At 68.1% G+C, this 55,291-nt stretch carries 58 protein-coding genes (2 of these 58 cut by a window edge); 37 read left to right on the top strand and 21 right to left on the bottom strand.

Going from position 1 to position 55,291, the window contains the following annotated elements:
* On the bottom strand, positions 1-96 hold the beginning of the coding sequence (locus tag DS837_RS10520) for a mercuric transporter MerT family protein (RefSeq protein WP_149164686.1). 306 nt of this gene lie to the left of the window's left edge; the window shows 96 of its 402 coding nt (coding positions 1-96); it begins with the start codon at positions 94-96; its stop codon lies beyond the left edge, outside the window.
* A 70-nt stretch (positions 97-166) separates the two neighbouring features.
* Between DS837_RS10520 and DS837_RS10525 the strand changes: the two genes are divergently transcribed.
* A complete protein-coding gene (locus DS837_RS10525; protein ID WP_247889857.1) occupies positions 167-607 on the top strand; it encodes a MerR family transcriptional regulator in 441 nt (146 codons plus the stop codon).
* Between the two features lie 72 nt (positions 608-679).
* Here the strand turns inward: DS837_RS10525 and DS837_RS10530 are convergent, their stop codons facing one another.
* The 3 genes from DS837_RS10530 to DS837_RS33305 all read right to left on the bottom strand — a co-directional run bounded on the left by DS837_RS10530 (position 680) and on the right by DS837_RS33305 (position 3,345).
* Complete coding sequence (locus tag DS837_RS10530) at positions 680-2,329, bottom strand: copper resistance CopC/CopD family protein (RefSeq protein WP_149164687.1); 1,650 nt, start codon at positions 2,327-2,329, stop codon at positions 680-682.
* Between the two features lie 60 nt (positions 2,330-2,389).
* Positions 2,390-2,911, bottom strand: coding sequence for a YcnI family copper-binding membrane protein (locus DS837_RS10535; RefSeq protein ID WP_211102176.1), 522 nt, complete (start codon positions 2,909-2,911; stop codon positions 2,390-2,392).
* A gap of 95 nt (positions 2,912-3,006) precedes the next feature.
* Entirely contained in the window at positions 3,007-3,345 is a 339-nt protein-coding gene (locus DS837_RS33305; protein WP_149164688.1) for a DUF2946 family protein, read from the bottom strand.
* A 262-nt stretch (positions 3,346-3,607) separates the two neighbouring features.
* On the opposite strand from DS837_RS33305, the gene DS837_RS10545 reads away from it, so the two are divergent.
* From DS837_RS10545 to DS837_RS10565, 5 genes are all read left to right on the top strand, one after another.
* Positions 3,608-4,057, top strand: coding sequence for a hypothetical protein (locus tag DS837_RS10545; protein WP_149164689.1), 450 nt, complete (start codon positions 3,608-3,610; stop codon positions 4,055-4,057).
* A gap of 172 nt (positions 4,058-4,229) precedes the next feature.
* A complete protein-coding gene (locus DS837_RS10550; RefSeq protein WP_149164690.1) occupies positions 4,230-4,712 on the top strand; it encodes a DUF411 domain-containing protein in 483 nt (160 codons plus the stop codon).
* A gap of 95 nt (positions 4,713-4,807) precedes the next feature.
* Positions 4,808-6,961: a protein-disulfide reductase DsbD family protein gene (locus DS837_RS10555; RefSeq protein ID WP_149164691.1), complete on the top strand. Its 2,154-nt coding sequence runs from the start codon at positions 4,808-4,810 to the stop codon at positions 6,959-6,961.
* A gap of 234 nt (positions 6,962-7,195) precedes the next feature.
* Complete coding sequence (locus DS837_RS10560; protein WP_247889859.1) at positions 7,196-7,687, top strand: disulfide bond formation protein B; 492 nt, start codon at positions 7,196-7,198, stop codon at positions 7,685-7,687.
* The gene (locus DS837_RS10565) at positions 7,684-8,352 is read left to right on the top strand and encodes a DsbA family protein (protein WP_149164692.1); all 669 of its coding nucleotides are present in this window, start codon (positions 7,684-7,686) and stop codon (positions 8,350-8,352) included. The genes DS837_RS10560 and DS837_RS10565 overlap by 4 nt, the downstream gene beginning before the upstream one ends.
* A 94-nt stretch (positions 8,353-8,446) precedes the next feature.
* Here DS837_RS10565 and DS837_RS10570 read toward each other — a convergent pair whose 3' ends face one another.
* Both DS837_RS10570 and DS837_RS10575 read right to left on the bottom strand, forming a co-directional pair.
* Positions 8,447-9,604, bottom strand: a complete 1,158-nt coding sequence (locus DS837_RS10570; RefSeq protein ID WP_149164693.1) for a ZIP family metal transporter — start codon at positions 9,602-9,604, stop codon at positions 8,447-8,449.
* Positions 9,601-10,713 carry a multicopper oxidase domain-containing protein gene (locus DS837_RS10575; RefSeq protein ID WP_149164694.1) on the bottom strand — a complete coding sequence of 371 codons (1,113 nt, stop codon included), beginning with the start codon at positions 10,711-10,713 and terminating at the stop codon, positions 9,601-9,603. Before DS837_RS10575 ends, DS837_RS10570 begins: the two co-directional genes overlap by 4 nt.
* A gap of 228 nt (positions 10,714-10,941) precedes the next feature.
* Here DS837_RS10575 and mntR point away from each other — a divergent pair, with 228 nt between their 5' ends.
* A complete protein-coding gene (gene mntR / locus DS837_RS33310; protein ID WP_247889860.1) occupies positions 10,942-11,364 on the top strand; it encodes a manganese-binding transcriptional regulator MntR in 423 nt (140 codons plus the stop codon).
* 196 nt (positions 11,365-11,560) lie between these two features.
* Here mntR and DS837_RS10585 read toward each other — a convergent pair whose 3' ends face one another.
* Both DS837_RS10585 and DS837_RS10590 read right to left on the bottom strand, forming a co-directional pair.
* Entirely contained in the window at positions 11,561-12,538 is a 978-nt protein-coding gene (locus DS837_RS10585) for a bile acid:sodium symporter (protein ID WP_149164696.1), read from the bottom strand.
* A 90-nt stretch (positions 12,539-12,628) separates the two neighbouring features.
* Positions 12,629-13,027 (bottom strand): MerR family transcriptional regulator, encoded by a 399-nt coding sequence (locus DS837_RS10590; protein ID WP_149164697.1) that lies wholly within the window; start codon positions 13,025-13,027, stop codon positions 12,629-12,631.
* Positions 13,028-13,345: 318 nt separating this feature from the next.
* On the opposite strand from DS837_RS10590, the gene DS837_RS10595 reads away from it, so the two are divergent.
* The 3 genes from DS837_RS10595 to DS837_RS10600 all read left to right on the top strand — a co-directional run bounded on the left by DS837_RS10595 (position 13,346) and on the right by DS837_RS10600 (position 15,348).
* Positions 13,346-13,900 carry a class I SAM-dependent methyltransferase gene (locus DS837_RS10595; protein WP_170295805.1) on the top strand — a complete coding sequence of 185 codons (555 nt, stop codon included), beginning with the start codon at positions 13,346-13,348 and terminating at the stop codon, positions 13,898-13,900.
* 82 nt (positions 13,901-13,982) lie between these two features.
* Positions 13,983-14,417 carry a hypothetical protein gene (locus DS837_RS32020; protein WP_170295806.1) on the top strand — a complete coding sequence of 145 codons (435 nt, stop codon included), beginning with the start codon at positions 13,983-13,985 and terminating at the stop codon, positions 14,415-14,417.
* A 58-nt stretch (positions 14,418-14,475) separates the two neighbouring features.
* Positions 14,476-15,348, top strand: a complete 873-nt coding sequence (locus tag DS837_RS10600; RefSeq protein ID WP_170295807.1) for an ATP-dependent Clp protease proteolytic subunit — start codon at positions 14,476-14,478, stop codon at positions 15,346-15,348.
* A 234-nt stretch (positions 15,349-15,582) separates the two neighbouring features.
* Here the strand turns inward: DS837_RS10600 and DS837_RS10605 are convergent, their stop codons facing one another.
* Both DS837_RS10605 and DS837_RS10610 read right to left on the bottom strand, forming a co-directional pair.
* Positions 15,583-16,155, bottom strand: coding sequence for an MAPEG family protein (locus DS837_RS10605; protein WP_149164700.1), 573 nt, complete (start codon positions 16,153-16,155; stop codon positions 15,583-15,585).
* 82 nt (positions 16,156-16,237) lie between these two features.
* A complete protein-coding gene (locus tag DS837_RS10610; protein WP_170295808.1) occupies positions 16,238-17,050 on the bottom strand; it encodes a tetratricopeptide repeat protein in 813 nt (270 codons plus the stop codon).
* 98 nt (positions 17,051-17,148) lie between these two features.
* On the opposite strand from DS837_RS10610, the gene DS837_RS10615 reads away from it, so the two are divergent.
* The 11 genes from DS837_RS10615 to DS837_RS10665 all read left to right on the top strand — a co-directional run bounded on the left by DS837_RS10615 (position 17,149) and on the right by DS837_RS10665 (position 30,542).
* Positions 17,149-17,478 carry an ArsR/SmtB family transcription factor gene (locus tag DS837_RS10615; protein ID WP_149164702.1) on the top strand — a complete coding sequence of 110 codons (330 nt, stop codon included), beginning with the start codon at positions 17,149-17,151 and terminating at the stop codon, positions 17,476-17,478.
* Positions 17,479-17,696: 218 nt separating this feature from the next.
* On the top strand, positions 17,697-17,930 hold the full coding sequence (locus tag DS837_RS10620; RefSeq protein WP_149164703.1) for a hypothetical protein: 234 nt from the start codon (positions 17,697-17,699) through the stop codon (positions 17,928-17,930).
* Between the two features lie 750 nt (positions 17,931-18,680).
* Positions 18,681-19,085, top strand: coding sequence for a c-type cytochrome (locus DS837_RS10625; protein ID WP_170295809.1), 405 nt, complete (start codon positions 18,681-18,683; stop codon positions 19,083-19,085).
* An 80-nt stretch (positions 19,086-19,165) separates the two neighbouring features.
* Positions 19,166-19,570 carry an ArsR/SmtB family transcription factor gene (locus DS837_RS10630; protein ID WP_247889861.1) on the top strand — a complete coding sequence of 135 codons (405 nt, stop codon included), beginning with the start codon at positions 19,166-19,168 and terminating at the stop codon, positions 19,568-19,570.
* On the top strand, positions 19,563-20,225 hold the full coding sequence (locus DS837_RS10635; RefSeq protein WP_149164705.1) for a cation diffusion facilitator family transporter: 663 nt from the start codon (positions 19,563-19,565) through the stop codon (positions 20,223-20,225). The genes DS837_RS10630 and DS837_RS10635 overlap by 8 nt, the downstream gene beginning before the upstream one ends.
* Positions 20,226-20,293: 68 nt before the next feature.
* Positions 20,294-23,536: a heavy metal translocating P-type ATPase gene (locus DS837_RS10640; protein WP_247889862.1), complete on the top strand. Its 3,243-nt coding sequence runs from the start codon at positions 20,294-20,296 to the stop codon at positions 23,534-23,536.
* A gap of 162 nt (positions 23,537-23,698) precedes the next feature.
* Entirely contained in the window at positions 23,699-24,511 is an 813-nt protein-coding gene (locus DS837_RS10645) for an undecaprenyl-diphosphate phosphatase (protein ID WP_149164706.1), read from the top strand.
* A 107-nt stretch (positions 24,512-24,618) separates the two neighbouring features.
* Positions 24,619-25,167, top strand: coding sequence for a signal peptidase II (gene lspA, locus DS837_RS10650; protein WP_149164707.1), 549 nt, complete (start codon positions 24,619-24,621; stop codon positions 25,165-25,167).
* A gap of 287 nt (positions 25,168-25,454) precedes the next feature.
* Positions 25,455-27,581 carry a protein-disulfide reductase DsbD family protein gene (locus DS837_RS10655; protein ID WP_149164708.1) on the top strand — a complete coding sequence of 709 codons (2,127 nt, stop codon included), beginning with the start codon at positions 25,455-25,457 and terminating at the stop codon, positions 27,579-27,581.
* Positions 27,578-29,194 carry an apolipoprotein N-acyltransferase gene (gene lnt / locus DS837_RS10660; RefSeq protein ID WP_149164709.1) on the top strand — a complete coding sequence of 539 codons (1,617 nt, stop codon included), beginning with the start codon at positions 27,578-27,580 and terminating at the stop codon, positions 29,192-29,194. Before DS837_RS10655 ends, lnt begins: the two co-directional genes overlap by 4 nt.
* Positions 29,195-29,330: 136 nt before the next feature.
* On the top strand, positions 29,331-30,542 hold the full coding sequence (locus DS837_RS10665) for a cytochrome P450 (protein WP_247889863.1): 1,212 nt from the start codon (positions 29,331-29,333) through the stop codon (positions 30,540-30,542).
* 236 nt (positions 30,543-30,778) lie between these two features.
* On the opposite strand, the gene DS837_RS10670 is transcribed toward DS837_RS10665, so the two are convergent.
* From DS837_RS10670 to DS837_RS10690, 5 genes are all read right to left on the bottom strand, one after another.
* Positions 30,779-31,126, bottom strand: a complete 348-nt coding sequence (locus DS837_RS10670) for a copper-binding protein (RefSeq protein ID WP_211102180.1) — start codon at positions 31,124-31,126, stop codon at positions 30,779-30,781.
* An 11-nt stretch (positions 31,127-31,137) separates the two neighbouring features.
* On the bottom strand, positions 31,138-34,317 hold the full coding sequence (locus DS837_RS10675; protein WP_149164712.1) for an efflux RND transporter permease subunit: 3,180 nt from the start codon (positions 34,315-34,317) through the stop codon (positions 31,138-31,140).
* Positions 34,314-35,810 (bottom strand): efflux RND transporter periplasmic adaptor subunit, encoded by a 1,497-nt coding sequence (locus DS837_RS10680; protein ID WP_149164713.1) that lies wholly within the window; start codon positions 35,808-35,810, stop codon positions 34,314-34,316. The genes DS837_RS10675 and DS837_RS10680 overlap by 4 nt, the downstream gene beginning before the upstream one ends.
* 110 nt (positions 35,811-35,920) lie before the next feature.
* Positions 35,921-36,391: a hypothetical protein gene (locus tag DS837_RS10685; protein ID WP_149164714.1), complete on the bottom strand. Its 471-nt coding sequence runs from the start codon at positions 36,389-36,391 to the stop codon at positions 35,921-35,923.
* 366 nt (positions 36,392-36,757) lie between these two features.
* The gene (locus tag DS837_RS10690) at positions 36,758-37,198 is read right to left on the bottom strand and encodes a MerR family transcriptional regulator (RefSeq protein WP_247889864.1); all 441 of its coding nucleotides are present in this window, start codon (positions 37,196-37,198) and stop codon (positions 36,758-36,760) included.
* Positions 37,199-37,364: 166 nt separating this feature from the next.
* Between DS837_RS10690 and DS837_RS10695 the strand changes: the two genes are divergently transcribed.
* The 4 genes from DS837_RS10695 to DS837_RS33055 are packed head-to-tail and all read left to right on the top strand — an operon-like array spanning position 37,365 to position 39,571.
* On the top strand, positions 37,365-37,667 hold the full coding sequence (locus DS837_RS10695; RefSeq protein WP_282187566.1) for a mercuric transporter MerT family protein: 303 nt from the start codon (positions 37,365-37,367) through the stop codon (positions 37,665-37,667).
* Positions 37,667-37,963, top strand: coding sequence for a cation transporter (locus DS837_RS10700; RefSeq protein WP_247889866.1), 297 nt, complete (start codon positions 37,667-37,669; stop codon positions 37,961-37,963). Before DS837_RS10695 ends, DS837_RS10700 begins: the two co-directional genes overlap by 1 nt.
* A gap of 7 nt (positions 37,964-37,970) precedes the next feature.
* Positions 37,971-39,317, top strand: coding sequence for a dihydrolipoyl dehydrogenase family protein (locus tag DS837_RS10705; protein ID WP_149164716.1), 1,347 nt, complete (start codon positions 37,971-37,973; stop codon positions 39,315-39,317).
* Positions 39,318-39,346: 29 nt separating this feature from the next.
* Positions 39,347-39,571 (top strand): GDCCVxC domain-containing (seleno)protein, encoded by a 225-nt coding sequence (locus DS837_RS33055; RefSeq protein ID WP_149164717.1) that lies wholly within the window; start codon positions 39,347-39,349, stop codon positions 39,569-39,571.
* Between the two features lie 220 nt (positions 39,572-39,791).
* Here the strand turns inward: DS837_RS33055 and DS837_RS10715 are convergent, their stop codons facing one another.
* The 4 genes from DS837_RS10715 to lgt form a co-directional block, all read right to left on the bottom strand.
* Positions 39,792-40,238: a hypothetical protein gene (locus DS837_RS10715; RefSeq protein ID WP_149164718.1), complete on the bottom strand. Its 447-nt coding sequence runs from the start codon at positions 40,236-40,238 to the stop codon at positions 39,792-39,794.
* Between the two features lie 38 nt (positions 40,239-40,276).
* Positions 40,277-41,419: a permease gene (locus DS837_RS10720; protein ID WP_149164719.1), complete on the bottom strand. Its 1,143-nt coding sequence runs from the start codon at positions 41,417-41,419 to the stop codon at positions 40,277-40,279.
* 108 nt (positions 41,420-41,527) lie between these two features.
* On the bottom strand, positions 41,528-43,915 hold the full coding sequence (locus DS837_RS10725) for a heavy metal translocating P-type ATPase (RefSeq protein WP_149164720.1): 2,388 nt from the start codon (positions 43,913-43,915) through the stop codon (positions 41,528-41,530).
* The gene (lgt, locus tag DS837_RS10730; protein ID WP_149164721.1) at positions 43,912-44,751 is read right to left on the bottom strand and encodes a prolipoprotein diacylglyceryl transferase; all 840 of its coding nucleotides are present in this window, start codon (positions 44,749-44,751) and stop codon (positions 43,912-43,914) included. Before lgt ends, DS837_RS10725 begins: the two co-directional genes overlap by 4 nt.
* A gap of 724 nt (positions 44,752-45,475) precedes the next feature.
* On the opposite strand from lgt, the gene DS837_RS33060 reads away from it, so the two are divergent.
* The 11 genes from DS837_RS33060 (at position 45,476) to DS837_RS10780 (ending at position 51,821) form a co-directional block, all read left to right on the top strand.
* A complete protein-coding gene (locus DS837_RS33060; protein WP_282187563.1) occupies positions 45,476-45,604 on the top strand; it encodes a hypothetical protein in 129 nt (42 codons plus the stop codon).
* Positions 45,605-45,671: 67 nt separating this feature from the next.
* Entirely contained in the window at positions 45,672-46,043 is a 372-nt protein-coding gene (locus tag DS837_RS10735) for a hypothetical protein (protein WP_170295810.1), read from the top strand.
* A 133-nt stretch (positions 46,044-46,176) separates the two neighbouring features.
* Entirely contained in the window at positions 46,177-47,625 is a 1,449-nt protein-coding gene (locus DS837_RS10740; RefSeq protein ID WP_247889867.1) for a multicopper oxidase family protein, read from the top strand.
* Between the two features lie 26 nt (positions 47,626-47,651).
* Complete coding sequence (locus DS837_RS10745) at positions 47,652-48,086, top strand: DUF411 domain-containing protein (protein WP_149164723.1); 435 nt, start codon at positions 47,652-47,654, stop codon at positions 48,084-48,086.
* Between the two features lie 69 nt (positions 48,087-48,155).
* Entirely contained in the window at positions 48,156-48,776 is a 621-nt protein-coding gene (locus DS837_RS10750; RefSeq protein WP_170295811.1) for a Spy/CpxP family protein refolding chaperone, read from the top strand.
* Positions 48,777-48,804: 28 nt separating this feature from the next.
* Positions 48,805-49,050, top strand: a complete 246-nt coding sequence (locus DS837_RS10755; RefSeq protein WP_149164725.1) for a DUF2933 domain-containing protein — start codon at positions 48,805-48,807, stop codon at positions 49,048-49,050.
* An 86-nt stretch (positions 49,051-49,136) separates the two neighbouring features.
* On the top strand, positions 49,137-49,601 hold the full coding sequence (locus tag DS837_RS10760; protein WP_149164726.1) for a c-type cytochrome: 465 nt from the start codon (positions 49,137-49,139) through the stop codon (positions 49,599-49,601).
* 44 nt (positions 49,602-49,645) lie between these two features.
* Positions 49,646-49,834: a hypothetical protein gene (locus DS837_RS10765; RefSeq protein ID WP_149164727.1), complete on the top strand. Its 189-nt coding sequence runs from the start codon at positions 49,646-49,648 to the stop codon at positions 49,832-49,834.
* Complete coding sequence (locus DS837_RS10770) at positions 49,831-50,760, top strand: TVP38/TMEM64 family protein (RefSeq protein WP_149164728.1); 930 nt, start codon at positions 49,831-49,833, stop codon at positions 50,758-50,760. The genes DS837_RS10765 and DS837_RS10770 overlap by 4 nt, the downstream gene beginning before the upstream one ends.
* Positions 50,761-50,836: 76 nt before the next feature.
* Positions 50,837-51,379: an HAD-IC family P-type ATPase gene (locus DS837_RS10775; protein WP_425599246.1), complete on the top strand. Its 543-nt coding sequence runs from the start codon at positions 50,837-50,839 to the stop codon at positions 51,377-51,379.
* A 16-nt stretch (positions 51,380-51,395) separates the two neighbouring features.
* On the top strand, positions 51,396-51,821 hold the full coding sequence (locus tag DS837_RS10780; protein WP_149164729.1) for a YqaA family protein: 426 nt from the start codon (positions 51,396-51,398) through the stop codon (positions 51,819-51,821).
* 153 nt (positions 51,822-51,974) lie between these two features.
* On the opposite strand, the gene DS837_RS10785 is transcribed toward DS837_RS10780, so the two are convergent.
* Positions 51,975-52,373, bottom strand: coding sequence for a hypothetical protein (locus DS837_RS10785; RefSeq protein WP_149164730.1), 399 nt, complete (start codon positions 52,371-52,373; stop codon positions 51,975-51,977).
* Between the two features lie 539 nt (positions 52,374-52,912).
* Between DS837_RS10785 and DS837_RS10790 the strand changes: the two genes are divergently transcribed.
* On the top strand, positions 52,913-55,054 hold the full coding sequence (locus DS837_RS10790) for a hypothetical protein (protein ID WP_149164731.1): 2,142 nt from the start codon (positions 52,913-52,915) through the stop codon (positions 55,052-55,054).
* 76 nt (positions 55,055-55,130) lie between these two features.
* Here DS837_RS10790 and DS837_RS10795 read toward each other — a convergent pair whose 3' ends face one another.
* Positions 55,131-55,291, bottom strand: partial view of a hypothetical protein gene (locus DS837_RS10795; RefSeq protein WP_149164732.1) — the final stretch only. The gene runs 478 nt beyond the window's last position; only the last 161 of its 639 coding nucleotides appear in the window; the start codon falls outside the window, past its right edge; the stop codon is at positions 55,131-55,133.

Raw genomic sequence — 55,291 nt, forward strand, 5'->3', positions numbered from 1 at the left:
GAGGCCGCCAACGGCCAGCAGCCCCGGCGGTAGGTCCCGAGCGCTCCGCTCGCGCTGCTGGGCATGGCGCGCAGCAGGTACCGATGTCTCTGGCATGCTCTGGCTCCTTTCTGCCTTTCCTGGCAGGATGGGGCCTGTAGTAACTACAGATTCAAGGGTGAATCCGGTGAAACAGGTCACGAAATCGCGTGCGGCCGGACTGACCATCGGCGCGCTGTCCCGGCGCACCGGCTGCAACATCGAGACGATCCGGTTCTACGAGAAGCAGGGGCTCGTCCCGGCGCCGCCGCGGACGGAGGGCGGCCACCGGGTGTACGACGGAACTCACCTGCAACGACTGGGCTTCATCCGGCGCAGCCGCGACCTCGGGTTCACGCTGGAGGAGGTCCGGGCGTTGTTGCGCTTGGCCGACGGCCATCACACCTGCGCCGAGGTGCAGGCCCTCGCGTTGGAGCACCTCGATTCCGTCCGGCGAAAGATCGCCGACCTTCAGCATCTCGAGCGCACGCTGTCCGAGACCGCGGACCGCTGCACTGGCGGTGATGTGCCGGACTGCCCCATCCTCGATACTCTATTTTCGGGAACGTGCGATCCGACGGCTCGATAGCACTTCGGGCTGTCCCACTTAGATGAACAACCGACGTAGGTGTGACAGCCCCTGTTCCGCAAGGCATTCGGATCAGCGCCCCTCCGGGTGGGCCTGTCCTGATCCGATGTCGACCGACGTTCCGGCCGCGCGCTTCTCGAAGTCGCTGACCAGCAGTTCGATCTTGACCCGCCAGCGCCCCGGGGCTGCGAACTCCGGCCCTCGGAGGACGTACCGGCCGGTGCTGACGCGCTCCATGGTGCGGGAGATCTCCTCGATGCCTAGGGCCGGGTTGTCGATGCGCAGCATCGCCGCCACGACGTCCTTCGGCGTCCCGTCGGCCTCGGAGGAGACCCGGAGCTCCACCGCGTTCGTGCCGGGGAGGCCCGGGGTGACCTGCAACGCAAGCTCGTAGGCCCCCGCCCACATGCGCAGCATCCTGCCGGGTGCCACCTCGTGCGCTTCGCTACCCACACCGGTGCCGTGCCCGCTGCCGGGCGGCGGCACGCTGGTCAGCGCGGCCGTGAGGGCGAACACCCCGGCGGCGAGCACGCCTTCCCCGACGATGGAGCGCCGCAGCCGTGCCGGTGCCCGCTCGTCCCGTTCCAAGGCGGGCGCGAGGCGCATCTTGTTGAGCACCGCCAACCCCAGCATCGCCGCAACGGCGGCGACCTTGGCCAGAAGCGCCCAGCCGTAGGCGGTCGTCGCGAGCGCCGCCCAGCCCCCCACGAGGTGCCAGCCCATGACAAGGCCCGCCGCGACCAGCGCGGGCACGAGCGCCACCGCCATTCCGGAGAAGCGGGTCATCAGGCGCGCGACGCCGCCGCGGTCGGCGTGGCGGGTCGCGGCGGCGAGCGGCCGGAAGGCGCCGATCCAGAACGCGGCTGCCAGCAGATGGAAGACCAGCAGGGCGCTCAGCCAGGCCGCCCCATGCGGCGCGGTGTGGCCGGTCAGGGCGAACGACCCGGCGACCATCACGGCGCCCGGGACGCCGAGCGCGAGGAGGTCGCGGGGCCGGAGCAACCCAACCGTGATGGCCGCCAAGCCGCCCAGGCGCAGCAGGCCGCTCCCCAGGACGCCGGAAGCGAGCGCCGATCCGAGACCCGGCACATCGAGGAAACCGCCGGTGAGGATCATGGACTGGAGGACGCTCCCCACGACCGTGGACAGCGTCGCGAGGGCGACGGCAGCGGCGGTCGAACGGCGAAGCGCGGCGGTGTCGACCACGGCATGGCCAGCGAAGAGCACGAGGAAGAGTGCGCCGCCCGCCGCCATCAGGGACGCGCCGTAGGTCAGCGCCCGCACGACGCCGTAGGCGATCCCCAGCCCCGGGGGCACGCCGTCCGTCGCCCGCGCCGCGTCGGTGGCTCCGGCGTCGGCGGCGCCGACGGAGAAGACCAGCGAGCCGCCGAGCGGGTGCCCGTCCGCCGAGGCCAAGCGCCAACTCAGGACGTGGCTGCCGCGGCCGAGCGCCGGGAGCGCCGCCGCCGCCCGGTCCGGCGGGCCGCCCGCCTCGGGCGGCAGCGGGACGGCGCGGCCGGACGGGTCGATCAGCCGCAACGCGGTCACCTGGACCGGCTCGTTGAAGCGCAGGGTGACGCGGTCGGGTGCGGCGGGAAGCACCTGCCCGTCGGCCGGAGCGCTCTCCAGCAGGACGGCGTGGGCGCGTGCGCTTCCCGACCAGGTGCCGACGAGAAGGGCCGCCAGCAGGATCGCTCCCGCCCATCGGCTCAGGCTGTTCATGGCTTGTCCTCCGGCGGCGGCACCGGCTCGGGACCGACGCCGCCGCTCGGCCTTTCGGGGCTACTTGGCCTTCGGCATCAGGCGGATCGCCGGGGCGGGCTCCTTCAGGTCCTTGTCGGCCTGCCCGGCGGCCGGGATCTCGATCCAGCGGGACTCGCCCTGGTCGCAGATCTGGACGATGGGCACGTACAGCGTCTCGCCGGGCTTGTCGGGCAGCTGGCCGCGGAACACGAACTCGTCGTAGTGCTCGTCGAACAGCTTGCCGCCGCTCCACCGCACCTCGGTGACGCCCTCGGTGATGGTCTTGCCGTGGCTCTCGTACGGCGTGGCGAGCTTGCCGACGACCGTCGAGACCTCCCAGCCGGGCTTCGGCATCGGCTTCACCGACACCATGCCGTCCGGCACCTTGATGCGGATCTCCTTGGTCGGGGAGCCGTTGCAGCCGTGCCCGATGCGGGCCACCGCCTTGTAATAGCTGGCGGCGGGCGCCTCGCCGGTCTCCAGTGTGACATGGGCGTGAGCGAGCGCGGGCGCGGCGAGCGCGACGGCCGCCGTCAGGGCGGCGCGCATCATGGACTTCATCTCTGATCTCCTCGGGCATGGACGCGGGCGTCCACGCTTGGCCGTCCAGCCCTGCGGGCATGGGACGGCGGTTGACGTCGGATCTGCGGGTCGGATCAGACGAACCGAGGAGGCGCGCGGGCCTGGACGACGACCAGGAAGTCGAGAGCGGGTGCCGCCTGCCGCGCCGACGGAAGCCAAGGGGCCACGACAGGGGGCAGCGTGCGGGCGACCGGTTCCGACGTGGGCGGCGGGAGGACCGCATCCTGGAACCGGCAGAAGTGGCAGATCTCGTGATGCCGGTCGGTCTCGCCGGAGTGGTCGGCTTGGCCGAGGTGCGCGTGCGCGGGTCCGGCGTGGAATGTACCGTCGTCCGGACCGGCGAGGGCAGTGCCGCCCGGGACGGCCGGGAGCAGGATGCGGAGCAACAGCAGGACAACGGCCAGCGCCGACATGAGCCGATGCTGTGACCGAACGTCCCGGCTGGCTGGATGCGTGCTCACGTCGTCCCTGATCTTCCCTCGCCCCGTCGGTTATGCCCCGAACCGGCCCGGAAGGGAATCCTGCTTCCGGAAAGCACACGGTCTCCGTTAGGGCGCCCTTGGTCTGATCGGACCGCGGATCTCGACTGTTGACTGAAATCAACGCGGGGATCGTTCGGCGGTGTAGTATGGCGGCGGCTTTGCGGCCCCCGCGGAGCCGGGAAGGTTCGAGGGTATGACACGCGGTCTCGGCGCAGTTCTGCGGTACGTGGCGGTTGGCCTGCTTCTGCTGGCCATGCTCGTCGCGCCGTTGGCGCCGCTGACCGCTCCGGCTCGGGCCAGTGCCCTCGCCGACCACTGCGGCCATGCCGCCGGATCGCTGACCCCAGGCCCTGTCGCCACTGATCCCGCCTGCACCGGCGATCCATCGTGCGCATCCACCATCGAGTGGACGGCGCCGACCGAAGCGGCGAACCGGAGCGGCTGCCCCGACATCGGCGGCGCGTCGGGCCTCGGCGACGGCTGCATGGCCGTGGACTGCCACGCGATGCACGTCAGCCTGCCCATCGGCAGCGCACTGCCCCTCGTCATTCCGCCCCCAGCGTCGGCGGCGATGCCTGGCACCGTCCTGCTGAACGGCATCGGGGTCGATCCCGCGCTGAAACCGCCGCGCTCCTCCATCTGATCGCCCGGCCTACGCCGGATCGTGCCTCTTCCGCTGTCCGCGCGTGCGGACGTGAAGGCATGCCGGAATGGCACCAGTGCCCGGTATCGGCACCGCGGCGCACCCGAGAGCAACGAAGCCCAAGTTTGCGTCCGCCCCAGGAGGGCGGAGCCCGAATTCAAGGAATGCAGTGATGTTCACGAAGTCCAAGAAGGTTGCAGCCGCCCTGGCCGTGGCAACCGCTCTGGCCGGTGGCGCCGTCGTTGGCGGCACCGCCCTGTTCGCAAGCGCCCCGGCGGCGGCGGCGCAGATCGTCGAGGTGTGGAAGTCCCGGACCTGCGAATGCTGCGCGGGTTGGGTCAAGCACATGATCGCAGCCGGGTTCACTGTGAAGGTCCACGAGGTCGAGGACGTCGAGCCGATCAAGGAGAAGCACGGGATCCCTGAACAGCTGCACTCCTGCCACACGTCGGTCGTCGGCGGCTACGCGATCGAGGGCCACGTCCCCGCGGAGGACGTGAAGCGGCTGCTCGCCGAGCGCCCGAACGCCAAGGGGCTGTCGGCCCCAGGCATGCCGCAGGACGCTCCGGGCATGGACATGAAGACCGGCGAGCCCTACCAGGTTGTTCTCTTTGGCACGCCCGACAGCAAGATGTGGATCTACGCCAACCATTGAGGATGGTCCTGAGACCGATAGCCGGGCTGGCGCTCCGAGGTCTCACCTCGGGAGCCGCCCCGGCGGGGATAGGCAATTCCCGCGGGAGCAGTTGGATGAGAGCACGCACATTCGGGCGTCTGGTCGCGGCGATCCTCGCCGCGGCGACATGGAATGGCGCGGCCGCGCAGGCCGCCATCGGCGGCTGGGCGACGCACGAGACGGTGCAGGCCCGGGTGGTCGCATCCGTGGAGGCGGTCGGCGACCGCGACACCGTCCCGGCCGGTCTGCACCTGCGGCTGGCGAACGGATGGAAGACGTACTGGCGCTCGCCCGGCGATGCAGGGGCGCCTCCGGCCGTGGACTGGTCGGCCTCCGGGAACGTCGCGGGCGTGGACGTCCGGTGGCCCGCCCCGCGCCGCTTCACGCTGTTCGGGATCGAGACCTTCGGCTACGAGGGGGAGGTCGTCCTTCCGCTGGACGTCCGGGTCGAGCGGCCGGGCGAACCGGTGGCTCTGCGCGGGCGGGCGGACATCCTGGTGTGCAGCACGATCTGCATCCCGACCAATCTCGATGTCTCGCTCGACCTCCCGGCGGGCGCCGCCGCCGCCGACCCTGAGACAGCCAACCTGATCGCGCGCTTCGAGGCGCAGGTGCCGGACGACGGCAGCCGCTCCGGGCTGTCCGTGGGAAGCGCCTCCGTCGAGCCCGGCGCGCCGGGGATCCTGACCGTCCGCATCGCCTCGGCCCGGCCGCTCGCCGATCCGGACGTCCTCGTCGAGAGCGGAAGCTGGACCTTCGGCAAGCCCGAGTTCTCGTTCGCCGTCGACGGCCGCGAGGCCACGGCAAGGCTGCCGGTGGTGTCCGGGCCGGATGTCGTGACAATGCCGGACAAGACGATCACGGTGACCCTGACCGACGGGACGCGGGCGGCCGAGGCGCGTCTCGCGGTTGCGGCCGGGCGATCCGGCTCCGGTCCCTGGCCGGGCGAACTCCTGCCCGTCCTCGGCGTCGCCGTGCTCGGCGGCCTGGTGCTCAACCTGATGCCCTGTGTCCTGCCCGTGCTGAGCTTGAAACTGGTGTCGGTGGTCCATCACCGCGGCCGGGAGCGGGGGCGCGTCCGGCTCAGCTTCCTGGCGACCGCGGTGGGAATCGCCGCCTCCATGCTGCTGCTCGCGGGCGCTCTCGTCGGTCTCAAGGCCGCGGGCGCGGCCGTGGGCTGGGGCGTGCAGTTCCAGCAACCCGTCTTCCTCGTGCTGATGGCGTCCGTGCTCGTGGCCTTCGCGGTGAGCCTCGCAGGCGGGTTCGACATTCCGCTGCCGTCCCGGATCGCGACGGCCTTGGGCGGGGCGGGCGGGAACGGACTGGCCGGGAACTTCGCGATGGGGGCGTTCGCCACCCTGCTGGCGACGCCGTGCTCCGCCCCGTTCGTCGGCACCGCCGTTGGCTTCGCGCTCGCCCGCGGTCCGGCGGAGATCCTCGCCATCTTCGCCGCGCTCGGCGTCGGGCTGGCCTCCCCGTACCTCCTGGTGGCCGCCTTCCCCGGGCTGACTGGCCTGTTGCCGCGCCCCGGCCGATGGATGGGCGTCCTGCGCCGAGTGCTGGCTCTGGCGCTGCTCGGGACGACGGCGTGGCTGCTGACCGTCCTGGCGGTCCAGACCTCCTGGCAGGCGGCTCTGGCGGTCGCCGCGGCGCTGAGCCTCCTGGCGGCGGCGATGGTGCTCCGGACGCGCGTGGGCGGCATGGCCGCCGCGGCTCTCGTCGTCGCCTCCGTGTCGGGCGCGCTGACGGCACCCGCCGTCTTCGGAGAAACCCGGGTCGCTTCGGCCGCCGCAACCGCATGGGTGCCCTTCGAGCAGGCGGAGATCGGTCGGCTCGTAGCGCAGGGTAAGACGGTGTTCGTGGACGTGACCGCCGAATGGTGCATCACCTGCCAGGCGAACAAGTCGCTCGTCATCGACAGGGGCGAGGTCGCGGTCGCCCTCGCCGGGTCCGACATCGTGCCGATGCGGGCGGACTGGACCCGGCCAGACCGGCGGATCTCCGACTTCCTGGCGCGCTACGACCGCTACGGCATCCCGTTCAACGCCGTCTATGGTCCCGGCGCACCAAACGGGCTCGTGCTGCCGGAAATCCTGACCTCCGAGGCGGTGCTGGCGGCACTGCGAACGGCCCGCGGCTCCCCAAAGACAGCGGATACGGCATCGACCGGAAGGGACGGCCCCACCGACACCGTCGGCCCCGCACCGGCACCGCCGTCCCGCACCTGAAGGCCACTCGGGCGGTGAGCGCATGAAGCCAACACCACAGCGATGCGAATGCAGCGGATCCTCAACCGCCGCTTCCGCCGAATGCTACCGCAGCCGTCGGTTCTGACCTCGGTTAAGACCGCTGCGGCACCTCCTGTCGCTGGCGCCCGGCGCGCTGGGCAGCATCGCGGTCGCGGCGGACTGGTGGCTCGCGGTTTTCGGCCTGTGACATCGAAGCAAAACGGAATTGACGACATGACAACCAACAGGACACGAGCGAAACGGCGCCAGGACAGCGCCGTTCAGCCTCCCGTGGCCGAGGCGGCGCAGGGCGAGCCGCTTTGGACAATGCTCTTTGCGGCGTGGGTCATCGCGCTGGGCTCAACCCTGAGCGTGCTCTTCATCGGCGAGATCATGGGCCAGACCCCGTGCGTGCTGTGCTGGTACCAGCGGGCCTTCATGTTCCCGCTGGCGGTGATCCTCGCCGTCGCCTGCTATCGAACGGATGGTGCGGTGTGGCGCTACGCGCTGCCGCTGGCCGCCGTCGGCGCCGTCATCGCCATCTGGCACACGCTGGTCTTCACCGGCGTGGCGCCGACCGCGCTGGAACCTTGCGGTGCAGGCCCGTCCTGCTCCAGCGACAACATGACCATCCTCGGGGGCATCCCGCTCCCGCTCCTGTCGGTTGGCGCGTTCGGCGCCATCGTCGTTCTCATGCACCTCGTCCGGAAGAAGCTCGCCCCATGACCAAACGAACCCTTGTCGTCCTGACGGCCATCGTGTCCGTTGTCGTTTTCGCGGCCGCAGGCTGGTGGGTCACCGCCCGGCAGGCGGAGAATGCCAGCGCGAAGGTGGCCGACACCGCCGTGCTCGTGCGGCCTCATTCGCCGATCTTCGGTCCGAAGACGGCGCCCGTCACCATCGTCGAGTTCTTCGACCCGGCCTGCGAGACCTGCCGGGCCTTCTATCCCGTGGTCAAGGAGATCATGGCCAAGTTCCCCGATCAGGTCCGTCTGGTGATCCGGTACACCCCGCTCCACCAGGGCTCGGACGAGGTGGTTCGCCTGCTCGAAACCGCGCGCCAGCAACGGAAGTTCGAACCCGTGCTGGAGGCCATCCTGCGCGCCCAGCCGCTCTGGGCAAGCCACAGCGCGCCGCGCCTCGACAAGGCGTGGGAAGCGGCCGCCGCCGCCGGTCTCGATATCGCCAAGGCGCGCAACACGCTGATGTTGCCGGAAGTGACGGCGGTCCTGGACCAGGACCGCAGCGACTCGGCGGCGGTCGGTGCGCAGAAGACGCCGACGTTCCTGGTCAACGGCAAGCACCTGCCGAGCTTCGGCGCCCAGCAACTCTACGACCTCGTTGAGAGCGAGGTGCGAACAACGCGGGCCACATCAGCCAAGGGCGGCTGAGTCGGATGTGGTCATGGGATGCAGATGTCCTGCATCCCGGCCCGTCCGGCGCGAACACGGGTAGCGGCGGCAACCCAAGCCCCGAAAGCGCGCCTCACGCCTGGACCAGCAACGCCGTCCCGTACATGACCGCCACGCCGAGGAACACCCCGGCCAGGGCGGACGGCGTCGCCCAGGAGGCGCCCTGTCGGCGCGCCTGGCGGACCATCAGGCCGCCGACCTCGACGACGACCTGGAGGATCGCCCCGGCGCCCACGGCCAGCGCCAGCGCCGCCCAGTGCGGCGAGAAGGCGTAGCTGCCCAGCCAGATGCCCGCGACGGCGGGCAGCCCGGCCAGAGCGGCCAAGCCGACGAAGACCGGCCAGCGCGGCCGCTCGCCGACCAGCGGCGCGACGATGCCGATCCCCTCGGTGACGTTGTGCAGCGTGAAGCCCAGCACCAGGAAGGTGCCGAGCGCCGCCGCGCCGGTGGCGAAGGCCGAGCCGATCGCGAGCCCCTCGCCGAGGTTGTGCAGCCCGATCCCGAGCGCGATGGAGGTCGCCAGGGCCACGCCGCCGATGTCACCGCCCTTGCGGCGGCCGACCGCCATGAGAAGCGCGAACGCCAGGGCGGCGACGACCCACACCATGGCGCCCCCCTTGAAGCCGGGCGCGGCCTCGGCGGCGAGCTCCAGCGCCTCCCCGAACGTGTCGACCAGCAGGAACCCGAGCAGGCCGACGGTGAGCGCCATGGCGAAACCGAAGGTCCTGGAGCCGCCCGCGCGCAGCGCCGGGTAGAACAGCATGCCGAGGGCGACCGGCACCACGCCGACGAACACCCCCACGAGGCCGAGCAGGCCGAGGCTGTTGGTTCCCGGCGTCGCCACGGCAACGTCGATGGCGTGCTCGAAGGTGACGCCGGTCCGGGTGACCAGGACGACCTTGTGCGTCTCGCCGAGCACCCACGGGTACGGGACGCGCAGCCACGCCGTGGACAGCCGCCCGAGCTCGCCCGGCGGGTCCTGGACGAAGTTCCAGTAGGCACCGTCCACCTGCACCTGGGCGATCCGCATCGGCTCGGTGCCCCCGGCACGGACCAGGAGCGCGATGCCGTCACCGTCGAGCACGTGCCGCTCGACGGTGATCCGCTCGACCGGCGGCGCCGAGCCGGTCAGCGGGCGCAGCGGGTCGGCGGCGAGGAACGCGGCCGCGACGGCGGCGATCAGCAGCAGCGGCGCGACGATGGCGAGGACGGTGCGGCTGGGCACGGTCATGCGACGCTCTCCCGGACGTCGAACAGGCTCATCCAGCCGAGTTCGACGAACTCGGACTGGTGGGCGTGGAACATGTAGAGGCCCGCTTCGTGGTCGCGGAAGCTGAACTCGAGGATGCCGCGCTGGCCCTGGCACTGCGTCACGGTGTCGACGGTGCGCAGCGTCGGCGTCAGCGTCGTGCCATGGTCGTAGTAGTCGAAGAAGTTGCCGTGCAGGTGGAAGCTGTTGATCGGGTCGAACTCGGTGACGTTGACCAGGTAGACCCGCACCGGCCGGGAGCGGTCGATCACGATGGGCCGCTTGGAGTAGGCGTGGGCGACCGTGTTGGCGGCGTAGACCTCGTTCTCCTCGTCGAAGTTCGTGTCGAAGGCGTTCATCACCATCATGAACTCCTGCCAATCCCGGTTCTCGTCCGTCCCCAGCAGGCGCGACCGCGCGGCCGCCTCATGCTCCGGGTGGCGCGCCGGGTCGGGGTCGATGATGAAGGCGCCGTACAGCCCCTTGTGGATGTGTCGCTTCAGCGGGACGGTGTGGCAGTGGTACAGGTGGCAGCCGAAGGGGAAGGCGGTGAACTCGTAGGTGAACGCGCCGCCCGGCAGCACGTCCCCGGCGCCCGGCACGCCGTCCATGCGCGCGGAATGGATGCCGTGGAAGTGGATGGAGTGCGCGTGGGAGCCGCGGTTGTGGAAGCGGACGCGCACCCGCTCGCCCTCGGTGACCCGGATGGTCGGTCCTGGGACGCGGCCGTTGTAGGTCCAGGCGGGAAACATGATGCCCGGTGCGATCTCGATCTCCTTGTCCTCGGCGACGATGTCGAACTCGCGGCACGGGCGGCCGTCGGGATCCTGGACGACCGTGCCGGTGTCCCAGTCCGTCAGCATGGCATGCGGGTCGAAGCCGTTGTGGACGTGGTCGACCTCGCCGACCGTCATCATGCCGCCGTGTGCGCCGTGGGCTGCGGAAGCGGGCCCGGCGGGGGGTGCGTGTCCGCCATGCGGCTGGGCCGCCGCGCCTCGCAGCGCGAGTCCGGCGGCCTGGGCGCCGCCCAGCAGGGCGCTGCCCGCCAGGATCAGTCGTCGCGTCACGGGAAGACCAAGGAGGGACTTCATGTCGCTGCTCCCGCATCGGGGCCGGTGCCGCACCGGCCCGGTGATGTGCCTTGCGCTATAACATGTAGCATCGGCTATAGTTCTCAACGGCGCATCGGTGTCCGGTGTCTCCTTCGGAGCAGCCGGAAGCACCGCTGCCACGGCCATCCGGCCTTGTGGCACAATGCGCGGCGGACTGAAGGGAGCAGGACAGTGGGCGCAGAGCGGGCGCGCAGGCGGCCGGTGGCGATGCCGGATGCGGACCGGCAGGCGGCGAACTTCCAGCGGGTCCGGGAGGCCCACCAGACCGAGGTGGCCGAAGACTACGTCGAGCTCATCGCCGATCTGATCGACACAACCGGCGAGGCGCGGGCCGCCGACATCGCCCGGCGTCTCGGCGTCGCCCACCCGACGGTGGTCAAGACGATCGCCCGCCTGCAACGGGACGGTCTGGTCGCAACGCAGCCCTACCGCTCCATCTTCCTGACCGATGCCGGGCGCGCCATGGCCGAGCGGTCACGCCAGCGGCATGCGATCGTCGTCGGCTTCCTCAAAACCATTGGAGTCAGCGAGGAGACCGCGCATCGGGACGCCGAGGGCATCGAACACCACGTCAGCGAGGAGACCCTGGCGGCGTTTGAGCGCATCATCCAGTCCAGGGCGCCGGGCTGAGCGGTCTGAACGATGCTATGCGACTCGATGCTGGAACACGGTGTGCCCCTGCGGTTCAGCACGCTCTCGTCAGCCCCGGAAACTGGAACATGAGACACAGCAGGACGTGATTTTTTCCTCCCAGACCTTCGAACACGCAGCTGCGCACAATACGCCATGCGCATAGGGCCACCGCAGTCGATGTTCAACGCTCCTGTCAGCCTGTGGCTGGTGCGGCTGTCCGCACGAGACGCGGAACCCACCGGACGTAGACAAGCATGGCCACAAGTTCCACGAGCGTCTGCGTCACCACGGCCGCGGGCACCAGGGCCCCGGCGTCGGGCACAGCGAACGCCAGCGGCAGCACGACCAGGGAGTTCCGGGTGCTGCCACTGAAGACGACGGCCCTGGCCGCCTCGGTTTCCAGCCCGAACAGGCGCGCGATGGCCCGCCCGGCGTAGGGCATTACCAGCGCGAAGGCGATGTAGACCGGCACCACGAGCGCGACGGCGTGCGCCTGGGCAGCCACGTCGGGGGCAACAGCGGCGACCACCAGGAACAGCACCACCGCCATGAGCGGCACCGGCAGCCAAGCCATGGTGTCGGCGACGGCTCTCCCGGCGCTGGCGCGCGCGGCCCACGCCTGCGTCGCTCCGGCCGTAAACAGCGGCACGGCGATGAGCCAGACGAACGCCTCCAGAAACGGGCTGGGCCGCATCAGCACCGTGGCTTCGGCGCCATTGAGCAGGCCGAGGTAGACGGGCAGGAGCAGCATCTGCACGAGCAGCAGGACCGGCGTTGCTGCCAACACCAGCTTCGCATCACCGCGTCCGAGGTGGGTAAAGACCACAACGTAGTCGATGCACGGCGCCAGCAGCACCAGCAGTGCCCCGAGGCGCACCGGCCATTGGTCGCCCGGCAGGAATGACACGAGAGCGAAGGCCACGCAGGGCACCACGACGAAGTTGACCACCAGCAGGGCCCGCAGGAAACGGCCGTTGGCGAGGCTCTGGCGAAGCTCGCCCAGGGGCACCTGGAGGAAGGTCACGTAGATCAGTCCGGCGAGAGCCGGAGTGACCGCCGCGCCCCAGGCGTTGCTCGGCACCGCTACGGTCGCGAGCAGCCCGGCGACGACCGCGGCGAAGTAGATGGCGACCTGGTTGTCCTCCAGACTCGCCCGGCTGATGGCGGTCATGTCACCGGCTCCCTGCCTTGACCTAGACAATTCCACGCCTCGAAGGGCGCGGCTCACGTGGGGGCGGCACCTAGCCGCCGGGGTCGGGAATCACGGCGACAGAGCCTCGATGATGCGGCAATCCGACACTGGCCCGCCATGGCACTGCTGGATCATCCGCGCGAGTTCCTTGCGTAGGCGCTCCAAGTCAGCGAGCTTGCGCTCAACCTCGTGCAGCTGCTCGATGACGAGCTTGTCGACCTCGACGCATGGGCGGTCCGGCTGGTCGGCGAAGTCCAGCAAGGCCCGCACGGTCTCGAGCCGGAAACCGAGATTGCGCGCCTTTCGCACGAAGGTCAGGCGCCGGACGTGCTCCTCGCTATAGCTTCGGTAGTTCCCCGAGGTTCGCGCGGGCTCCGGCAGAATGCCGACCTTTTCATAAAATCGGATGGTCTCAGCCTTGGTACCGGTCGCCTTGCCGAGATCGCCGATCGACAGACCCGTTCGCATCGAGAAATCCCCATTGACCCTATAGTTGCCACAGGGTGCATGGTGCCGAGGTTCGTCGCCTCAAGCAAGGAGGACGGAGCGACCACGTCGGAAAGACGGATCATCCAGCCGTGAGACCGGCCATCGACTCGCCTGCACGCCGCCGTCCTATGAACCGCCTGAGGCCACCGAACAACCAACTCTTCAGAGAGGTGCATCATGGCCGGTTTTGTCCCTGCACTTGGCATCCATGCGCTCACCAACCTCTACGACCCGGTCATGCGCCTCACCATGCGCGAGGTAACCTGACGGTCGGTTCGCGTGGCCGAGACGGCGCCGATGCCCGACGAGCGTGTCCTGGATGTCAGCTGCGGCACCGGAACGCTGGCGGTGCTGCTCAAGCTCGCCTGCCCCCGGGCTGACGTTGTGGGGCTCGATGCCGATGAGGCGGTGCTGCGCCATGCCGTGGCGAAGGCAGCCCGCGCCGGGGTGCAGGTGGCATGGTGCCGGGGCATGGCCGATGCCCTACCCTTCGGCCCCGGAACGTTCGACAAGGCGGTGTCGAGCCTGTTCTTCCACCATCTCCCACCACCCACGAAACGCGCCGTCTTTGCACGCATCCACGACCTGCTCGTCCCCGGCGGCCTGTTCCTGGTCGACTGGGGGCGCCCAAGCGGCCCCTTCATGCGTGCGCTCTTCTACACGGTCCAGCTTCTGGACGGCTTCGAGAGCACCGCAGACCACGCCCGCGGGCGCTTGCCCGACTTGATGCGCGAGGCAGGTCTCGTCGACATCGTCGAGACGTTCCACTGGGAAACGCCCTTTGGCGCGCGACCAAACCGAAGGACCGTCCTTGACCACGCGGTGGCGATGTCGGCGGGCAACACCGCGTGACTTCGAGCGATCCCGACGCGAGCTCGGGGTGAACCGCGACGCCAACTCATGGTAACGTGCGCTGTCGAACGGGGAGTTCAGGATGCTGCGTCGGACCTTTCTTTCCATGTGTGGTGTTGCTGCCGCGTCCTCGGCCATCCGCCCGGCCTTCGGGCGGTCCTTGCCTCGGCTGGATTTGGAGCAGCTGCGCGCCGAAGGTGACCTGGGCTTCGGGACCGCTACGCGCGCCCTGGCGGGTCAACGGGTTATCGCCTCAGGCTACCTGATTCCTCATTCCAAGGCGGGCGCGGGATACCATGTTCTCGCCAGTTCCCCGCTGGTGACCTGCCCGCACTGTTTCCCGGATTTGCCGTTGCCACCCGACGCGGTCGTGATGTACCTGCGCGAGGATGCGGCCCTGCCCACCGGCGCAGTGGTCGAAGTCGAGGGGGTCCTGGATCTCGGCGCCAAGCGCGACACCTGGACCGGTCTGGTCAGCTTCGCCCGTCTGCTCGACGGCTCGCTCTACCTATCCTAGACGCTTGGCATTCGCTACCGCTCAACATTCCGCCAGGGTTTTCAGGGAGCACAGAGCAGTGCAGCCGCACCTCCCGCTTCTCGGAATGGTGTTGGCCACCGTAATTGCAGCACCGCGCCCGGTCCTCGCTGCGGTCACCGTCGCGTGCACTCCACGCGACGAAGGGCGCCCTGTGGGACGAAGCGGCGAGGTGCGCCTGCCGTTGCGCAACAAGGCCGACGTGGCGGCCTATACCGCATCCTGTTTGTCGCCCGCCCTCTGGCCGGAGATCACGATCACGGGCAAGGTGACCAGGAATGATGCCGATGCCCTGGCCGAGGTTGCGGATTACATCGCCCGTACGGCGCCGCAACCACGCTCCGTGGAATTGGTGCTCAACAGCAGCGGCGGCTCGATTGCGCAGGCGATGAGGATTGGAGAGGCTTTCTCCGTGCTGGAAACCGTAAAAGCCAACGTTCCGAAAGGAGCGCAATGCTCGGGTGCCTGCACCTTTATCTTCGCCGCGGGTCAATATCGGTTCGCTCAAGGTCAGATCGGTGTTCATCGACCGACAGAGAAAGACTTGGCTGGCATGCCAGGCGATGTTCACGAGGCCATGCGCGTCTACTTGACGAAAAATGGAGTCGAGCAGCGACTGTTAAAATTTATGCGAGACATGCCCCGCAATGCCATTCGCCACTTGACCCATCAAGAGTTGAAATCTTTCGGTCTCGGTTTCCAAAATGCCCTTGCCCAGGAGCGGGAGCGCCGCTTCATCCTGGACACGTGCGGGCAAGACTACTTGAATACTTACCTTATCCAAGAGAAGATCGCCAACGAGCAATGCTACGGGCAGCGGGGCACGATCGTCGGCAGGTGCCTCCGGATGCTGGATACCTCCATGCAACAGCTGTTCGGGTGGGCACGCAAGCGAGAATGCCATTACCGCTGAGCACGGCGATCGTCCACACCTCTGTCCCTTGGGGTGAAACAGACGCTCAACGCACCGCCGGGCATTTCGATCGGTCACCGCCTTGTGACTGTGCGGCACGGGGGCCTCAATGGACGGCCTCCTTCAACGATACAGTGACGCGCAGGCAACGGCGGCCGCCACGCCACCTCGGCGCTGGCGACTCCGAGCTCCACCCGGTCGGTCGGTTTGGGCGACGCAGAACGCCGCCAAGCATCAGCCAACCACCCGGCCGACGATCAGCACGATGGCCAACAGGTAGGCGCACAACGTTGGCAGCGCCGTTGTCGCCATGCCGAAGGCCCGTCCCCCGGCGCCCTTGGGATAGCCGATGAGGAACGTCACTCGGCCGACAGCGAAGAGCGCTACTGAGCAAGCCAGCAGGGACAACGCAGGCCCGCTCAGCAGCGTGGCGAGGGCGAGATGGGCGCCCACGGCCATGACGGCCTGCTCCAGCGAGTTCTGAAGGAAGGCCACCGGGATGGCGATGCGTGGGCTCGGCGGCCCAAAGGCGGAGCCGCGGTTGTCGGCCTTGGAGCGGAAGCGTCCACGCGCAACCATCTGCCCGCCAACGGCGATCCAGAGCAGGATGAACACGTCCGCTTGGAGGGCGAAGGCCAAGCGGTCGACCGGATCGCTGGGGAACGTGACAAAGCGGGGCATCAAAACATAGCCACCGCCCAGGACGATGCCGCAGAAGAGCGCAGCGGCAGCAGACTTTCGAATGATCTTGCGCTGCTCCAGAGGCAGGTCCACATCGGCCGCTGATCCGACAGCTTGGCTCTGCATCGCGCGTTCTCCGTGACGTCGCTGATAAAGAAGCGCTCCATCCCGCGTCGCCACCCGGGTCGGGCCATGAAGAGGACGCGCTTCACTTGTTTTGAACGGGACGCTCGGCGCGCCATTGGGCGTTCCGATTGGCCACCGCCTTGCGCTCCTCGTCGGTCATCCGTTCCTCGAGCGCGCCCAGGATGTCGAAAATCCTGGCTTTGAGCGCCTTGTCGCCCCGGGCCGCCGCCCGGGTGAACCACAGATGCGCTTCCACGGTGTCCCGCGGCACGCCCTCGCCTTCCAGATACAGTTCGGCCAGGTTGAAGGCGGCCGAAGGGACTCCACGCTCCGCCGCCCGCCGGTACAGCCGGGCCGCCTCTGGAACGTCCCGGCCACCCCCCGTGCCCCACCGCAGCAGGTTCGCCAAGTTGTTTTGGGCGAACGGATGGTCCTGCTCCGCGGCCTTCCGGTACCAGGAGCGCGCCAGCGCGAGATCCTGGCGCGCCGCGTGCCCTTCCTCGAGCAGCAGCGCCACACTGTACTGGGCCTTTGCGTAGCCCTTCTCCGCCGCCTGGAGGAGGAGCGCGAAACCCTTTCTCTCGTCATGAAACCGGCTCGCCCGGTCGAGGTGCATCTGACCAAGGTTGTTCAGGGCCTCAATGTGGCCGCCCTCAGCCGCCCGCATGAACCGTCGGAACGCCTCGGCGTCATCGGCGCGAGCGCCTTTCCCAAGATAGTGCGCGAGGCCGCAGCGGAACTCGTCCTCGACGGTCGGGACTGGATTGGCGCAGGCCGCCGCGAGGGCGTGTGCATCGAGCCCCTGGGCACCGGCCGCGCCTGCTATCGCCAGCGCCGTCCCTGCGGCTGCGATCTTCGCCAGCCAAGCCCCGTACCCCACGTCCACCCCCCTCATACCCATGCCGCACTCCCTGCCCAGGTCGGCCCAGGATAGTTGACAAACGCCGGATAACCAAATAATCAAATGACTGTTAGAGCATTTGATGGTGCGTGATGGCCGACCTGAGGCTGGACGAGGAGCGGGCGATCGAGCTCGCCGAGATTTTCCGGATGCTGGGTGACCCGAACCGCCTGCGCATCGCGGTGGCCTGTTTGGGTGAGCCGCTGTGCGTTGGCGATGTCGCCGAGCGCGTGGGCCTGTCGACCGCGCTGGTCAGCCACCACCTGCGCGTGCTCCGCGCCGCCCGGTTCCTGGTGGCCCGCAAGCGCGGCAAGCAGGTCTTCTACGTCGCCACCGATGAGCGCGTCCGTTGCATCCTGGAGGACATGGTCGAGCACGTCGTGGAACCCGCCGCGGACCCGGAGGAGGAGAACAATGGATGAGCGCCAGGAAGCCGCCCGCGGCGCTGACGACGATGACGATCGCGTCCAGGACTACGGCCATGTCACCTCGGGCTACCGCCGTATGTTGTGGGCCATCATGCCGCTCGATGTCGACCACGACCTTACCACGGTCGTGGCTGATCTCGTATCCGGCTTCCAGGCACTCATAGAGCACTCCCTCGGCTTCCTCGGCGACGGTACCATCACCCTGCTCGAGCTTGCTGGCGATTGCCTGGAGTCTGGTGTGGCGCGCGCGGGTGGCGCTCCGTCAAGGCCCGTTCCTGGCCGGACTCGGCGTCGGTGTGGTGGCATCCTCGATCTGCCGGGTTCTGGTACCGTACCGGATCAAGGCCAGGATCACGGGCCTGTTCAGCGCATTGGCGCTCGTCATCATTGTCGTCTCGACGCCGATCCTTCGCAGCAAGGACGACGCCAACGCTCAGGCGGTCTGACTGTTCTCGTGCAACAACGCACTCGGCTGCGTCTCAGTCATCATCGCAGCCGGGCTCGATGTCTGCACCGGCGCGACGTGGCGAGATCTTGTCAACGCAATCGCCATTGTGGAGCAATTCCTTCAATCCTCGACCTCCATCGTTTGACGCCCCGGCTTGGACCTCCGTGCACCAAAAGGTGTCATTTCAGCCCGAAGCTGATCCTGCTTCACGGCTTAACTAGACAATTCACTGAACTCCAAGGGGGCACGGAGGATGGAAAATGGAGAGCCGTCGCAACGCATATAATGTTTAGGCCGGTGCTAGTCCTCACTAAGATTCATGGCTTGGTCTGCGCGATCGAGACCCGCGAAGACAAGGTCGCACTTAGTTCTCCGGGCGGTAGTGAGGACACGTTTTCCTTCGATGCCAAGACGGTGGTCTTGACTGCGCCGCCCAAAGGGCCTCGGCAGGTGACCGACGAGATCAGAAAGCACGGTTCAATGCGGGGAATCGGTGCAGAGGGCCACTCCGACGTGAGCCCGAACCGAATTCTGTGCCACGACGGACCGCGACGAATACAGGTTCTGCCGAAGACGCTGTTCCCTTGAAGAGCACATATGGGAGAGGACAATGCTTTCACTAGTGAAGGTAGCGATCGTGCTTGTAATAGCGGCTGCCGGTGGCGGCGCAGTCCTGGCGCAGACGGGGCGTTCGGACATGCCTTGGATGATGAGGCCAGGTTTTATGGACAACTGCATGGAGTCAGGAATGATGGGACGTCGCGGCGGCGGGCACTTCATGCAACGCCATATGACCTACATGCAAGGGGGGCTGCCGCCACTCTACGCCAATCTTGTCAACCCCTTGCAGCCAACACCCGCGGTCTTGTCACGCGGCGCAGAACTGTACGGTACCTACTGCGCTTCCTGTCACGGTTCCGAAGGGCGTGGGGATGGCAGCGCGGGGCAGAGCCTGCGCCCCCGGCCCGCCGACATCGCAGCTTCCGCACAGATGCCAATGGGCGACAACTTTCTCTTCTGGACGATCGCGGAGGGCGGACAGCCCTTTGGCACGGCCATGCCCGGATTCCGCGATTCCCTCAATCCTGACGAGATCTGGGCCATTGTCACCTACTTGCGTGCAGGCCTACCGTCAGGACGCCAACTCCAGTAGATCTCAAGGGGTGCGGGACCACAGTCACGCCGACAAAGTAGGCTCATGGAAGTGCCATCAAGCAAACCGGGCCGGGAGCGATGGCTGGCACGCCGGGCGGGCAGAACCAAATATTCAAGAAGATGTCGATCCACTTTATGGTTGAATGGCATGACGTGCCAAGCCTGAGACTGGGCGAGGATCGGGCGATCGCGCTCGCCGAGATTTTCCAGATGCTGGGTAGCCCGAACCGCCTGCGCGTCGCGGTGGCCTGTTTGAGTGTGACACTGTGCGTTGGCGATGTTGCCGAGCGCGTGGGCCTGTCGACCGCGCTGGTCAGCCACCACCTGCGCGTGCTCCGTGCCGCCCGGTTCCTGGTGGCCCGCAAGCGCGGCAAGCAGGTCTTCTACGTCGCCACCGATGACCGCGTGCGCTGCATCATCACAGACATGGTGGAGCACGTCATCGAACCCCCCGCGGACCCGGAGGAGGAGAACAATGGATGAGCGCCAAGTGGTCAGCGGCGGCGCCGATGACGCTGATGACGACCGCATCCAGGACTACAGCCACGTAACCCCAGGCTATCGCCGAGCGCTGTGGACTGTCGTGCTGCTCAACGTCGGCTATGGCGCCGTCGAGATCGTCGCCGGGCTGATGTCCGGCTCCCAGGCGCTTATGGCGGACTCCCTCGACTTCCTTGGTGACGGCACGATCACCCTGATGGGCCTGATCGCCATCGGCTGGAGCTTGGCGTGGCGCGCGCGGGCGGCCCTCCTTCAGGGCCTCTTCCTTGGTGCCCTCGGCGTCGGCGTGGTCGCGTCCTCGATCTACCGGGTGTTCGTGCTGTACCAGCCCGAGGCCGGGACCATGGGGCTGTTCGGTGGGATCGCGCTCGCCATCAACGTCATCTCGGCATTGGTCCTGCTGCCCCACCGCAAGGGGGACGCCAATGTGCGCGCGGTCTGGCTGTTCTCGCGCAACGACGCGCTCGGCAACGTGGCCGTCATCGCCGCCGCGGGCCTCGTCGCCTGGACGGGCACGCGCTGGCCGGACCTCGCCGTCGCGGTCGTCGTCGCGGGGCTGTTCCTGCAATCCTCGGTTTCTATCGTCCGACACGCGCGCTCGGACCTGCATCAGGCCAAGGCTGCCGCCTCGCCCTGACCTGCGCCACCCCGAACCCATAACCGGCCGCGTCGCCGGATGCCGCGAAGACACGGCGGAGAAGTGCAATGGACAATTATCGTGAACCCACCACCCGCCTACCCGGACCCGAGCCGCTGCGCTTCAAGGTCCAGGGGTTGGATTGCCAGAACGAGGTGCGCGCCTTGAAGGCCGCGGTCGGTCCGCTCGTCGGCGGCGAGGGCAAGCTCACCTTCGACACCAAGGCCGGGATGATGGCGGTGGTGCCCCAGGACCGCGCTGCTCCCGAGGAGATCGAGCGCGCCGTCGCCACGACCGGCATGCGCGCCAGCCTGTGGCGTGATGAGCCTGTCGAACTCGCCTTCAAGGTCCGCGGCCTGGATTGCCAGAACGAGGTCCGCGCGCTCAAGGCCGCCGTCGGCCCTGTCGTGGGCGGGGAGGAGCGGCTGAGCTTCGACACCAAGGCCGGAAAAATGATCGTGAAGGCCCTCGCGCCCGTGGCCACGGACGAGATCCGCAGCGCCGTCGCGACCACCGGCATGCAGGCCGAGCTTTGGCCTGAATCGGATAGTGCGGCACCCGTGGCACCGGCCGCGAGCGGCATCTCCTGCACTGGGGCTGCCTGCTGTGACACCGACGAGCGCCCCTCCGGTTCCCTCATCTTCAGCGTCCAGGGACTGGACTGTCAGAACGAGGTCCGCGCCCTGAAGGGCGCCATCGGCCCGCTGGTCGGTGAGGATAAGCTGTCCTTCGACACCAAGGCCGGGACCATGACGGTGGCGCCCGGGAACACTGCCTCGGTGGAGGACATCGAGCGGGCGGTCAGCACGACCGGCATGCGGGCAAGCCTCCGGAGCGAGGCCCCCATTGCTCTTCGCTTCAAGGTCCGCGGGCTCGACTGCCAGAACGAAGTCCGCGCCCTGAAGGCTGCCGTTGGTCCGGTCGTCGGTGGCGAGGACAGGCTCGCCTTCGACACCAAGGCGGGGACGATGACCGTCGCGGCCCCCGTGCCCGCCGACGCGGTCCGCCGAGCCGTGGCGACCACCGGCATGCAGGCCGAGCTCTGGGCCGAGGGTGACGTACCGCCGACGGCGCCGACCGGTGACACCTGCGGCATGTCGTGCGGCGCATCAGCACTGACCACGCCTGTTCCGGTCCAACTGCCGGGTCAGACGGTGCTGCGCATCCATGGCATGGACTGCGGCGAGGAGGTGGCCGCGCTGAAGCGCGAGGTCGGCCCCGTGGTCGGCGGTGAGGACAAGCTCGCCTTCGACCTCATCAACGGCCGCATGTCGATCTCCGGCGACCCGGACCCAGCGACGCTGGAGCGGGTCACCAAGGCCGTGGCCCGGACCGGCATGCAGGCGGAGGTCTGGCAGGAAGGCGCGACGACCGAGGCGACCGAGGCGGAGGAGCGTCGTCGGCGCCTCCAGACCGCCCTCACGACGGCCAGCGGCGTCCTCGCCGCCGTCGGCTTCGGGCTGCACGCCTGGCTCGGCGGCGGTGCCGCGGCCGCCTTCATGGGCGAGGCCGAAGCGCCCTGGGTTTCGATCCTCGCCTACGCCGTCTCGATCCTCTGCGCGGTCCGCTACGTCGCGCCCAAGGCGTGGCTCGCGGCCCGGCGGCTGCGGCCGGACATGAACCTGCTGATGGTCGTCGCCGTCACCGGCGCCGTGCTGATCGGCGAGTGGTTTGAGGCGGCCACGGTGTCGTTCTTCTTCGCCCTTGCCCTGGCGCTCGAGGCGTGGAGCCTGGGACGGGCGCGCCGGGCGGTCGCCGCCCTCATGGAGCTCGCGCCGCCCACGGCTCGCGTGCGCTTCCCGGACGGCACCGAACGCGAGGTGCCCGCGGGCGAGGTCGCCGTCGGGGCGCATATCGTCGTCCGCCCCGGCGACAAGCTGCCGCTCGACGGCCGCGTCGCGGCGGGTACCAGCGACATCAACCAGGCCCCCATCACCGGCGAGAGCGCGCCGGTGGCGGTGGCGCCGGGCTCCGAGGTCTTCGCCGGAACCATCAATGGCGCGGGCGCGCTTGAGATCGAGACGACCAAGGCCGCCCAGGACACCACACTCGCCCAGATCATCCGCATGGTCGGCTCGGCCCAGAGCCGCCGCGCGCCCACCGAGGCGTGGGTCGAGCGGTTCGCCCGAATCTACACACCCGTGGTCATGGCACTGGCCATCGCCGTCTTCCTGCTGCCGCCACTCCTGCTCGGGGGCGACTGGCAGACATGGTTCTATCGCGCGCTGGTGCTGCTGGTCATCGCCTGCCCGTGCGCCCTGGTCATCTCGACACCCGTCAGCATCGTCGCTGCGCTGACTGGCGCGGCCCGGATGGGCGTGCTGGTCAAGGGCGGCGTCTATCTCGAGGCGCCCGCCCACCTCAAGGCCGTGGCCATGGACAAGACCGGCACGCTGACTGAGGGGCGCCCGCGGGTCGCCGATGTCGTTTCACTCACCGGACGCTCCGAGGGCGAGCTCATTACCCTGGCCGCGGCCCTCGAGGCGCGCAGCGAGCACCCGCTTGCCCGGGCCATCCTGGAGAATGCGAAGGAACGGGGCGTGTCGCCGGTTCCCGCCGAGGACGTCCAAGCGGTGCCCGGCAAGGGCGTGACCGGCCGGGTGGATGGCCGCGCCGTGTGGTTGGGTTCACGCCGCTACATGGAGGAGCGCGGCCTCGCCACCCCGGAGGCGCTGCGGCGCGCCGACGGGTTGGCGGCGGCCGGGCGCACCCTGGTCGCCGTTGGCGACGAGGGCGGCGTGTGGGGGCTGGTCGCCGTCGCCGACACCGTCCGACCCGCCGCCCGCGCCGTGGTGGCGGCGCTGCACGCGGCGGGCATCGAGCGTGTGGTCATGCTGACCGGCGACAACCGCGCCACCGCCGAGGCGATCGCCCGCGAGACCGGCGTCGACGAGGTGCACGCCGAGCTCCTCCCGGCCGACAAGGTGGCCGCGGTCGAGGACCTCGTCGCAAAGCATGGGGCAGTCGCCATGGTCGGCGACGGCGTCAACGACGCCCCGGCCATGGCCCGAGCCAACCTCGGCATCGCCATGGGGGCGGTCGGCACCGACGCGGCGATCGAGACGGCGGACATCGCGCTGATGTCGGATGACCTCTCCAAGCTGCCCTGGCTGGTCCGGCACTCGCGGGGGACGCTCGGCGTCATCCGCCAGAACATCGGTTTCTCGATCGTCGTGAAGCTGGTGTTCGTGGTTCTGACCTTCGTTGGGATGGCCTCGCTTTGGGGTGCGATCGCCGCTGACGTCGGTGCCTCGCTGCTCGTGGTGCTGAACGGGCTGCGGCTGCTGAAAGCGCAGGCATCGGCCGCATAGCGTTGCATGCATCGCCGTGCCCGCCAAGCCAACGGAGGGCGGGTACGGCGGACGTGAAACCGGCCGGGGCTCGGCAGCGATCCCCGCCCCTGAGAGGCCAGGCAACCGTCGGCATCACCTGATCACGCCGGACCCTCACCGGCCATCACAACGGAGCAGAGCGTGAGCGAAACCTACCTGCTGGCGGCGCTGCTGGGCGTTGTCGAAGGCTTGACGGAATTCATCCCTGTCTCCTCCACGGGCCATCTCATTCTGCTCGTCGACCTCATCGGTTTCCGCGGACCGCCCGGCAAGGTGTTCGAGATCGTCATCCAACTCGGGGCGATCCTCGCCGTGTGCTGGATCTATCGGGCCAAGCTCCTTCATGTGGCCGCGGGCCTGCCCGCGGGCCTGCCACGTGACTCGTCCGCCCGGCACTTCGCCATCGTCGTCCTGATGGCGTTCCTCCCGGCGGCGCTGGTCGGCGCCCTGGCCCACGGCTTCATCAAGAGCGTGCTGTTTTCCCCCTACATCGTTTCGGCGAGCCTGATCCTGGGTGGCCTTGCGATCCTCGCGATCGAGCGCGCCATACCTGTGCCGCGGGTGCGCGACATCAATGGGATCGGCCCTAGGACCGCGCTAATGATCGGCGCTTGCCAAACCCTGGCGATGGGCCCGGGTGTCTCACGCTCGGGCGCCACCGTCATGGGGGCGTTGCTGCTGCGCGTCGACCGCAAGACAGCAGCCGAGTTCTCGTTCTTCCTGGCAATCCCGACCATGCTCGGCGCAACCGCCGTCGATTTCTACAAGAACCCAGGTGTGCTCAACTCCGGAGACGCGCTCGTGATTGCCGTCGGTTTCGGCGCGGCGTTCCTGGCGGCTCTTGTGGTCGTGCGCGCCGTCGTAGCGTTCGTCGGCCGCCACGGCTTCACGCCGTTCGTCTGGTACCGCATCGCCGTGGGCATGACCATGCTGGCGTTCCTCGTGGCACGGTGACCGGGTGTGCTCCAGCAGAGCCTCACACCGTCTTCACCCTCGACCGGGCGGAACCGGCCGCCAGACTTGGTCATCTCACACCTCCGACGTTGAATGAGAATACCGCCATGACAACGCAAGCTGCTGGCCACCACCCCAAAGCGCCCACGCGCCAGCGAACACTCGGCACCGCACTTTTCACGGCCAGCCTCGCCTCTGCCGTCGACCAGGCGTCCAAATGGGCGATCCTCGAACACGTCATGAATCCCCCGCGCCTCATCGAGGTGACACCGTTCTTCAACCTGACGCTTGGCTTCAACCGCGGCGTCAGCTTCGGGTTGCTGGGCGACGGGACCGCAGGGCCCTGGTTGCTCAGCGGTCTGGCGCTGGCGATCGTCATCGGCTTGGCCATGTGGGCGCGGCGCACTGACAGCCGGATCGAGGCCGGTGCCATCGGCGCCATCATGGGGGGCGCCATCGGCAACGTCGTCGACCGCGTTCGCCAGGGTGCGGTGACCGACTTCCTGGACCTGCACGCCTTCGGGTGGCACTGGCCTGCCTTCAATCTGGCCGACGTCGCCATCGTTTGCGGCGTCGGGGTGCTGCTGATGCTCTCATGGTTCGGCAAGGACAGCGAAGATCCTGCACTCGTGGAACATCCGTCGCCCCGACGGTGAGCGGTCGGACGGCATGGACGTGGGAAGGGCTCCAGATAGGAGCGGACTCACGCGGGGACTCCTAGCGCTGATTGCTGTCATCATGAGCCAAAAAAAACTTCCTTGCCCAATAAAGACTTGCCAGAAGTCGTGTGAGGGTTGCCCGGTTCGAGGGGCGCCTTACTGCGATTTCTATAAACCTCCCATTGCGGCCTATTTCATTGCTTTGGTCGCGGCGCTGGTTTTGGTGGTTATTGGCACGGTTGTTTTGCGTTAATGCTCGAGGGATGTGAGAAAGGGCCTCAGGGATGAGCGGACTGGTGCGTGGACTTCTGGCGCTGGGCACACGTGTGCGGGGCATCAGCCTATTGGCAGTGGCCGTGTGCCTGCTGGCCGCAGGCTTGTCGGCCGAGCCCGCCGGAGCGGCGGAAGGGCCATGGGCCTCCCACGACACCGCCCGCGCCCGCCTGATCGCGGCGGCGGACGCCGTCGGCGACCATAAGACGCTTCCAGCTGGCCTGCATGTCGTCCTGGCCGATGGCTGGAAGACCTATTGGCGCTCGCCGGGGGACGCGGGGGCACCGCCGACGGTGGACTGGTCCGGCTCGAAGAACGTGGCCGGGGTGGGGTTCCTCTGGCCCGCGCCACACCGGTTCACGCTCTTCGGCCTGGAGACCTTCGGCTATTCCGGGGAGGTGGTGTTCCCCCTCGATGTGGAGGTGGAGCGGCCCGGTGAGCCGGTCGCGCTGCGCGGAAAGGCGGACATCCTGGTGTGCAGCAACATTTGCGTGCCGGTCGTCCTGGACATCGCCCTCGATGTGCCCTCGGGAACCGCCGCCGCGGACTCCGGGACGGCCCATCTGCTCGCGCGCTTTCAGGCTGCGCTGCCCGACGACGGCTCCCTCTCCGGCCTGCGGGTCGAGGGCGCGACCGTCGAACCCGGCAGGCCGGGAATGCTCGCCGTGAGCATCGCCTCGGACCGCCCGCTTCGGGAGCCGGACGTCCTGGTCGAGAGCCGCGACTGGACCTTCGGCAAGCCGGAGTTTTCCTATGGCCTAGATCGCAAGAGGGCGATCGCCAGACTGCCCATCGGCTCCGGCCCCAACGCCGTTACCATGCCCGGCGTGGCCCTCACCGCGACCGTGACGGACGGCCCGCGCGCCGCAGAGTTTCGCCTTGCGGTTGCTGCGGCGGCGGGTTCTGGTCCTGGAATCGGAGAATTCACCGCGGTGCTTGGCATCGCCGTGCTCGGCGGCCTGGTGCTCAACTTGATGCCCTGCGTCCTGCCGGTCCTCAGTCTGAAGCTGTTGTCGGTGATCGACCAGCGCGACAGGGCGCGGCGGCGCATCCGCCTCGGTTTCCTGGCGTCCGCCGCGGGCATCGTCGTCTCCATGCTCGTTCTCGCGGGGGCCCTCGTGGCGCTGAAGGCGGCCGGGTTGGCCGTGGGCTGGGGCGTCCAGTTCCAGCAACCCGCGTTCCTGGTGCTGATGGCCGCCGTCCTCGTCGTGTTCGCGTTGGGTCTCGCGGGTGGCCCTGAGATCCCGCTGCCGTCCGGCCTAGCCACCGTGCTCGTCCGCACGGGCGGTGACGGGCTTGGCGGCAACTTCGCGGCGGGGGCGTTCGCGACCCTGCTGGCGACGCCGTGCTCGGCACCGTTCGTCGGTACGGCCGTGGCGTTCGCCCTGGCCCGGGGCGGGCTCGAGATCCTGTCGATCTTCGCCGCCCTCGGCCTGGGTCTCGCCGCGCCGTATCTCCTGGTGGCGGCGTTCCCCCGGCTCACGGGTCTCCTGCCCCGCCCCGGGCGCTGGATGCTGGCCTTGCGGCGCCTGCTGGCGCTGGCGCTGCTCGGGACCGCGGCGTGGCTCCTGACGGTGTTGGCGGCCCAGTCCTCCTGGCAGGCGTCCGTCACGGTCGCGGTCGCGCTCGTCCTGCTCGGGGCCGCACTCCTGTTCCGGTCACGCCTTGGCGTCGCCGCCACCGCGCTGACCGCGGTCGTCGCGCTCTCCGGCGCGCTCGCCGCGCCGACCGTGCTGGACGCGGTGGCGCAAACGGGAACCGATTCCCGGCCATCCTCGGCGACTGGCTGGGTGCGGTTCGATCAGGCCGAGATCGGGCGGCTGGTGGCCCAGGGGCGGACGGTGTTCGTCGACGTCACCGCGGACTGGTGCATCACCTGCAAGGCCAACAAGTCCCTTGTCATCGAGCGGGCCGAAGTCGTGGCAGCGCTGACCGCCGACGGCGTCGTGCCGATGCAGGCCGACTGGACCCGGCCCGACCCCCGGATTTCCGACTACCTCGCCCGTTACGACCGGTACGGGATTCCGTTCAACGCTGTCTATGGGCCGGGCGCGCCGCGCGGCATCGTTCTGCCCGAGATCCTGTCCGTCGGGGCTGTCATCGAGGCGATCGAGAGCGCCAAGGGCGGTGGCTCATGACGGAATCGGCGGACGAAGGTCGGGCGGCACCGCCCTCAGAGGCGCCCCGTAGCCGGAACGCCGATGCGGTTGCAGGCGTTGTCCAACGCCGTGCGCTGGCACCGGTGTACCGGGCGGTGATCGCCCTGGGTCTCGGCGGCCTGGCCGTCCTCGCGCTTCCACCGTTCTCGCTGTTTCCGGTGCTGCTGCCCGCCTTCGGCGGGCTTTTCCTGCTGCTCGAGGGCGCGGCACCCGCGGCTGCCGCGCTCACGGGATGGAGCTTCGGCTTTGGCTTCTTCCTGGTCGGTACGCACTGGATCGCCGAGAGCTTCTTCGTCGACCCCCAACGCTTCGGATGGATGGCCGTGCCCGCAGTCGGGGGGCTCGGCGGCTTTCTGGCCCTCTTCCCCGCTGCGGCCGCGTGGGCCTTCGCTCGCATTAAGGTCGGCGGCACGGCGGGCGTTCTGCTGTTCGCGGGCCTCTGGGCCGGGACCGAATGGCTCCGAGGGCATGTGCTGACCGGCTTTCCTTGGAATCTCATCGGCTACACCTGGGTTGACCACAGCGGGCCTCGGCAGGTCGCTGCGGCGGTGGGCAGCTACGGCCTGAGCCTGCTGACCGTCGTCGCCGCGATGCTTCCGGCGGTCGCGGTGTTCACAGTCTCGGTGCGGGACCGCCGCCACGCGCTCGTGGTCCTCGGGATCGTGGTCGGCGCGCTCTGGAGCGGCAACCTTCGGCTGCCCCCCGGGGACCTCGAGGAGCCCTCTGGACCGGTGGTGCGCGTGGTCCAGGGCAACATCGCGCAAGCGCAGAAATGGCGGCCCGAGGAGCGGGCGGCCATCGCCGAGCGTTATCTGGAACTCTCCGCCAAGCCCGGCGATTACGACATTCTGCTCTGGCCCGAGACAGCCTACCCGGGCTTTCTCGAGGAGAACACCACTATGCTCGCGCGGGTTGGCAAGCTGCTGCCGCGGGGCGCCCACCTGCTGACCGGGACACCTCGGCGCACCGTTGAAGACGACGGCCCCGCGTACTGGAACGCCATCGTCGCCGTCGATGACCGCGGCCGGGTGACGGCGAGTTATGCCAAGCACCACCTGGTGCCCTTCGGTGAGTACGTGCCTCTGAAGGGCATGTTGCCGATCGAGCGGCTTACGGCTGGCCTCGGAGATTTCTCCGCCGGACTCGGCCCACAGACGGTTGCGGTCGGCGGCACGGCGGTCGGATTCTCGATCTGCTACGAGGCGATCTTCCCCGGCGCGGTGGTTGAGCGGGAGAACCGCCCGACTTGGATCTTCAACGCCACGAACGACGCTTGGTTCGGCACCTCGATCGGCCCGTACCAGCACCTCGCGTCAGCCCGCATGCGCGCCGTCGAGGAGGGCCTGCCGATAGTCCGCGCCGCCAACACGGGGGTTTCCGCCGTCATCGACGGTTTCGGCGCGGTGCGTGCCAGCCTGTCGCTGGAGGAGACTGGAATCCTCGACACCCGGCTTCCGCGAAGCCTGCCGCCGACCGTCTATGGCCGGTACGGGGACCTCGTCCTCATCCCCCTGTTCCTGGCCGCGGTGTCGGCCGGGTGGGCCGTCCGGCGTCCTGCCCGCCGGTGGCCGCACGATCCGTCCGGCTTGTAGGACACACAGACCGTGAGCCGTGGAGGTCCGACACGCCGCCAGCCCATAGCCATCCCCGTCGACCCAGAACCGCGCCAACGCTCGCACTGGAGGCCCCATGTCACAAATTCCTCGAGACAGAAGTCTGGATAGCACGTTGGCCCTGTTGTTGGATGGCTACAGGTTCATCTCGAAACGGTGCGAGCGCTATCGGTCCGACATCTTCGAAACCCGACTCATGCTCACAAAGGCGGTTTGCATGAGGGGCGAGGAGGCCGCCCGTATCTTCTACGATGGCGACCGCCTGACCCGGCAGGGCGCCATGCCTGTGCCGGTCCTGAAGCTGCTCCAGGACAAGGGAAGCGTTCAGCAAATGGATGGACAGGCCCATCGGCATCGCAAGCGGATGTTCATGTCGCTTATGACCCCGGCGAGCATCCAGCAGATCGGTGACCTGTTCGCCGATCAGTGGCGCACCCGCGTCGGCATGTGGAAAGACAGAGGCGAGGTCGTGCTCCACGAGGAGATGCAGGAGATCCTGTGCATCGCCGTGTGCAGGTGGGCCGGTGTTCCGCTCACGGCGGCGGAAGCGAAGCAAAGGGCGCGCGAGTTTGCGGCGATGATCGATGGCGCCGGAGCGGTTGGGCCACGGAACTGGCGGGGCCTGCTGCTCCGGGCGCGGACGGAGCGGTGGATCCGAGATGTGATTGAAAAGGTGCGTGCTGGCGAGCTCACGGTCGCGGAGGAGAGCGCCGCGCACGCCATCGCCTGGTACCGCGATCCGGACGGCGAACTGCTGGACACCAAGGTGGCAGCCGTCGAGATGATCAATCTGTTGCGTCCAACGGTGGCGGTCGCCTGGTACGTGACCTTCGCTGCCTTGGCGCTGCATGAACACCCAGCGTGCCGACCGAGGCTTGAGGCTGGCGACGGCGACTATCTCGAGTGCTTTGTGCAGGAGGTCCGTCGGTTCTACCCGTTCTTCCCCCTCGTCGGGGGCCGCGTACAAAACGGCTTCGAGTGGAAAGGCTACCATTTCGCCCAGGGAATCTGGGTCCTTCTCGACCTGTATGGCACCAACCACGACGCCCGCGTGTGGGATGAGCCGGATGTCTTCCGGCCGGAACGATTCCGCCGCTGGGACCGGAACGCCTTCAACTTCATCTCCCAAGGAGGAGGCGACCATCACGAGAGTCACCGCTGCCCGGGGGAGTGGATCACGATCGAGCTCATGAAGCGGGCCGTGACCCTGCTGACCATGGCCATGGATTATGACGTGCCGGAGCAGGACCTGCGGGTCGACCTTTCGAGAATGCCCGCCATACCGAAGAGCCGCTTCGTAATCACGAACGCAAGGCTGACCCGTTAGTTCGGCGTGCCTAGCATAGCCCGAACCAAGCGCCTCGGCAGGGCAAGCCGAACACCGGACCGTCCAAAGACAAGCCGGTGCGGGCCGTCAGGCACGAGTTCCAGGTGCCGCCCGTCTCCGCGGTCATCAAGGTCACCGTGAGCGCAAGTACGCCGGGAGCCGTCTGACGGCCGTCGGCAGGCACACGTGGGTCCCGGAGCCGCACCCTCGACTGGGCCGCGGCTCCGGGACCATCGTCACTTCGCCGCAGGCGAAATACTCGTGACGGTGTAATTGTCCCCGTTCCCCTTCTCCAGCCCGAAGGCGACCGCCTGGCCCGGCTGAACCTTGGAGAGGTCGACGTTCGGCGCAACCTGGAAGTCCATGGTCATCGCGGGCCACTTGATGGCCGGGATCGGCTCGTGGTTCAGGTTGATCGTCTTCTTGACCGGGTCGACCTTCTTCACCACGCCCTTGCCGGTGATGGGCTGGCTCGCCTGCGATCCCATGTTCATCCCCGGCATGCCCTGGTTCGACTGGGCCAGGGCCGGTCCGGCCAGGAACGTCGCGACGGCCGCGACAATGGCGGTCTTGTATACCTTCATGATGTTATCCTTCATTCTGCGGGCTGTGCGGAACCTTGAGCGCGGACGTCGTCCGCCACGACAACGGCCGGGTTCCGCAGGCGGAACCGTTGCCAGACCAGATAGACGGCCGGAATGACGATGAGCGTCAGGGCCGTCGTGCTTGCCATGCCCCCGACCATGGGGGCGGCGATGCGCCTCATGACCTCGGAGCCGGTGCCGTCGCCGACCATGATCGGGAACAGGCCCGCGAAGATGGTCGCGACCGTCATCACCTTGGGGCGCAGCCGGAGCAGGGCGCCCTCGACGACCGCCTCCTCGACGTCGCGGACCGTCATCGGCCGCCTGGCGGCCAGGGCTTCCGCCTGACGCCGTTTCAGTGCGAGGTTTAGGTACACGAGCATGACGATGGCCGTCTCCACGGCCACGCCCGCCAGGGCGATGAAACCGACGCCCACCGCGACCGACAGGTTGAAGTCCAGATACCAGAGCAGCCAAATGCCGCCCGCCAAAGCTACCGGCAGCGACGCCATGACCACCAGCACCTCGCCGAGGCGCCGGAAGGTGAGCCACAGCATCAGGGCGATCAACGCCACCGTCAGCGGCGCGATGGCGGTGAGGCGATCCTGGACACGCTCCATGTACTCGAACTGCCCAGACCAGCTGAGCGAATAGCCCGGAGGCAGCCGGACGGCTTGCGCCACCGCCTCCTTGGCATCGGCCACGTAGCCGCCGAGGTCGCGGTCCGCGATGTCGACGAACACCCAGCCGCCGAGCCGCGCGTTCTCGGTGCGGATCATGCCGGGGCCATCCTTGATACGGACCTTGGCCACATCGCCGAGGGCAATGTGGGCGCCGCTCGGCGTGACGATGGGCAGCGCGGCCAACGCATCGGGGCTGTCGCGCCATTCCCTGGGGTAGCGGACGTTCACCGGGAAACGCTGGAGGCCCTCAATGCTCTGGGTGACCTCCTCGCCGCCGATCGCCGTGCGCACGACCTGCTGCACGTCGGCGATGTTGAGACCGTAGCGGGCGGCCGCCCGGCGGTCGACGTCCACGTCGATGTAGCGCCCGCCGACGGGCCGCTCGGCATAGGCCGACGCCGTGCCGGGAACCGTCCGCACCGCCGCCTCGACCTGGGCGGCAATGCGGCCGATTTCAACGAGGTCGGGCCCGGCCACCTTGATGCCCACCGGCGTCTTCACGCCCGTCGCCAGCATGTCGATGCGGTTCTTGATGGGCATGATCCAGACGTTCGTCACGCCCGGCACCTTCACGGCCCGGTCGAGCTCCGCCCGGATGCCGTCCATGGTCATGCCGGACCGCCACTGCTCGCGCGGCTTGAGCTTGATCGTCGTCTCGAACATTGAGATCGGCGCCGGGTCGGTCGCCGTCTCGGCACGGCCGATCTTGCCGTGGACGGCCTCGACCTCCGGCACGGTCTTGATCAGCCGGTCGGTCTGCTGAAGCACCTCGCGCGCCTTGGCGATCGAGACGTCGGGCATCAGGCTCGGCATGTAGAGCAGGTCACCCTCGTCCAGGTCCGGCATGAACTCCGAACCGATGCGCTGAAGCGGCCACGCCATGCTCATGACCAGCAGGACGGCGGCCACGATCGTCACCCAAGGCGCCGCCAGAGCGCCGCGCAGCAACGGCCGGTAGAGCCAGATGAAGAGGTTGTTGATCGGGTTCCGGCGCTCCGGGATGATCCGGCCGCGCACGAAATAGCCCATCAGCACCGGCACCAGCGTCACCGACAACACTGCGGCGGCGGCCATGGCGTAGGTCTTGGTAAAGGCCAGCGGCTTGAACATCCGCCCTTCCTGGGCCTCCAACGCGAAGACCGGCAAGAAGCTGAGCGTGATGATAACGAGCGAGAAGAACAGCGCCGGGCCGACTTCGGCCGCCGTCTCCGCGACCACCGTCCAGCGGTTCTCCTTGGTGAGCGGCTCGTGCTCGATGCGCCGGTGCAGGCTTTCGATCATCACGATGGCGGCGTCGACCATGGCGCCGATGGCGATGGCGATGCCGCCCAGCGACATGATGTTGGCGTTGATGCCTTGGGCGTGCATGACGACGAACGCCGCCAGGATGCCCAGCGGCAGCGTCAGGATGATGACCAGCGACGAGCGCAGGTGCAGCAGGAACGCCGCGCACACCAGCACCACGACGATCGACTCCTCGGTCAGCTTGTCCATGAGGTTGTCGATGGCGCGCTCGATCAGACTTGAGCGGTCGTAGGTCGTGACGATCTCCACACCCTCGGGAAGGCTGTGGCTCAGGCGCTCGAGCTTGTCCTTGATCGCGTCGATGGTGGCGAGTGCGTTCTCGCCCCAGCGCATGATGATCACGCCGCCGACCACCTCGCCCTCGCCGTTGAGCTCGCTCACGCCGCGGCGGAGCTCCGGGCCCAATTGGATCTCGGCAACATCCTTGAGGAGCACCGGAACGCCACCCGGGGCGGCCTTCACCGGCACGTTGCGGAGGTCCTCGACGCCTTTGATGTAGCCGCTGGCGCGGACCATGTACTCGGCCTCGGCCATCTCCAGTACTGAGCCGCCGGACTCCGCGTTGGCGCGCTCGATGGCTTCGCGCACATCGGCCAGCGGCAGATCGTAGGCCCGCAGCGCGGTCGGGTTGACCACCACCTGATACTGGCGGACCATGCCGCCGATGGGCGCCACCTCGGCGACACCGGGCGTAGCCTGAAGCTCGAACTTCAGGAACCAGTCCTGGAGGGCCCGAAGCTGGCTGATGTCGTGCCGCCCGGTGCGGTCCACGAGGGTGTACTGGAAGATCCAGCCGACGCCAGTGGCGTCGGGCCCGAGCGCCGGGCGGGCGCCCGGCGGTAGCCGCGGGGCGACCTGGCTCAGGTACTCGAGGACCCGCGACCGCGCCCAGTAGAGGTCCGTGCCCTCCTTGAAGAGCACGTAGACGTAGCTGTCCCCGAACATTGAGATGCCGCGGACCGTCATGGCGCCGGGGACCGCGAGGAAGGCGGTGGAGAGCGGATAGGTGACCTGGTCCTCGACCACCTGCGGGGCCTGGCCCGGGTAGGTGGTCTTGACGATGACCTGCACGTCGGAGAGGTCGGGGATGGCGTCGACCGGCGTGTTGCGCACCGCCCAGATGCCCCACCCGGCGAGCATCGCCGCGAGCAACAGCACGATTCCGCGGTTGCCGACCGACCAGTGGATCAGGCGCTCGATCACGGCGTCCTGCCCGCGCCGTTGAGGCGCTCGATGCTGGCGGCCGTGTAGGTGTCGTCTACTGCCTTGACGACGCCGAAGCGGACGCGGTCGCCCGGCGCCAGCCCTTGGACAGAGACGCCCGGCCCAACGCCGAACTCCATCGTCATGGCAGGCCAGGAAAACTCGGGGATCGGCCCATGGCTGATGGTGACCGAACTGCCGTCGGCAGCGATCGCCGTGATCTCTCCTTCTCCCACCGCGGGGACGGCTGCCGTCTCGTTGGCCGTCGGTCCCTCTGCCTGCTGCATGCGCGCGAATCCGGCCGACAGGCTGCTTTCGCTGTCGATCAGGAACTGGGCGGAGGTGACGACCCGGTCCCCTTCCTTGAGGCCGTCGATGATCTCGACCCTGTCGCCGATCGCCAGCCCGGCCTTGACGGGCACCGGCTTGAAGCGCCCATCCCCGAGGGCGAGGACGACGCGCTCGGCTTGGCCGGTGCGGATGAGGGCGTCGTTGGGAATGGCGAGAACGTCCGCCCGCGGATGTGTCGCGAGCCGCACGGAGGCGAACATGTTGGGCTGGAGGGCGAGGTCGGGATTCTCGAGGCGGATGCGCAGCCGGGCTGTCCGGGTATCCTTCCTCAGTTCCGGGTAGACGTAGTCGACGGTGCCCGTCCATGTCCGGCCGGGCTGGCTCGCGACCCGAACCTCCGCCTGCATGCCCCGGGACACCAAGCCGACCTGGCTTTCCAGGACCTCCGCGATGACCCAGACAGAGCCGTGGTCGACGATGGACATAAGCGTGACATCGGACTCCACGTACATGCCCTCTGCCACGCCAAGAGCTTCGACCACGCCGGTTCGCGGCGCATAAACCTTGATGCGCTCGGGCACGGCCTTGGTTTTGCGGATCTCTTCAATCTGCCGGTCGGAGACACCGAGAGCGATCAGCTTGCGGCGGGCGCCCTCGGTGTTGCCGGACGCCCCCCGCTCGGCCTCGCGTACGAACTCGTAGGCCGCCGTGATGAGGTCTGGCGAGAAGACCTCCATGAGCAGCTGGCCACGCTCGACGTGCTCCCCCAGAACCCGGGTGTGGAGCCGCTCGATCCATCCCTTGCCGCGGACGTGCAGGTGCGCGGTTCGGCTCTCGTCGAACGTGATCGAGCCGAACGTCTCGATGGTCGGGGTTAGCGTTGTCCGCTCGGCCGCAGCGGTGCGAACGCCAAGATTGTTCATGGCGGCGGAGGAGACCGTGACGACGCCCGTCTCCTCGGCATTGCCGGGATCCTGGCCCTCATAGACGGGGACCATGTCCATGCCCATGGGCGACTTGCCGGGCTTGTCGCTCTTGAAGTCGGGGATCATCGGATCCCACCAGTACAGGATGCGCGGTCCGCTCTGGGCTTGCTGCTGAGGGGCGTCCTGAGCGGACAGCACCCGGCGCTCGAGCAGGACCCCGCCGCCGGTGCCCGCCGCGACGGCGAGCAAGGCGACCAAGGCTGTCTTCAGCTTCATCGTGAACACCTGTGACGACAAATGCACTGGGCATCCCCCGCTCTCGGCGGGTGCGGCCGGTCACGCGCCTGGAGCGCGGACCCGCGGGAAGCCCGGTTCGGATGGTGTCGTCAGAGGTGCCTTGGCGGCCTCTGGAGGGGAGGCACCGACTGTGGCGCCTGCGCCTTATCAGCGAAGAGGAGATGTTCCGCCACACGTCCCGCCGCCCGGACATCGGTGGCGGTGGGCATGGTGGACGCGCACATCGAGAAGCAGCCGCCCATCAACGGGCAGGAGTCTTCGTCGATACCCTGAGCATCCGACGTGTTGCAGCACGGCATCCCGGCGTCCGGCAGGGCAACCATACCCGGCATGTTCTTGTCAGAGGCATGGTCCGTCGTGTCGCAGGGTGCCGCTTCCTCAACTGCCGACGCCATGGCCGCCATGGGCATCGGCATGGCCAGCGAGGTTCCGGCGAAGGCAGGCATCTGATAGATCACCAAGGCGACCATCACGACCCAGAACACGAGCAGGGACGCCGCCGACCGATCGGTCGACCGCCCTTTCCTGCGCGAGATGCCTGAATCGAAATAGAGCCGCATTGAATCCCACTCTGACGCCCGCGCCCGGTGCGTCCGGCCCGTCCATGTGGCCCCACGCTTCCGGATCGGCAAGCCCCGACACAGGGCCACGACCTTCAAATTTCGTCAAGGGTCAAGAAAGCCCACGTCGTTCTTGGTAGCGTCTGACCTCGGTCCCGGTCTGGTGCTTTCGGAGACTCGGTCCGCCGTTACTCGCAACTCTGCCGCCTAGCTTATCGTGACCACCGCCAGGTTGGGGACGAACCGCGTAGGCCCGTCCTCCCCTGAAAGGCTGGTTAAGCTCCGTTCGCCCCAACGTCCTCGCCAAGTCCATTCTGCGCAAAGCAGACTCAAGGCCAGCCCTGGAGCGTGCAAGAGATCTCGCCCTCAGTCACGGGGCCATGCCGAAACGTCCGAAAAGAGCGTCTCGAGGACAGGACAATTCGGCGCATCACCCCCGACACAGCGGTCTGCGGTCTCGGACAGCGTGCGCTCGAGGCGCTGAAGGTCGGCGATTGTCCGCCGGACGGAATCGAGGTGCTCCAACGCGAGCGCCTGCACCTCGGCGCACGTGTGATGGCCGTCGGCCAAGCGCAGCAACGCCCGGACCTCGTCCAGCGTGAAGCCGACATCGCGGCTGCGCCGGATGAAGCCCAGCCGCCGCAGGTGGGTCTCGCCGTACACCCGGTGGCCGCCCTCCGTCCGCGGCGGCGCCGGGACGAGCCCCTGCTTCTCGTAGAACCGGATCGTCTCGATGTTGCAGCCGGTGCGCCGGGACAGCGCCCCGATGGTCAGCCCGGCCGCGCGCGCCTTCGTGGTGCCCTTCACCGGAATAGCCCCTTGAACCTGTAGCAACTACAGGTCCCATCTTGTCACGAAAGGCAGGAGGGAGCCAGAGCATGCCAGAGACATCCATGCCCGCCGCGGGCACGCCCAGCAACGCGAGCGGAGCACCCAGGGGCTGCCGCCGGGGCCGCTGGCCGTCGGCGGCCTCCTGGGCGCCCTGGGCGCCTCGTCGTGCTGCGTGCTGCCGCTCGTCTTCTTCGGCCTCGGCGTCAGCGGCGCCTGGATCGGCAATCTGACGGCCCTGGCGCCCTACCAGCCGCTCTTCGTCGCGACTGCCTTCGGCTTCCTGGGGGCCGGGTTTTGGCGCGTTTACCGCAGGCCCGCCTGCGATGGCCCGGCATGCCCCAGGCCCGCACCCAACCGGCTGGTGACAGCATCGCTCTGGGGCGCGGCCGTCCTCGTCGCCGTGGCCGTGACCTTCCCCTACGTCGCCCCGCTCCTGCTGTCCTGATGGAGACGACCATGATGATCCGCCTGATCGGAGCCACCCTCGTCGCGCTGCCCCTGGCCTCCGGTGGCGCGCTCGCCGCCGAGCGCACCGTCCGGCTGACGGTCGAGAACATGACCTGCGCGACCTGCCCCATTGTCGTGGAGCGTTCCCTCAAGGCCGTGCCCGGCGTCGACGACGTGACGGTCTCGATGGCGGAGAAGAGCGCCATCGCCACCTTCGACGACACCAAAGCCACCGTCCCGGCCCTGGTCGATGCCACCACGCAGGCGGGGTTCCCGTCGGCCCAGCAGCGGTAGGTGCGGCATGGGCAAGTCCTACGACCTGGTGGTGATCGGCACCGGCACCGCCGCGATGGTCGCCAGTTCACGGGTCCGCGCCGCGGGGTGGTCCGTCGCCGTGATTGACCACCGCCCCTTCGGCGGCACCTGCGCCCTGCGCGGCTGCGACCCAAAGAAGATGTTGGTGACCGGCGCCGAGGCCGTGGACCTCGCCCGGCGCATGCACGGGCGAGGCGTTGCGGGCGGGGCCCGCATCGACTGGCGCGACCTCATCGCGTTCAAACGCACCTTCACCGACCCGGTTCCCGAGAAGCACGAGCACCGCTACGCGGACAAGGGCATCGACGCCTACCACGGCCGCGCCCGGTTCGTCGGCCCCGATGCCGTCGCGGTGAACGGGACCACGCTCACGGTGCGCCACGTCCTGATCGCGGCTGGAGCGCGCCCTGCGCCACTCGGCTTTCCCGGTGAGGAACACCTCGTGACCAACGAGGAGTTCCTCGAGATGGAGGCGTTGCCGAAACGCATTGCGATGGTCGGCGGCGGCTACATCGCGGCCGAGTTCTCCCACATCGCGGCCCGGGCGGGCGCCGCGGTCACCATCGTGCAGCGCGGAAGCCGCATGCTGACCGGCTTCGACCCCGACCTCGTCGGCTGGCTGATGGAGCGGTTCAAGGAGATCGGGGTGGACGTGCGGACCGGCACCGCCGTCGCGGCTGTGGAGAAGACCGCCACCGGCTTCGCCATCCGCACGCGCTCCGCGGAGGGGGAACGGGCCTTCGAGGCCGACCTTGTCGTCCACGCCGCCGGGCGCGTTCCCGCACTCGATGATCTCGGCCTGGACACAGCGGGCGTCGCGCGGGACGGCGGGCGCCTCAAGCTCAACGAGCACCTCCAGAGCGTCTCGAACCCCAAGGTCTACGCGGCGGGCGACGCGGCCGCCGTCGGGCCGCCGCTGACGCCGGTGTCGAGCCACGACGCCAAGGTGGTCGCCGCCAACCTGCTGGACGGCAACATGCACCGGCCCGACTACCGCGGGGTGCCGAGCGTGGCCTTCACGCTTCCGCCGATCGCCCGCGTCGGGCTGTCCGAGGAGGAGGCGCGCGGGCAGGGGCTCCGGTTCCGCATGAAGGCGGAACGGGTGCCGGACTGGTACACAGCGCGCCGAGTCGCGGAGACGGTCTACGGCTTCAAGGTCCTCGTTGAGGAGGGGACGGAGTGCATCCTCGGCGCCCACCTCGTCGGCCCGCACGCCGATGAGGTCATCAACATCTTCGGCCTGGCCATCCGGCACGGCCTGACCGCCGACGATCTCAAGACCACGATGTTCGCGTACCCCACGGGGGCGTCGGACATCGGCTACATGCTGTGACGCGGATGCGCGAGAGCCAAGGAGAGACGATGCAGCTGGAGTCCACCATCACCTGTCCGAAGTGCGGCGGCGCGTCCACCGAGACGATGCCGACGGACGCTTGCCAGTTCTTCTACGACTGCCCGCACTGCGGGACGCTGCTCCGACCGAATCCGGGGGACTGCTGCGTCTTCTGTTCCTTTGGCACGATCCCGTGCCCACCGAAGCAGGGCGAGGAAGTCGGAGGGTGCTGCGATGCAGGTATGACGGACTGACTGGCGATGGGGCCTGTAGAATGGCCGGACCTTCTGGAAAACGGCAAACCTGGGCAGGCCAATCGGCATTTCTGTTCTGTCGTGCCTGGCCCGTCGTATCCAAAGCAACCCGCCCGCAGCCGTTTCATCGCACGGTCAAAGGAGGACCACTCCTTGAGGAGAACTTCCTGTCGGCATGGGGTTGTCCCTTCAAGGCGTTGGCCTCGATGGTCGAACTCGGTCATCGGAGATGCCGTCGGACAAACCACACGACCAGAGGCGGCAGCACAATCCATTGGGCGAGTGGCGAGAGGCCGATGCCGAGAACCGGGGTCACGGGCATCGCTCCCGCGTACTGCCACCGGTCCAGAACGTGCGTCGCCAGGAGTTCGAACAGCACCGTGATCGCCACGCCGACGGCGATGAACACCAGGATCTGGCGCCCCGACGGGGAGAGTATCCAGCGCCTGCTCCCCGCCAGCAACGCAACGAACCAGAAGGCGACGAGCATGATGGCCGCATCTCCGAGAGTCGCCCGGGTGCAGAATTTCACCGCTTCCCAATGGGGGGCCGACGCCATGCCGACGAACAGCGGCACCTGCCAGAACTCCCAGGGGTAGTTGAGCAGGAAGGCGAAGACCCCGACGTTCACCTCGGGGCACTCCACGATGCGATGAAGAATTCTCATCGGAGGCTCCAGACTGGTACCTGGGCTGGGTTTCCCTCTCAGGTCCGTCCATGCGCAGCGTGAACATCGCCCTCGCCAGTTTGCCGCTGTCCATGGCCGCCGGAAAAGTGCGTCCACAGAAGCCAAGCGGCCACCGCCCCGAATGCCAGGTTCAGGAAGAAGGTGTGGTCGATGGCGAAGCGGACCATCTCCTGGAGCGACGGCCGCTCGGTCGGCGTCAGGCCGGTCAGGGCATAGAGGTAGTGGACCGTGACTCCCGCCGCGACCATGCAGACGTAGAGGACCAGCGACAGGTACCCGGCGTACCTCCAGCCATAGTATTTGAGGTGGATCCAGACGACGGTGGCCGCGACCAGGTCGGCGCCAAGGAACGACATCACACCGCCGAGCGAGACCTGCTTCGACCACAGCATGGCCGCCAACGGCACGTTGCCCATGGACCCGATGAAGGTGAAGAAGGCGACCACCGGCGCCACGGCCGCGTTCTCCACGACGGCCCAGAAGGACGGGTTCTCGGCGTTCCCGATGAACAGGAAGTTCCAGAAGCTCTGCGGCACGAACACCGAGATGAACCCGGCCACGGTGAAGCCGAACAGGATCTCCTTCCACACCATCGCCCATTCCATGGTGAAGGCGTCGGCGATCCGCCGCCAGCCCTGGCGTGAGGTCAGCTTGTCGCGCCAGGAGCCGGACATGTCGTGCTGCATGTCCATGCCCTCCTGCTCCTGGGCCTGTTCGGCATGCCGCTTGCCCTCCTCGGCGAGCCGCCGCGGGAACCAGATCGAGGTCAGCGCGTGGGCGTAGAGGATCATCAGGAGGCCGAGCAGGAAGTTGGCCAGCGTGAACTTCCAACCCAACAGCACCCACAGCACGATTCCGAGCTCGATGACCAGATTGGTCGAGGCGATCAGGAACGCCATCGAGTTCACCGGATGCGCGCCCTTGACGAGGACGGAACGCGAGGCCGCGAGCGCGGCGAAGGAGCACGAGGATGAGATGAAGCCGAAGAAGCTCGCCAGCCCCGCCTGCTTGGGGCCGCGCTCGCCCAGCGCGCGTGCCATCTGCTCGCGGCTGACAATGACCTGAATGCCCGCCGAGATGATGTATCCGAAAATGAGCGCCCACAGCGCCTGCCAGAGCATTCCGGCGCCGGTGTAGAACGCCTGCCAGACCTGATCCATGGACTCCTCCGTTGGCGGGGTGGGTGCAGGCGGAGCGCAAGCCCGCCTGCCGACCGCCCGAGGCGCCTCCACGGCGCCGCTTCCCGGTTCTGGAACACTGATGTGCGGCTACAGCTTCACCCACCGCAGCCGGAGCGCATTGCCGACGACGCTGACCGAACTGAGCGCCATGGCGGCCGCGGCGATGATCGGCGACAGCGTCCACCCGAAGAGCGGATAGAACACGCCTGCCGCGACCGGCACCCCGAGGCTGTTGTAGACGAAGGCCAGGAACAGGTTCTGGCGGATGTTGCGCATGGTAGCCCGGCTCAGCACCCGGGCCCGGGCGATGCCTGCCAGATCGCCCTTCACCAGGGTCACTCCCGCGCTCTGGATCGCGACGTCGGTTCCGGTTCCCATGGCCACGCCGATGTCGGCCTCCGCCAGCGCCGGGGCATCGTTGACGCCGTCGCCAGCCATGGCCACCACCCGGCCCTCGGACTTCAGCTTGCGGACGATCTGGTGCTTCTGGTCGGGCAGGACCTCGGCCTCGACCGCGTCGATGCCCAGCTTGCGGGCCACCGCTTCCGCGGTGGTCCGATTGTCGCCGGTCAGCATGACGATCCGCACGCCGTCGGCCCGCAGCGTTTCCAAGGCTTGTGGCGTGCTCGCCTTGATCGGGTCGGCGACCGCGATCACCCCGCCGGGTTTGCCGTCGACGGCCGCGAACAACGCCGTGGCGCCCTCCCGCCGAAGTTCGTCGGCAGGCACCTCCAGGCCGCCGAGGGCGACGTCCTGGTCGCGCATCATGGCCGCGTTGCCGAGCGCCACCGTGCGCCCGCCGACCCGGCCGATGACGCCCTTGCCGGTGACCGAGGAGAAGTCGGCGACGTCCTCGACCTGCAAGCCACGCTCGCGGGCGGAGGCGACGATGGCGGCGGCCAGCGGGTGCTCGCTCGACCGCTCCAGGCTCGCCGCGAGCGACAGGAGGGTCGCCTCGTCGAGGCCCGGGGCCGGGACGACGGCGGTCACCTTCGGCTTGCCCTCGGTCAGGGTGCCGGTCTTGTCGACCACCAGCGTGTCGACCCGCTCGAACCGCTCCAGGGCCTCGGCGTTCTTGATCAGCACGCCAGAGGTCGCCCCCTTGCCGACCCCTACCATGATCGACATCGGCGTTGCCAGGCCGAGCGCGCAGGGGCAGGCAATGATCAGCACCGACACCGCGGCGATGAGCGCGAAGGCGAAGCTCGGGGTCGGCCCCCAGATCGCCCAGGCGCCGAACGCCAGGATGGCGACGACAATGACGGACGGCACGAACCAAGCTGACACGACGTCGGCGAGCCGTTGGATGGGCGCCCGGCTCCGCTGGGCTTCGGCAACCATGTCCACGATGCGCGACAGCATGGTGTCGGAGCCGACCTTCTCGGCCCGCATGACCAGGGAGCCGGTCTGGTTGATGGTGCCACCGATGACCTTGGCGCCGGGCTCCTTTTTGACCGGCATCGACTCGCCGGTCACCATCGACTCGTCCACGGTGCTGCGGCCCTCCAGGACCTCGCCGTCGACCGGGACGCCTTCGCCCGGGCGGACGCGCAGGCGGTCCCCCGCGTGGACCTCGTCCAGGTCGACCTCCTCGTCCTCGCCGCCCTCGCGGATGCGGCGCGCCGTCTTGGGAGCCAGGTTCAGCAACGCGCGGATGGCTCCGCCGGTCTGCTCGCGGGCCCGCAATTCGAGGACCTGCCCGAGCAGGACGAGCACGGTGATGACCGCGGCCGCCTCGTAGTAGACCGCGATGATGCCCTCGGCGCTGCGGAAGCTGATCGGGAAGATGCCGGGCAGGAAGGTCGCCACCAGGCTAAACAGGTAGGCGGCGCCGACCCCGAGCGCGATCAGGCTGAACATGTTCAGGTTGCGGGTTACGAAGGACCGCCAGCCGCGCTCGAAGAGCGGCCAGCCGGACCACACCACCACCGGGGTCGCCAGCAGGAACTGGATCCACACCGAGACGCGCGGTGGGATCACGTCATGGATGCCGGTTCCCGGAATGTGGGCCCCCATCTCCAAGATGAGCAGCGGCACCGCCAGTGCGGCGCCGACCCAGAACCGGCGCGTGAAGTCGACCAGTTCCGGGTTCGGTCCCTGCTCCACGTTGGCGCCGACCGGCTCGAGCGCCATTCCGCAGATCGGGCAGGTGCCGGGGCCCTCTTGGCGGATCTCGGGGTGCATCGGGCAGGTGTAGATCACGCCCTTCTGCGGTGAGGCGTGCCCCGCCTGTTCGGGTGCCGCGGGTTTGGCCCTGGGCTTCAGGTATCCTTCGGGATCGGCGACGAACCGATCCCGGCAGCGCGCCGAGCAGAAATGGTACGTCTCGTGCCGATGATCGGCCCGGTACTTGGACGTGGCCGGGTCGACCTTCATTCCGCACACGGGGTCGGTGACGCGATGGGCACCCGATGGGGCATTGTCGTTATGCCCGTTGTGCCTGCCATGGCCGTGGTGAATGTGCTGGTTCGTCATTGTTTTGCCTCCCGTGGGGTGCGGCCGAAGGACGACAGGGCTCTGGGCGGGTTGGCCAGGGCGAAGGCAATGAGGCCGATGCCGACCGCGACGAGCGGGACCGAGAGCAGCTGGCCCATGGTCGCCCCGGCGAACAGGAACCCGAGTTGCGGGTCCGGTTCGCGGAAGAACTCGACCGCGATCCGTGCGATACCGTACCCCGCGAGAAACACGCCGGTGAGCAGCCCCGTCCGATTCCGGACGGACGGTATCCAGACCAGGATTGCCAGCACGACGAAAAGGACCAAGCCTTCGAGCACGGCCTCATACAGCTGGCTCGGATGGCGCGGTTCCGGCCCACCTCTGGGGAACATGATGGCCCAGGGAACGTCGGTCACCCGACCGAACAGTTCGCCGTTGATGAAGTTCGCGATGCGCCCGAAGAACAGGCCGATCGGTGCTGCGCAGGCGATGAGGTCGCCGAGTGCCAGAGGCGCCAGTCCCCGGCGCCACGAAAACGCGACGATGGCGACGATCACGCCGAGCAGGCCGCCGTGGAACGACATGCCGCCCTGCCAGACCTTCAAGGCGTCCAGCGGCTGCTCAAGATAGTATGGCAGGTTGTAGAACAGGACGTACCCGAGGCGCCCACCGAGGATGACGCCAATGACGGCCCAGGTCAGGAAGTCGTCGATGTCCTGCGGGGACGGCGGGCGGTCCGTCGTTCTTGCCAGGCGCATGCAGTAGCGCCAGCCGAGCAGAAAGCCCGCCAGGTATGCCAAGGCGTACCAGCGGACGACGATGGGGCCGATCTCGATTGCTACGGGATCGATGATGGGAAAGGGCACGCTGAGCACGTTGCCGCTCCTTTGTCTCTCTGGCCATAAGGCCGTGCCTCACCGGATGAGGCACCCGGATGCGGCGCCGGAACGCCGCTATTGGCCGACCGCGCCGTTCGACGCGGCCGTGCCGTATGAAGGCTCAACGCCTGGAGGTCAGAGGAGTTTGGGAGGGCGACGCAGAGGGGAAACCAGTCGGGCCTGCTGCGCAGCCTCGGCAAGCAGGGTGGGCATCAGGCTCTCAGACGCTGGCACGGACACAGCCAGCGGCACCAGCCCGAGGCACGTGCCCAGGCACTCTCCACCCACCGCCATGCTCGAACAGAGCGGAGTCGTTCCGTTGTGATCGGCGGTTGCTTCGACCGCTTTGCCGTCCTGAGCCAGGACGCTGTGAATCCCCATCCTTTCGCAGGGAGCTTGTCGGCCCTGCCAAGGGGTGCCGGTCGCACCGGTCAGAGAAACCTGCGAGAGAAGGAGGGAGAGCACCGCGATCAGGGTCACAGCGAAACGGCGACCAAGCCTTCCGGCCGGTCTTTCTCGCCCGTGCATGCCCAGAACGCCGGTCCGCCTCATCGAAACACCGATCCTCAACGCGGGAGTTCGAGACAGGAATTCCCTCACGCTGTGATCTGGAGTTCCCAACAGGGCTTGTCAACGAACCGGGGGACAAATGCTTCCGAAAGAGGTTGGCTGGCAAGAGGTCTTGCCTATCAGAAACAGAACCCTTTGCGAGGGAAATGCGATGATGATGGAACACATGGAGGGCATGGGCTGGATGATGGGGGCGATGGGGCTGCTCTGGATATTGATTCTGGTGTTCCTTGTCTTGGGAATCGCTGCTTTCATCAAATACCTGAGATCGGGGCGTTAGAAAGCGCCTGCCAAGCTGCGATCTCGATCCGCAAGGGTCTTGAACCCGACCCCGACGAGGTCATATCGTGTGGATCATGCAAGCTCTTCGCCGCATCCTCTCCGTCGTTATGGTCCTGGTGCTCGTCACCGGGACGACGGCGCAGGCTGCCATGCTCATGCCCATGGAGGGCATGGCAGGCGACGCGGCGGTGTCCACCAGTATGGACATGGAGCTCGCTGACGCACCGGATTGCCCGGATTGCGACGGCATGGACCAGAGCACGATGGACATGTCCTTCTGCCACAGCGCCTGCATCACGGGGGCCATGTTGCTGCCCCAGGTGCCCGTTCCGCTTCCAATGATCACGAGTTCGACTACGCTGGCGCCCTTGACGCCTTGGCAGGGCCAATCCCTACCTCCCGAACCATTCCCTCCGAAATCCACCCTGCGCATCTGATCCGCGCCCGCCGACCTTCGGCGCGGCCGCGGTGACCGCCTGATCGGGTCGCGCCTGCGCGACCACGTGGGCCGACCTCCACGCCCGAATTCCATCCGGGCGGACCGGAGAGGCCACCGATGCGAGGGTCATCATGCCCATGAACACCCTGTCGCGGCCGCTGAGCCGACGGCATCTCCTGCTGGCGGGCTCCGGCCTCGTCGCCGCCAGCCTCCTGCTTCCGCGCGGCCTGTCCCTGGCCCACGCGGCGGCGCCAGAATCCAGTCACAAGCTCACTGCCGGGCCAAGCCAAGCTCGACTGGCCGGAGCCGAACATCCCGAAACCCCGGTCTGGGCCTACAACGGCACGGTCCCCGGGCCCGAGATCCGCGTCCGTCAGGGCGACCGGCTCCGGATCGCGGTGACCAACACGCTCGACCAGGAGACCACCGTCCATTGGCACGGCATCCGGACGCCGAACGCCATGGACGGCGTGCCGCACCTGACCCAGAAGCCCATCGCGCCCGGCGAGACGTTCCTGTACGAGTTCGACGCCGTCGACGCGGGCACCTTCTGGTACCACCCGCACCATCACTCCACCGAGCAGGTCGGCCGAGGGCTTTACGGCCCCCTGATCGTCGAAGAACGGGAGCCGATCCAGGCCGACCGGGACGTCACCTGGGTGCTCGACGACTGGCGCCTGCTCAAGGACGCCTCAATCAGCAACGACTTCGGCAACTTCATGGACTTGAGCCATGGCGGCCGGGTCGGCAACACGGTCACCATCAACGGCAAGGTGCTCGACCAAGTGCCGGTCCGCGCCGGTGAGCGGGTGCGTCTGCGCCTGATCAACGCCGCAAACGGCAGGCTGTTCGGACTCCGCTTCCAGGGCCTCCGGCCCATGGTGATCGCCATGGACGGCCATCCGGTCGAGCCGCACGAGCCGGACGACGGCCGGGTGGTCATCGCCCCAGCTCAGCGCACCGACCTCGTCATCGACATGACCGGGGAGCCGGGGAGCCGGACCACGGTCGTCGACGACTTCTATCCCAACCTGGCCTACCGGCTCGTCGATCTCGCCTACGCCGACGCACTGCCCCTGCGCGACCGCCCGTTGGAGGCCGACCTCCGCCTGCCGGACAACCCGGTGGCCGAGCCGGACCTGCCGAACGCCGTCCGGCACGAGGTGGTCCTGGGCGGCGGCATGATGGGGATGATGGCTGGCGCCATGATGGACGGGACCATGACCGACATGCGCACGATGATGCGCCACGGCATGGCCTGGGCGATCAACGGCACCGTCGCACACGGCCATGTCATGGACCCGATCTTCACCTTGGAGCGCGGCCGGACCTGCGTCATCGCCGTCGCCAACGATACGGCCTGGCACCACCCCATGCACCTGCACGGCCACACCTTCCGAGTGCTGTCCCGGAACGGTCAGCCAACGCGCTTTCGTGAGTGGCAGGACACGGTCCTGCTGGCCCCCAAGGAGCGCGTTGAGATCGCCTTCGTCGCCGACAACCCCGGCGACTGGATGTTCCACTGCCACATCCTCGAGCACCAGGCGGGCGGGATGTTGAGCACGCTGCGCGTCGCCTGACCCACGCCCGACAAAGGACTTCCAACATGCGCATTCTCACCGCCGCCGCCCTCTCGCTGGCCCTGCTGTCGCCGACGCTGGCGTCCGCGAAGACCGCGGAGGCCACCCTCTACAAGAACCCGCAGTGTGGATGCTGCGAGGGCCATGCCGAGCATCTGCGTGCGAATGGCATTCCGGTGAAGGTCGTCGCCTCCCACGATCTGCCGCTGCTGAAGCAGGCGCATGGCGTGCCCGTCGAGCTTGCGGGCTGCCACACCGCGCTGATCGATGGCTACGTCGTCGAGGGCCACGTCTCGGCCGACACCATCAAGCGCCTCCTGGCCGAGCGTTCGGCCGTCAAGGGCATTTCCCTCCCCGGCATGCCGCTCGGCTCGCCCGGCATGGAGGGGCCCAAGGGCGAGCCGTTCCAGATCTACGCCTTCGGCGGCGCGGCCGAGCCGACGGTGTTCGCGACCGAATGACCGCGGTCTCGCGGCGGGCTCAGCACGTCCCGCCGCGCCCCCCAATCTGACAGAACGATGGAGAAAACCATGAAGACCGTTTCCCGCACACTTTTGCCGATCCTCGCCCTTGCGGCGTCGGTGTCCATCGCCCAGGCGCAACCCCAACCGGGTCACCAGGGCCACCACCCGGCTGGCCAGGGCGCCGCGCAGGCCGCGCCCTCCATCTTGCCGGACCAGCCTCCGCAGGGCGGCATGCAGGGAATGATGGGCGGCATGATGCCCATGATGCGGGGCATGATGGGCCAGCAGGGTGACCAGGCCGGGTCCATGCCGATGTCCTGCCCAATGATGGGACAGATGGGCGGCATGGGGGCCATGGGCATGCCCTTCGAACACATTGAGGGCCGCGTCGCCTTCCTGAAGGCTGAGCTCGGCATCACCGATGCCCAGGCCAAGGAGTGGAACGCCTTCGCCGATGCCCTGCGGGCCAACGCAGACGTCCACCGCGCCATGCACGAGCGGATGATGAAGGGCGACCAGCCCTCGTCCTTGGCGGAACGCCTCGAACGTCGCGAGGCGATGCTGTCGTCGCGCCTGGACGCGGTGAAGAAGCTCAACGCTGCGGCCAAGCCGCTCTTCGCTTCCCTTTCGGAGGAGCAAAGGAAAGCCGCCGAGGACCTGCTCGGCCGCTCCCTCGGGATGATTTGACCAGCACCGAAACGGAAAGGAACACCTCATGGAAGCACAAGCTCGGGTCGAGGAGCAGGTTAAGCGGATGCCGTGGTGGCGCAGTTGGCCCGCGATCGGTGGTTTCGGCGTGGCGACCACCGCGGCCGTCTACCTGTCGACGGCCTATCCCGACCAATTGCTGTCGGCGCTGCCGTACTTGGGCCTGCTCGCCTGCCCGGTGATGCACCTGGTCATGTGCTCCGGCATGAAGGGCAAGGGAAGCTCCTGCCACAAGTCGGACGGTCAGAAGTAGGTCGGCGCCGTGTGGGCGCCTGGCCGACATCGGTTAGGCGCCTCGCATGGCTATGGCCATTCCTTCGACCAAGGGGAGCACCAGTCATGACCAGAGTTCTGAAGATCGGGCTTGGCGCCGGGGCCGCCATCATGGTCGGAGTTGCCGTCGTCGCGTGGGCCTTCGCCGACAGCGGTACCCGTGCCGACCCGGGCGACGCCGAGCAGGTGGCGCTGGGAAGGACCGTCTATGCCGAATATTGCGCCTCCTGCCATGGTGCCGACCTGAAGGGCCAACCGGAGTGGCGGTCACGCCAGCCCAACGGCCGTCTTCCCGCACCGCCCCACGATGAGAGCGGGCACACGTGGCACCACCCAGATGATGCGCTCTTCGGCATCGTCAAGCAGGGGCTCGGCCCGTATGCGCCCGCAGGTTACGAGAGCGACATGCCCGCGTTCGGCGGCGTCCTGAACGATGAGCAGATCTGGGCCGTGCTCGCCTACATCAAGAGCACCTGGCCATCGGAGATCCAGCAGCGGCACGCCACTCTGTCGGAGCAACCCCCCAAGTGAACCGGAATCGGCCGGACCTCTCCAGCCCCGAGGAGACGAAGGACATGAAACGCGCATTCCCCCTGGCTTTGCTGACCCTCGTCGTCGGACTGGGCTTTGAACCGGCCGCCCAAGCCTACTTGCTCCTGACCGTGGACCTGACGAATCCCGGACGCCTGTTTGCCGTCACCGGCAAGAGCGCGATCCTCACGAGCGATGACGGCGGCAAAGTCTGGAGGCCGCTCGCGTCGTGACCCCGCTCGACCGAACAAAGCCGTCGGGGATGATCCCCGGCCTGAAGGTTGTGATTCCAGCCGTCGGCGTGGCCGTCCTCGCTTTCGGTGTCTATCTGGTCTGGCGGCGAGCGGAGGCCCGGGGCATCGACGTCTTCGAGGTGCTCTCCTCGGTCGAGAGCCTGGGGGCAATGATCGAGTCCTGGGGAGCGTGGGGACCGGTTGCCTCGATGGCGCTGATGGTTCTCCACAGCTTCGTGCCCTTTCCGGCCGAACTGTTGGCCGTTGCCAACGGCGCCGTGTTCGGCTTGCTGGCGGGCGTCGCCATCACCTGGGCCGGAGCCATGCTGGGCGCGCTGTCCGCCTTCGCACTGGCCCGGTGGATGGGGCACTCGCTCGTCCGTCGCCTGCTCGGCGAGCGCAAGTGGCGGCAAATGGAAGCGTGGGCGAACCACGGCGGGGCCGGTGGTCTGTTGGTCGCGCGGCTGATCCCCGTGATCGCCTTCAACCTGATCAACTACGGGGCGGGCCTGGCCGGTGTCGGCTGGTGGCGCTTCACGTGGACGACCGCTGTTGGGATTCTGCCGATGACGATCGCCAGCGTCGCGGTCGGCAGCCACATGATCGAGGCGCCCCTCTGGGTTTGGGGCGTTGCCGCCACCGTGGCCATCGTGGTCTGGCTGGGTTACCGGATCTACCGGCGACGTGGCGCTGGCGGCCCGTCATCGCCCCCCACACGCACAGACAACGAAGGAAGGGGACTGGAAATGCAACGTCAAAGCCTGGAAGAGCAAGTTGTGGACGTGTTCAAAAGAGCCATGGCCGAAGGCCGGATGGAAGTCGCTGAACACCTTCTGCGGGCACTCGAAGGCTGCGAATGCGGCGAGGGGGCGGCTTCCCCCATCGACGAGGCATACGCATCCCTTGCTCGAGGTGCCAAGAGCTAGGCTCGGCGCCGGAACCACTGAAAGCTGCCCGAATTGAAGCGTCAGGCCGGTTGATGCCTTTGCTGACCCAGCAGGCATCCCGCAGGCGCTGGAGACACTTCGAGCCGACGGCGTGCGGATCGTGATGCTGACGGGCGACAATCGGACCACGGCCGAGGCGGTGGCGCGCAGGCTAGGCATCGGCGAGGTCGAGGCCGAAGTGCTGCCTGAGGACAAGAACCAGGTGGTGAAGCGCCTGAAGGCGCAGGGCCGCGTGGTGGCGATGGCAGGGGATGGTTTGAACGACGCTCCGGGTTTGGCCGAGGCCGAGGCCGATGTCGGCGTTGCCATGGGCACCGGGACCGAGGTCGCGATCCAGAGCGCCGGAGTGACTCTGGTGAAGGGCGACCTCGCGGGCATCGCGCGAGCCCGGGTGCTGAGCCGGGCGACCATGCGCAACATCCGACAGAATCTGTTCTTGGCCTTCGTCTACAATGGCCTTGGCGTGCCGGTGGCAGCGGGCGTGTTCTATCCATTTTTCGGCTGGACCCTGTCCCCCATCATCGCAGCCGCGGCCATGGCGTTGAGTTCGGTGTCGGTGATCGGCAATGCGCTTCGGCTGCGGTGGACCCGACTATGAACGGGCGGCAGATGTCATGACCGACCTCACCGCCTTCGGCAGTCTGTTCCTCACCGCGTTCCTGGCGGCGACGGTGCTCCCAGCGCAGTCTGAGTTTGTGTTGGCTGGCCTGCATCTCACGGACGATTACTGCCGCTGGTGGCTTGTGGCCGTGGCGACTGCCGGGAACGTGCTGGGATCGACGGTGAACTGGGCGCTCGGCCGCTACATCGAGCACTTCAAGGGGCGTCGATGGTTCCCGATCAAGCAGTCCGTCATCGACCGGGCTGAAGGGTGGTACCAGCGATGGGGCGTGTGGTCCTTGCTGCTGGCCTGGGCTCCGGTGATCGGCGATCCGCTGACGCTGATCGCCGGGATGCTTCGCACCAGCCTCTGGATCTTCCTGCCGCTGGTCACCTTTGGAAAGGCCGCCCGGTACATCACGGTGGTGGTCGCGATCTGAGCGGCTGGCCACCGTTGATGACGGCAGCGGCATGTCGTGTAAATGAGACAGCAATGCGAGACGTATGCAGAGGCCGCTCAAAGCAACCACAGGATGTGTCTTTGAAGTGGTGATTGCCCTTGGTGGCCTTGCTGCGCCCCAGCAGGCCTCGCTCTACGGCAGGGTGGCCAACTCGTCGAGCAGGTGCTGGTACTCACCTGGCGGCAGCGCCCGCTTGTCCTCCGCCATCCGGCGCAGAGCCACGATGCCGGTGGTCGTGAACACCGCTTTGAGCCAGTGAGATCCATCATCGTCCAGCGCCACCAGACCGCGATCGAGCATGCTCTGCACGGCGGCGGGGGGCTTCGGCTTGCCTTTGTTGGGGCCGGTCGCCCATCGCCTCACGAGAATGCCATCGTGGAGCGAGCGAGCGCTGCTGAGCCGAAGCATGAACTCACGCCGGATCAGCTCGCGCTCCTTCGGTGTGAACTCAGGGTCGTTGTTCATCACGGTGTCCAGGAATGCGGAGGCAACGGCTTTACCGCACCGCAGGACGCTGGGGAAGAGATCCATCAAGGCAACGCCAACAGAGTCGGCAATGGTGGCCTACGTGGAGCGTTTCGGCGAGCGTTGGGTCGCTTCTGAGGCTGACGACGCCTCCGAGGACACCGACGCCTGAACCACCTCTTCAACATCCTTTCGTAACCCGGTCCTCCGCACAATAAGCCAAGGCCGCCGCACCGCGGCCGCTACCGGTCGGAGGACGCCATGGCGTGGGGGCACAGGTTGACGCAGCGCGGACGCCCGCGCAGACGCCGCAGCCGGGCCAACTGGTTCAGGGCACCTCCATGGGCGGCATCATGCTGCTGGCGATGATCGCCGTCGCCTAGGTCTTCGCGTGCACTGTCCTGTGCGGCGGCCCCCTGCCCTCCTGTGCCAAGGGGACGTGGTCGCCGATTGGGGATCCGAGGTCGCTCTCGACATCCTGGACGGTCAAGCGCAGCAGGGCCGCGAGGGCGAGGGCCCCAGCGCATTGGAAAGGAGGTCGATCGGCTGGACGCGCTGGAACTCAAGCGAGCGCGGCGCGCGACCGCGAAACAACGGAGAACGGGATGGCCACAGTTCCGCCGCGGCGCCCCTTTGGTGCCGTCATCCTGCCGCGAACGCTCGTTTCCGCGGCGCCCGCCAGCGCCGTTCCGGACGCGACGGCGCCGTCGGTGACCCCCGAGCCGCCCAGAGCCCCGCGCGAGTGGCCGGATGAGCTTGGTTCGCCGCCGTCGGCCGACCCGCTTGTGCGCGAGCGCGCCTATGAGCTGGTCGGCCTGCTCGCGCGCACGGTCGCCATGGCCCGCGCCGAGGGCGAGCGCAAGATGGGATTCCTCGACCTCATGCGCCGCGCCGCCCGCGAGGGCCTGCTGATCGAGCCGCGCTTCAAGAGCGGCAAACCGACCCATGTGAACGGCCTCGTCTACCGGACCTGCTCCGTGTCGGCGAGCGGCAGCGAACTCGGCCAAGTGCGCGTCGAAGGCAAGGTGGTGGCGTTCAAATACCGGGACTTGGCGGCGTTCGGGGTGCGGCCGCTCCAGCCCGAGGAGGCCGACCAAGCCCAGGCGATCGTCACCGACTTCGAGGCCGAATGCGTCCGCCGCGCCGTGTCCGAGCGCAGGATCGACTACGGCGAGGCCGAGGCCGAATACCGTTGGATGCCGCGCTACGGTCGCCAGGGCAAAGAGGACGCCCTCGACCAGGTCCGTCTGGACGCCGTCTGGGTCGAGGAAAGCAGGCCGCTGCGCTTCACCGTCTTACGCCGCCACTACGACGGCCCGCTGGCGACCACGATGACCGCGGGCGGGCGCCGTGCGCTGAACATTCCGCGCGGCGCTGGCAAGCTCCAACAGCCCAACAGCAATCCTGCGGAGTTCCCGGAGGCCACCATCGAGCGCGCGCAGGACAACCCTCGTTGGACGCTGTTCGACGCCCGTCCAGTCGCGCTCGAGAACAGCGTGGAGGCCTTGGCCGAGTGCATGAGCACGCAGATCCGCCCCGACGAGCTCATCATCACGGGCGCGCCGATCGACCCGCGGAACGCCACGGCCGTGCACCGCTTCAGCAGCGATTTCCGTGGCCAGACACCGGTGTTCCGGGCACAGACCTCGACGTTCTTCTTCGCCGACGTAGACGGATGGACGGCGCCGAATGGGCTGGATGTGATCGCCGACCGGGCGGAGGTCGCACGGCGCTATGCCGACGAGCTCCTGCACCCTGCCTTTCGCGGCGTTGACCTCTTCGTGCAGCTGTCCGCCAGCGCGGGCTTGCACGCTGTCGGGCAGAAGGTGGTGCCCGATCCGACGCCGGGCGACCCGAACCGCGCCAGAACCATCAAATACTACCGCCTCATGTCGGCGGACGAGCGGCGCGGTGGCGCGGCCAAGCTGCACATCGCCTGCTGCCTGAGCCGCCCGCTCGACGACGGTCAGCGCAAGCTGCTGATGCAGTATGTGCAAGCCGTGAAGGGCTTGAGCATCCGCCAGGGCGCGCCGGACACCACGCTGGCCCAGTGCATTCAACAGCATTACGTGCACGTTGATTGGCGCGGCATGCCCGACCCGTACGCCGCCGAGCGCAACACCCTCGTGCGCGGGGAGCACCGCGTGGTGGACGTCGACGCGATCGACTGGTCCGAGGTCCAGCGCGTCGTCGCTGCCTGGGAGTGCCAGGGCAAGGTGGCCGAGGCGGCGTTCGAGCGCCAGCAGATCCAGGCCGCCGGGGATGCCCGGTATGACGGCGCGGTGGGCGCGGTGCGCCGCCATCTCCTGCTCGCGGGCGACGGCGCGGCGCCGAACGGCGCGACGTTGCAAGGGTTCCGCAGGCCGATGATCGCCGCTATCGCCACCGGTGTCAGGGTCGGCCTGAGCCGCGACACCGTGCGCGGCTTGGTCGACGAGGCGTTGACATCCGCTCCGGGGGCGCACGACCGCGAGGGCGACATCGCCGACTACCTGTCGAAGTTCGACCGGGAATGGGAAGCCGCCGAGCGCAAGTTCGGCAACGGCGCCAACCATCGCGACGACTACGCCAGCCAGACTGGCGGCGAGGATGTGGAGGACGCCTCACTCGATCGCATCGAGGCCGCCGCGGCCGCGTTCGGCCGTTCCATCCTTGCCGCGGTCCGCCCCGCCGCGGTGCCGCCCGGGCGCCGCCCCTTCGGCGCCGTCGCACCGCGCCCGCCGCGCGCGCCCGGGCAGGACGTCTGACCGGGCAGCGCGCCTCCGGTGTCACCCTCTTCCGCGCAGGGAGCCAGCAGGACGCGCTGTGCGCGTCAAGGTCCGCTCACTGGCAGGTCAACATCCGGGTGGCAGCGTCGTAGACGCACGACTGAATTGTCGGCGTGCCAGCAGCGCTGTTCAGGTGCCGGACGTCGTACACCGTGCCGTAGACATCCGCGATCTGCGCCTCGAACTCCACGCCCTCGAACGTGAGGGTGCAGGTTG

The sequence above is a fragment of the Azospirillum brasilense genome (assembly GCF_008365405.1).
GTDB lineage: Bacteria > Pseudomonadota > Alphaproteobacteria > Azospirillales > Azospirillaceae > Azospirillum > Azospirillum brasilense_D.

What these genes read in the sequence shown, in the direction of transcription:
- DS837_RS10625 (WP_170295809.1), top strand. Translation starts at nt 18,681, where the DNA reads ATGATGGGACGTCGCGGCGGCGGGCACTTCATGCAACGCCATATGACC.
- DS837_RS10745 (WP_149164723.1), top strand. Translation starts at nt 47,652, where the DNA reads ATGCGCATTCTCACCGCCGCCGCCCTCTCGCTGGCCCTGCTGTCGCCG.
- mntR (WP_247889860.1), top strand. Translation starts at nt 10,942, where the DNA reads ATGCCGGATGCGGACCGGCAGGCGGCGAACTTCCAGCGGGTCCGGGAG.
- DS837_RS10560 (WP_247889859.1), top strand. Translation starts at nt 7,196, where the DNA reads ATGACAACCAACAGGACACGAGCGAAACGGCGCCAGGACAGCGCCGTT.
- DS837_RS10550 (WP_149164690.1), top strand. Translation starts at nt 4,230, where the DNA reads ATGTTCACGAAGTCCAAGAAGGTTGCAGCCGCCCTGGCCGTGGCAACC.
- lnt (WP_149164709.1), top strand. Translation starts at nt 27,578, where the DNA reads ATGACGGAATCGGCGGACGAAGGTCGGGCGGCACCGCCCTCAGAGGCG.
- DS837_RS10575 (WP_149164694.1), bottom strand. Translation starts at nt 10,713, where the DNA reads ATGAAGTCCCTCCTTGGTCTTCCCGTGACGCGACGACTGATCCTGGCG.
- DS837_RS10765 (WP_149164727.1), top strand. Translation starts at nt 49,646, where the DNA reads ATGAAACGCGCATTCCCCCTGGCTTTGCTGACCCTCGTCGTCGGACTG.
- DS837_RS10545 (WP_149164689.1), top strand. Translation starts at nt 3,608, where the DNA reads ATGACACGCGGTCTCGGCGCAGTTCTGCGGTACGTGGCGGTTGGCCTG.
- DS837_RS10570 (WP_149164693.1), bottom strand. Translation starts at nt 9,604, where the DNA reads ATGACCGTGCCCAGCCGCACCGTCCTCGCCATCGTCGCGCCGCTGCTG.
- DS837_RS33305 (WP_149164688.1), bottom strand. Translation starts at nt 3,345, where the DNA reads ATGTCGGCGCTGGCCGTTGTCCTGCTGTTGCTCCGCATCCTGCTCCCG.
- DS837_RS10610 (WP_170295808.1), bottom strand. Translation starts at nt 17,050, where the DNA reads ATGAGGGGGGTGGACGTGGGGTACGGGGCTTGGCTGGCGAAGATCGCA.
- DS837_RS10685 (WP_149164714.1), bottom strand. Translation starts at nt 36,391, where the DNA reads ATGCGGCTCTATTTCGATTCAGGCATCTCGCGCAGGAAAGGGCGGTCG.
- DS837_RS10670 (WP_211102180.1), bottom strand. Translation starts at nt 31,126, where the DNA reads ATGAAGGTATACAAGACCGCCATTGTCGCGGCCGTCGCGACGTTCCTG.
- DS837_RS10720 (WP_149164719.1), bottom strand. Translation starts at nt 41,419, where the DNA reads ATGGATCAGGTCTGGCAGGCGTTCTACACCGGCGCCGGAATGCTCTGG.
- DS837_RS10705 (WP_149164716.1), top strand. Translation starts at nt 37,971, where the DNA reads ATGGGCAAGTCCTACGACCTGGTGGTGATCGGCACCGGCACCGCCGCG.
- DS837_RS10725 (WP_149164720.1), bottom strand. Translation starts at nt 43,915, where the DNA reads ATGACGAACCAGCACATTCACCACGGCCATGGCAGGCACAACGGGCAT.
- DS837_RS10630 (WP_247889861.1), top strand. Translation starts at nt 19,166, where the DNA reads ATGGCTGGCACGCCGGGCGGGCAGAACCAAATATTCAAGAAGATGTCG.
- DS837_RS10750 (WP_170295811.1), top strand. Translation starts at nt 48,156, where the DNA reads ATGAAGACCGTTTCCCGCACACTTTTGCCGATCCTCGCCCTTGCGGCG.
- lspA (WP_149164707.1), top strand. Translation starts at nt 24,619, where the DNA reads ATGACAACGCAAGCTGCTGGCCACCACCCCAAAGCGCCCACGCGCCAG.
- DS837_RS10740 (WP_247889867.1), top strand. Translation starts at nt 46,177, where the DNA reads ATGCCCATGAACACCCTGTCGCGGCCGCTGAGCCGACGGCATCTCCTG.
- DS837_RS10595 (WP_170295805.1), top strand. Translation starts at nt 13,346, where the DNA reads ATGCCCGACGAGCGTGTCCTGGATGTCAGCTGCGGCACCGGAACGCTG.
- DS837_RS10555 (WP_149164691.1), top strand. Translation starts at nt 4,808, where the DNA reads ATGAGAGCACGCACATTCGGGCGTCTGGTCGCGGCGATCCTCGCCGCG.
- DS837_RS10655 (WP_149164708.1), top strand. Translation starts at nt 25,455, where the DNA reads ATGAGCGGACTGGTGCGTGGACTTCTGGCGCTGGGCACACGTGTGCGG.
- DS837_RS10640 (WP_247889862.1), top strand. Translation starts at nt 20,294, where the DNA reads ATGGACAATTATCGTGAACCCACCACCCGCCTACCCGGACCCGAGCCG.
- DS837_RS10700 (WP_247889866.1), top strand. Translation starts at nt 37,667, where the DNA reads ATGGAGACGACCATGATGATCCGCCTGATCGGAGCCACCCTCGTCGCG.
- DS837_RS10790 (WP_149164731.1), top strand. Translation starts at nt 52,913, where the DNA reads ATGGCCACAGTTCCGCCGCGGCGCCCCTTTGGTGCCGTCATCCTGCCG.
- DS837_RS10615 (WP_149164702.1), top strand. Translation starts at nt 17,149, where the DNA reads ATGGCCGACCTGAGGCTGGACGAGGAGCGGGCGATCGAGCTCGCCGAG.
- DS837_RS32020 (WP_170295806.1), top strand. Translation starts at nt 13,983, where the DNA reads ATGCTGCGTCGGACCTTTCTTTCCATGTGTGGTGTTGCTGCCGCGTCC.
- DS837_RS10605 (WP_149164700.1), bottom strand. Translation starts at nt 16,155, where the DNA reads ATGCAGAGCCAAGCTGTCGGATCAGCGGCCGATGTGGACCTGCCTCTG.
- DS837_RS10565 (WP_149164692.1), top strand. Translation starts at nt 7,684, where the DNA reads ATGACCAAACGAACCCTTGTCGTCCTGACGGCCATCGTGTCCGTTGTC.
- DS837_RS10755 (WP_149164725.1), top strand. Translation starts at nt 48,805, where the DNA reads ATGGAAGCACAAGCTCGGGTCGAGGAGCAGGTTAAGCGGATGCCGTGG.
- DS837_RS10760 (WP_149164726.1), top strand. Translation starts at nt 49,137, where the DNA reads ATGACCAGAGTTCTGAAGATCGGGCTTGGCGCCGGGGCCGCCATCATG.
- DS837_RS10785 (WP_149164730.1), bottom strand. Translation starts at nt 52,373, where the DNA reads ATGGATCTCTTCCCCAGCGTCCTGCGGTGCGGTAAAGCCGTTGCCTCC.
- DS837_RS33055 (WP_149164717.1), top strand. Translation starts at nt 39,347, where the DNA reads ATGCAGCTGGAGTCCACCATCACCTGTCCGAAGTGCGGCGGCGCGTCC.
- DS837_RS10590 (WP_149164697.1), bottom strand. Translation starts at nt 13,027, where the DNA reads ATGCGAACGGGTCTGTCGATCGGCGATCTCGGCAAGGCGACCGGTACC.
- DS837_RS10635 (WP_149164705.1), top strand. Translation starts at nt 19,563, where the DNA reads ATGGATGAGCGCCAAGTGGTCAGCGGCGGCGCCGATGACGCTGATGAC.
- DS837_RS10780 (WP_149164729.1), top strand. Translation starts at nt 51,396, where the DNA reads ATGACCGACCTCACCGCCTTCGGCAGTCTGTTCCTCACCGCGTTCCTG.
- DS837_RS10585 (WP_149164696.1), bottom strand. Translation starts at nt 12,538, where the DNA reads ATGACCGCCATCAGCCGGGCGAGTCTGGAGGACAACCAGGTCGCCATC.
- DS837_RS33060 (WP_282187563.1), top strand. Translation starts at nt 45,476, where the DNA reads ATGATGATGGAACACATGGAGGGCATGGGCTGGATGATGGGGGCGATG.
- DS837_RS10715 (WP_149164718.1), bottom strand. Translation starts at nt 40,238, where the DNA reads ATGAGAATTCTTCATCGCATCGTGGAGTGCCCCGAGGTGAACGTCGGG.
- DS837_RS10680 (WP_149164713.1), bottom strand. Translation starts at nt 35,810, where the DNA reads ATGAAGCTGAAGACAGCCTTGGTCGCCTTGCTCGCCGTCGCGGCGGGC.
- DS837_RS10535 (WP_211102176.1), bottom strand. Translation starts at nt 2,911, where the DNA reads ATGAAGTCCATGATGCGCGCCGCCCTGACGGCGGCCGTCGCGCTCGCC.
- DS837_RS10530 (WP_149164687.1), bottom strand. Translation starts at nt 2,329, where the DNA reads ATGAACAGCCTGAGCCGATGGGCGGGAGCGATCCTGCTGGCGGCCCTT.